Genomic DNA, 57,671 nt, shown 5'->3' with positions numbered 1-57,671 from the left:
CCGCTCGGTATCAAAGAAGTAAGATTCCCCTTTATCAAATAAAACAAGGGCGGCTGCCTCAGGATCCTTCTGATAGGCAGTAAGCGTGAGCTCCTCCTGATTTACCTCTCCGAACTTACTTTTAAGTTCCTGCGAGAAAGCAGGATTCGTCAATAGCAAAAGGCTCAAAGCCACGAGTAATAACTTGTTCATTTACAAAGCATTAAGGACAATAACTGATTTTCCTGAAGACTGATTTACCTGGTCGAGAAAGGAGTGTAGAGAAGCAGACTCCTCCACTGAGTAATCGCCTCTGTATAATTGAAACTTCCTGACCACCAGCAGCTGCTCTTTCTGCAGGGAGTAGCTCACACTAAAGCTGCCGGCAGCGGTTTCTATAAACACATCCTGTGGCACTTCCACCTTATACTGCCTGGCAAAGGGCAACTGGTACACAATAGAGTCACTCCTGTTTACAGGATAATTTACTCTGGCGGCCGCTTTTCCTGTCTTAAATTCCCGGATAGGAGGAATCTTTAAAATTTTCATCCCGCCAATGTTCCTGAACTGCTCCTCCAAAGCCAGATTAAGCGTCAGTTCCAACTGTGTATCATCACGGTTTTTTTGATTAAAGTGCCAGTTAAGCAGCCTGTAATTCCGGAGCGCTAAACGGTCTTTTATTTCCTGGCCCAGCTGCTCTTCCTGCAGGTGGCGTTGAAAGTACCTGAAAGATTCAAATAGCTCTCCCTCCATTTTTTTAACAATTGTAACCTCCCCTTTCCCATCGGGCTCTAGCTTAAAGGTGTAGAAGTTATTCTCCTCTACATCTTCCGCCTGCAGGGCAGGTGTTTTCACCAGTTTACTGACGGTGCCATTGACCAGCAGGGCATAGCGGTTCTGGGTAAAGGTACCCAGGTAATTGTAAGGCAAATGGCCTGCCGTATTTTCCAGCCACACTGTGTCACCTTCCAGGGGAATACTTAGAATAACATGATTAAACTGCTGAGCGGGAAGACTTGTATCAATTCTTACCGGATTATCTCCTGCATGTATTATCGTATAGTAAGCAGGGATACCGGCGTACTTTAAAAGGGCTTTCATATAAATGGTGAGGGCCTTACAGTCCCCATACTTCTTTTCGCAGACATAACTGGCCGGATAAGGTTTTAAGCCTCCTTCATCTATAGTTACATTAATGTACCTGGTATGATCCTGCATGTAGTGGTACAGTATTTTTATCACTTCCCTTTTATCCGTTTCTCCGGCAATCAACTGGTCTACGACAGCCTTTTCGGAAGGGGGGAGCTCATCCAGGCCTTCATTCATTTGCGCCTGCCAGTGGCCGAAAGATGCCCAGGAGGCAGTGGAACCTTCCGGCCCGTAGCGAAAGCTTTCCGGCACAACCGTTACAGTTGGCAGGAGCTCCTGAAGGGGCGGAGAAAAAGGCTCAGGCCGTACCGGTTCTAGTCCATCCATCTCCCATCGGTGAACCTGATATCCCACTTCTCTTTTTGCTGCATATTTCAGTTTATCAGAAGCACGAATGTTTACTTTATAATCAAAGGGTAAATTAAGCTCTAAAGAAGCCTTTCTTACCGGAACATCCGTAAACAGTATGGGAAGCCAACGGGTAACATCCAGGAAATTATCTACCTCTACTTTATAGCTGTACCTGATACGGTAGGGGTAAGCGTTCCCTCCTAAAAAGAAGGATTTCACATAGTGATCTTCGAAAAAAGACTCCCGGGAAATATTGCTTCTGGTCTTTATCTCCTTTTTCTTCAGTTCCCTTACCACTTCATTCTTTAGGTTGAGTACAGATGCCTCCAGAATTTCCACCTTATTATCTTCCTGAAAGGGGATTTCAATCTCGGCTATCCAGTCACCGGAGGGTCTGTTGATCTGGATCAGGCAGGTGACTTCTTCTATTCTCTTCCTGTTCTCAATGGTAATTTTCGTCCTGTATTCAAGAACTTCATTCTCATACTGTCCGAAGGCCAGAAAAGGCCAGACCAACAGGAAAAGGAAGACTACGATCTGTCCGGGAAGCTTTTGATGTGCAGCCATAAGAAACTAACTGTAAAGGCAAACTTCTACTGTTTATTCGATATACCTAATTAGCCTTTAACTTTTCGCCTCACAACATAACCCATTTTACAACTAAATCAAAGTAAAATAATAATTTATAAAGTACCAGCCCATCCGCTTATTCAGCTAACCCTCCGCATACTAGGAGCTTTCGCGAGTTAATGTTTATTATATCTACAGGCACTTTAGAGTAGAACATTTTGCATCTCTCTTAGCACAAAAAAGAACTCATCGGAAAACAAAGTGTATACCTCGAAAAAATGGAATGCAGGCAGGGGCAGCCAAAGTGCTGGCCCTGCTCAGGGTAGCCGACGAACCCGAATTGACTTTTGATGAAATTCAGTAGAGCCTTCAGATAAGCGAGAGCGCTACCAGTAACGGCATTAAATAGCTGCTCGACACCCACCGGATTGAGCATGTTAGCAAAGTCGGGGAGCGAGAAAGATACTTCAAAACCAGAACTGCCAACAGGAAGGAAAGCTATCTTGAAAATGTGGACCGCATTAAACAGCTCAACGACATTTTTAAAGCCATACTCGATGACAGCCATTAAGTACCCCAGCAGCAGGAAAAGCCCCGCGTGCGCATCAGCTTTACCGATTTTATGCCGGACGAAATCCGGGAGCGCTCCAGGAATTGGGAGCAGCAGATCCTGCTGGCTTTCAGACGGAGCGTGCTAAAGACCAGAGCATAGCAGGGGCCCAAAGAAGGACTGCTATTCATAAAGAAATGCTAAAGGCAAGCAGAAGCCAGTTACACTTTCTGCTTTTTCGATTGGATGGTCTTAAGCACAATTTCTTCCAGCTGATTCAATGCCTCTTTCGCTTCCTTCATTACCGGCAGCAGGGGCCAGACATGCGGCATACCCTTGCCTTCAATGACAGTAAACTCAACGTCCTCTTCCTGCATTTCCCAGCCGGCGAGTTCCTGGTCGGGGCGCATAATGTCGTTTTCGGCAATAAAGAGACTGGTAGCGGGGAACTGCTGAAAGCTGCCATAGAGGGGCGAAATGAGCGGGTCTTTCAAATCCATCCCTGCAGCACACATTCTTTTCGCCGATAATACGCCGGGCCTGCTTAATATAGGATCCACCTTATCAATTTCTGCTATCTCCGGATTGCTCATACTCGCATCCAGAACGGGGGAAATAATAATGAGATGAGATGGCGGGGTTTCACCCGCTTTTATCAGCCGCTGCACCAGGGAAATCACCAAACTGCCACCCACGGAATCGCCCAGCAGCATAATGTTGGCAGGCGAATAGCGCCGGCGGGCCTCCGCATATACCGCATCGATATTCGTGGCTATTTCCCTGATATTCGCTTCCGGTGCTTTAGGATAATCGACCACCCAGGCTCTGGTGCGGGTATTTTTTACCAGCCGGGCAAGGGGCCTCCAGTTGAGTTCTGTGGGACCATAGACATAAGCTCCTCCGGGACAATAAAGCAGCAGAAAATCAGTCGCCGAAGATGGGGGGCTGATTTCAGTTACCGTAGACTGCTGAACCGAAAAAGTAGTAGCTGCACTCCCTGCCAGGAGCTTCCCGGAGGGCTGGTGGATATCTTCCTTCCTTAGTCGCTGAACATCCAGTGGCACTTTAGAAAAGGTCTTTTTAATGCCCTTTACTTTCAGAACCATCCGGATAAGGTAATAGCTAATGCTGGGCATAGGGCGGTGCGTTAAATTATTCAGGTGTACCGGATATCAATATAGCAAGAAAACCCTATGAGCTGTTAGCTTCTTACCGGTAAATTATAGTTTACCACCTCACCTATTTGTTACTTTTTCTAGTACCCGTAAATCATCGCCAGAATGAAAGGAATGGTAATCAAAACAGAAATAATCAGCGGCTTCCAGATGGGCTTTCTCCGGAACCTGGTTTTATTTCCTACATATTTCTTCCAGAAAAATTCTGTCAGCATTACCGCCCCGGCAGCATTGATTGCCAGTGTAATAGCCGAGCTTTGCGGAAGTTGGTTAATAACAATAATCGCCAGGGCGGTGTATAGGATACCAAAGCCTATCACCACCCACTTTGCTTTTCTATCGCCAATGTTGGTAGCGAGCAGCACTGCTCCAAAAATAACCGTAAAAAAGGTAGAAAAGCCCATATGGTCTTTGGTGAGTAAAACCTTGGTACTTCTGCGTCGGCCACCTGGTTTTCAGCCCCTTCCTCTATGCTTGCAGCGTTTACAGCTTTGCTTTCCTGTTTTTGGGTGTAGATGTTTTCCGGCATCCTTATCTGTAGGTTTGGTTTCTCTTTCGCGCTCCCCGCCCCGAGCTTTATCGTTTTACTTGTTTAGAACCCATAGCCTATTTTCAGGCCAGGCATAGGAATAAAATCGGTCCAGATTTCATAGCCTGATATCTTCCAGCTTGGATTTAGTCCCACCCCAAAGTTGAAACCGTTGTTTAAGCTTATGAAGCGATATCCAATCCTTCCAGACAACAGGTAGGTGTTAGAAAAATTATACGCATTCGTCATTCCGAAGCCAATACCATACTCGAGCCTGCCTCTGCCTTTACCCCACAAATTCAATAGTTCGAGCGATACTATTTCTTCAATTTCCCGGCTACGCCCTATGGCATCGTCTGTACTGCAGTATGAACACTCCAGCGTCTTTATAAGCCCCAGTCCAAACTTTACCCTAAGTTCATTAGAGGCGCTGTTTTTCAGGACTCTCTCATACCCTACTGTATAGGGAACACTGGACCCGCCCACTTCCAGGAGCAGGTTGTTTTTTCGCTCCTCTTCCTGTCCGTATGCACTGAAAGAAAGGATTAAAAAGCATAGCAGCAGGAGGCTCTTCTTCATTTCGGATTAAAATAAAATGTGTTTTATGTTATCGAAAGGCCACCTGCTCTCCTCCAGGGTACTTTGGCTTTCATATTATTTCGTAAATTCATATTTTTTCAACACCCGCAGGCCCAATAATCCTTCCTCGAACGTGTAGGTAATTTCCCTTTTATGTTCCATGGCTTCAAAATCAAAAAACACTGTAAACCAGCTATACTCGGAATACTGCTCACCAGGTAAATAAATGGACGCAATTTTTTCCCACCGGCCTTTCGAGAAACTACCATCATACCATACTTCCTTATGAACAAAAGGATATTTCTCTACTACCGGATTCGATGAAAAACTGAAATTGATCAGGAAGAACAGGTTAAAAATAGTCGGTATCCAACAGATTGAAATGGTATTCCTTAGTACAGGTGTTAGGTGAATAGCCCTGAATTCTAAGAAAAGAAAGAAGAGGGCATAAATAGCCAAAAGACCTGCTCCTATTCCCCAAACTGTCAGCTGGGTGTTAAGAGTGAAAAGGAAAAAGAGGACTAAGTTAGCTATGGCAGCTGTTATATACAGGAAAGTCTTGGTTCTAACAATTATCCCTGCTGAATGAAAAAAGGACCGGAAATTCACCTTACTTTTTTCCCTGAACACACCTGCCCAGTAATGCACAGTGATAAAGGTAGCGAAAAGTCCACCAAAGAAACCTGCCCATCCTTTAAAGAGAAAGCCCCACAAAGGTGATAAAAGGAAAAACAGGGAAGAAAAGAAGTATAAGTGATTCCAAACTGTAAGAGCCGCCTGAGACTTTTTATAATAATCAGTCCTTTTAAACTCCTCATATTGCATCCGGGCATACTGCCTGGCTCTTTCTCTTGCCTGCTCCTGATAAGATTCGTGCCACTCTTCAAATGAAGCAGCTGGTTCTCTCCCTTCAGCGTTACCTGTCTCTACATTAATTAGAAACTCGTATGCCTCTGTTAAAAAAATAAATTGGTCATGTGCTTCCGGACTTGCATTTTTGTCAGGGTGCAACTGCTTTGCCATCCTTCTGTAGGCTTGTTTGATTTCGGCAAGAGAAGCATTTTTCGTTAAGCCTAAAGCCTGATAATATGATTCAATTGCAAGTCCCATTAACTATTTCTTCTTTCTTCAAACTTTAGTTAGTCTGCACAGCCTCATTCTTAATGCTGCCCAGCGGTCCGCAAACTGGGTGTTGGGCGTTTAATAGCACCATAGTTTCCGATTGCTGTTCAGTTTATAAATGGCTGTGATGCCAGAATTTCCAGCTTACGCCCAATAACCTGTTTGTTTGGTTGGCGGTAGTTTTAATTTTTTATAAACCTGCCTTCTCCATCAAACAAGAATTGTCTTTTCCCATCCCGAACTTCTTGTATAACTTTTTCTCTTTCTGGAATGTCTGGCAACGTTACTTCAGAATAAAAAGCTAAAATTTCCTGTGGGGAAGATACCCTTTCGTGTTGCTCAAAAAGTTCAAAATCATCAGGAGTCTGGACGGATATCATGTACCTGTCAAGACTCCGAGAAAATTGAGAACTAAAAATTGGTCTTTCCTTTAAATTTAAATTGATATAGCTTAAATGAGCAACAATCTCTTTTGCCTGTAGCGGAGATAGTTCTCCATCAATTCTAGAAAGGTCATTATTTATTAAAGAAAAGCCTGCCCCCGCATCATCCAGTACAGCTATGAGGTAAATCTCTCCAATTTGAACCATTACAGTCTTTCCTGTATGATTATCAACATAATCAAAATTATCAGGATTAATATTTGAGGCTGCCTTTAGAATCCAGAAAGAGCCTATTGCTCTAGAACTAATTTTTGCTTTAGTGTAGTAGGCTCTGGCTATACAATGAATATGATGTAAATCTTCCCAAAAATATTTGTCAGCAATTACTCCCTCCCCTTTACGTTTATCACGGTTTTGTAATATAGTTTTATCCTTTAAATGAGTTTTGAGAAAAATTAGATTAAGCCACCTGAACAATAGCTCAAATTTCTCATAATCCATTTCTAATTCACTCACTACTTCTTCATATGGCTTACTTAGTAAAGCACTGATAGGTATTTCATAAAATTGACCTAACTCAGTGTTACAATCTTTACAACAAGGTATTAAGTACTGATTATACCTGAATTTGGTATTATTCGGAAGGGTAACAAACTTATCATTAAGTGAAAACCTACGTAATACCCAATCTGGAATTACGTGCTCGTTATTAAATTCCTTAGATTCAGGGCTTGCTCCACAGATGAAACAGGAATCACCTTTTACTATATTTTCTTTAAATTCATCTAGGCCAAAGAGAAGAATTTTACCACCCGTGTTTTTTATGGTTCTACTTTCTTCCATATGAATTTTATGAATTACCGCCAACTAGGAGAAAATAACAGGTTCATTTGTTATTTTACGTCCTATAGTTGAAACAGAATTGAGGCGTAACATAAGTGTTTCATGCAGTAAATCCAAATGAATCACTTATTTGTCTTATATACAAGAATTAACCTTCTGACTAGTTAAATAATCTGCTAATGGAAGCCATTTCTACCTGAAGTAAGAATTAATCTCCCAGAAACTCCCTCACCCGTTCATTAAACAACTCCGCCTGCTCCCATTGGAGGAAGTGGCCGCAGTGATCGAGTAGCCTGAAGGTGGCTTGTGGCATTTTAGCAGCCGCCTCTCTGGCTAATTGCTCCACACTTAGGTTGGGATGTAGTAAGGGACTGGGGATGTAGGCATCCTGCCGGCCGAAGAGGAGCAACACCGGCATAGACAAATGAGTGAGCTTTTCATATACCGGCTCCCCGAGCATGGCCGATACACTCTTAGAAATGGTTTCGCAAAAGGGATAGTAATCAGTACAGGATGTATAGGCAAGGCGGTCTGTTAGCAGGGGCTGCGCATCGGCGGGGAAGTGATAAAAGTTCGCCTTTACATTACGGGAAATTATTTCCTCCCCGGCAGCATATACCTTCTCCGTTTCAAACCAGCTTTTAAGCTGCTGTGCTTCTGCAGGCTCGAAGATTTCCAAACCGGCAGGAGCCACCAGCACCAGCTTTTGGATGCGCTCCGGAAAACGCAGTGCGGCATGCATAGCCACCTGCCCTCCCATGGAATGGCCCGCCAGATAGCAGCTGTCTATTTGCAGCTTATCCAGCAAAGCTTCCACTACATCGGCATAAAAATGCATGCTGGGCTTAAAGCCTGCCTTGGAAGATTTGCCATAGCCGGGCAAATCGATAGCGATGCAGCGGTAATAATTAGAGAGGAAGGGAATGTTTTTGGCCCAGGCGGGGATATAGCTCCCCAGGCCATGAATAAAAAGCAGCGGATATCCGTGGCCTTCATCGGTACAGGCCACGGATAGTCCCTCTGCAAGGCTGATCATCCGGGTATGAAGAGGATACTTGGTATCAGCAATCAGCATAAGTTTATTTTAGTAGCTTACGGACTATTTTGCCGCTTTCATTCTTGGGGAGCTCGCTCATAAAATGGATATGGCGGGGAACTTTATACTTTGCCAGTCCTTTTCGGCACCAGCTCACAATTTCCTGCTCACCCAGCATGCTCCCTTCCTTCAGGGTAACAAACGCTTTACCGGTTTCACCCCATTGTTCATCAGGAACGCCTACCACGGCCGCTTCTTCAATGGAAGGATGCAACAGCAGGTACTGCTCTACTTCTGCCGGATATACATTTTCGCCACCACTGATGTACATATTCTTTTTCCGGTCCACGATATAGAGGAAGTCTTCCTCGTCTTCCCGCACCACATCGCCGGTTTTAAACCACCTCTCTTCAATGGCAGCCCTGGTGGCTTCTTCATTCTGCCAGTAACCGGGGGTTATCATAGGGCCGCTCAGCCATAGCTCTCCCCTCTGCCCTTTTTCGACCTGCTTTCCCTCATCGTCCATTACCTGGTACTCTACATAAAAGTTGGGCTTACCAATGGAGCCTTTCTTGCGGGTAGCATCTTCATGATTTAAGGAGGTAATATTGGGCCCTGCCTCTGTAAGACCATATCCCTGCCGGATGAGCACCCCTTTAGCGTGCCAGGCTTCGATAGTAGGCAGTGGCAAGGCTTCTCCTCCCACAATAAAGTAGCGGGTGCTTTCGAGCTTCAGTCGCTCAAATTCCGGCGCTTCCAGCATCATTTTCAGCATGGTAGGCACTGCCATAAAAAGTGTTGCCCGCTCCTCTTCCAGTAGCTGTAAAACCTGTGATGCATCGAACTTTGGCAGGAGCGTAAAGGAAGCGCCATGGTGCAGAAAAGGCGTGATAAATACATTCCAGCCCCCGGTATGAAAGGGTGGCATACACACCAGGGTATGGTCCTGCGAGGTGATGTCGAGCCGGGTAGCGGTATTAATGCTGTTCCAGAAGGCCATCCCATGGGTGTAAATGGCACCCTTCGGAAAGCCGGTGGTACCGGAGGTGTAAAGGATAAAAAGCGGGTGGTCGGCCCCAAGTTCCTCTGCAGGATAGTCCTTTGATTCAAAGGTTTCCAGTACTTCAGAGAAAGTGGAAGGTTTAAAAATATGCCTGATTTCCTCGAGCGCTTTTTGCCCGTTCAGGAGAGGCAGGTACTTTTCATCGGTCAGCAGTAAATCAGGCTGGCTGTTGTCCAGCATATAGGCAATTTCGCGCCCCGTGAGGCGGTAATTCAGGGGCACCAGAATGATGCCCAGTTTTTGCGCTGCCGCGAAGAGTACTATATATTCCAGGCAAAAATCGGCCAGTACGGCGATGCGGCTCCCTTTTTGCAGGCCAAGTTTGGTGTGCAGGAAGGAGGCCGCTCTTGCAGAAAGCTCCTGCAGGTCTCCATAGCTGAGGCTCCGGCCTGTCCCGCTTTCTCTTACCGCCAGCTTTTCAGGATGATAGCTGGCCCAACGCGCTATCCAGTCTTTCCGGTATTCCATAGTCGTAAGTCTTGAGTAGTGAGTATTGAGACAAAGCCGCTTAGCTTTATAGCCTGAAGGCGGCGCTGGCGAAGGAGAGGCCTCCACCAGAGCCTATAAAGAAGACGAGGTCGCCCCGCTTTACCTTTCCCATCTGCCAGGCTTCGTCGAGGGCCATAGGAATGCAGGCCGAACCGGTATAGCCATAGTAGTGCATAACAGTATGTGCTTTCTCATGCGGTACTCCCAGCTTATCGAGCGTAGCCCATATGCTGTTAATGTTGATTTGGGTGATAAAGAAATGATCCACCTCCTGCACTTCCACGCCTATGCGCTTACAAAGCGACAGTATCATTTCGCTCCAGATGGTCGGGTTAAGCTCCGTCGGGAATCGTTTTACGAACTTAAGCTTATGGTCTTTTCGCTCCACAACCCCGGCCGTAACAGGCTCTTTGGTACCGCCGGCATAAATGCCCATCCAGTCGTGGTACTGGCCCTGGGTTTTTAGCTGGCTGGCCAGGAAGCCACGCTCACTGTTCTCTTCGGCCCCCAGCAAAACAGCACCGGCACCGTCGGCAAAAAGGTTGGCGGTTTTCTTATCCGTCTTATCAAGGTACTTGCTCATGGCATAGGCCCCTACCACCAGCACTTTCTGATAGTTTTCGTCGTCGCGGATGTATTTGCTGGCCGTATCGAGGGCAGTCACAAAGCCCGCACAGGCGGTATTCAGGTCGAACGTACCGGCTTTTTCTGCCCCTAATAAGTATTGCACTTTAGAGGCGGTAGATGGCGAAACATATTCCGGTGTATCCGTTGCCACAATAATCAGGTCCAGCTCTTCCGGCTTTACCTTTGCCCGTTCCAGTGTTTGGCGGGCCGCTTTCAGCACCAGGTCGGACGTTGATTCATCTTCAGCAGCCCAGCGGCGTTCATAAATATGTACATTTTCGCGGAGCCAGCTGTCTACATCCTGCCCCAGCATCTCATTAAAATAGCTGTTAGGAACTACCTGTTCCGGCACATACATCCCCGATGCCAGTATTACTGCATTTCTTTTTCTTTCCATATTCTTTCTTAGTAAGAAGAACAGCGCGGGAGCCGGGGCTCACCTCCGACTCCTGCTGACTGCATCTCCAACTTTAAACTTTAACCTACCATGCCTCCATCTACACTCAGCACTGCTCCGTTAATGTAGCGTGCTTCTTCAGAGGCCAGAAAAACATAGGCATTGGCAATATCTTCCGGTTCGCCCATTTTGCCGACAGGAATTTTTGCCTCTATTTGTTTCAGCACCTCATCGGGTATTTTTTTGGTCATTTCGGTCGCAATAAAGCCGGGAGCTACTGCATTGGCAGTAACCCCTTTTCTGGCAAGTTCGCGGGCCCATACTTTGGTCATGCCAATAACGCCCGCTTTGGCCGCCACATAATTGGTTTGCCCGAAGTTGCCGTACAGGCCTACCACAGAAGAGGCGCTGATAATACGGCCCCAGCCCTGCTCCACCATATAGCCCGACATCACTTTCGTGCAGTTAAACACACCGGTAAGGTTTACATCTATGACCTGCTGCCACTGTTCAGTAGTCATTTTTTTAAGGGAAGCGTCGCGGGTAATACCTGCATTGTTGATGAGGATGTCGATGCGCCCCCAGCGCTCTGCAATCTGCCGGGCAGCTTTTTCCACCTCCTCAAACTGTGAGGTATTGATCTTCATGAAGACAGCCTCTCCACCCCTGCTTTGTATTTCTCCGGCTGTGGCTTCCCCGCCCGCCTGGTCAAGGTCCCAGATGATGACCCTGGCACCTTCATCTGAGAACTTCTGGGCGGTTACTTTTCCAATACCGTTTGCGCCACCGGTTACAATGGCTACTTTATTCTGAAGTCTGTTCATGCTTAAAAATTCTTTCGGAAATGGAAGCAGGGGCAGACCGCTTTTAGCTCTACCGCCTGCTGTCCTGTTTTGGTTGAGAAAAGCTTAGTCGATAGCCGGCAGCTGCACCTGAAGTTCGAGCGAGTACAGGCGGCCGGTTGGAGGCGCTGCCGTAAACTCGCGCATCTCCGTATCGAACAGGTTGGATACCTGGCCCGACAGGCGGAACATATCGTTAAACTGGTAGCCGGCGCTTACATCGAAGGTAAGGAAACCTCCCAGCGGACCATAGTTCCAGGCATCGCCGCTGCGCGCATCTTCCACAATATCAACCCCACGGTATTTTAAGCCTGGAATGGTTTCGGAGGCAATCTGGAAGCTGGAATAGTAATTGAACTCCTGTACCCAGCGACTAAAAATGGAACCGAAGAACTTATCGCCCATATAATTCAGGGAAGCGGTTCCTTTATGTTTCGGAGCATTCACCAGCAGGTCAAGTGGTGTTACTTTTCCATCCTTGTCAAAGTCATTCTCCAGGTTATTTTCATCAATGCCATAGCCGAAGTAAGAATATGTAGCACCCATGCTCCAGTCGTCGGTAAAGAAGTAGTTAAGGCCCAAGTCGAAGCCGTAGGTATTAAACTTTCCGAAGTTGACATAGGTAGCCACCAGGCCGTTGTAAATGGCGTAGGCGCTTTGTACCTCAGAGATAGGCTGGTCGCCGCGCTTGGCCGCAACGCCAATGACTGTAACGGGGCTCAGGAAATTTTCCGAAATGTTGTAGTAAGTGTTGGCATCTATAAACAGTTTCTTCGGTACCAGCTGTCCTTTATAGCCAAGCTCAAACGACTGAACTTCTTCTACCTCCTGCTTTTCTATTACGGTGCCATCTACCAGCGTAAAGCCTTCGGCATTTCCGAGAATGAGGCCGCCAAAAAGGTCTCCGTACATATTGAGGATGGTGGGTGCTGCAATACCTTTACCATACGTCAGGCGGACACCGCCCCAGTCGCCACTCTTCACCAGTCCAACTTTCGGAAGGAAGTTGAAGCCATACACATCATGGTTATCTCCCCGGAAAGCAGCCGTAACTTTAAAGCCATCGCCAAAGAGGTAATCGAACTGACCATACACGCCCAGCTGGTTAACCGTGATATAGTCCTCGGCATTTTCGTCGAGCAGGTAGGTGCCCAGGCTGTTCGCCATATCGCGCTGCCATTGTGCACCAATCGTATAAAAGAAGTTGTTATCGATGTCATTATTGTACTGCACTTCAGCATTTAAACGGCGGGAGTCATCCTGAAAGAGTGCTCCGGTTGTAAGTGAAGCAGCTCTTAGCTGGGCCTCCGTCAGCTCCGGATTGGTATCTTTAAAGCGGTAGTATCCTTTGGTGCGGTCGTCGATGGAATAAGTGCTGTCAGTTTTACTCCAGGTATGGTACAGCTGCGCAAACCAGTTGTCGCTTACCAGCTTCACCTGTGTGTAGAAGATTCTCCAGTCTTTAATCTGGTTACGGCCTACGTTGGTTGGGGAGAGGTAAGTGGAGTTAGAGCCCCCGGCCTGGAAAATTAAATCAGTTCCATCTACAGGGGTATAATACAGGGCTGTTTCCCCTCTCATGAATTCAATAGTATTATCCAGTAGATATTCCTCATAACCTTCCTTTATTCCATCTGCATTCCGGTCGATGTATACTGAGTCGGCATATTCAAATTCCTCGGCAGAGGTATATTCGCCGGTTACTTTAAAAGCGAATTCGCCGCTGACGATCTGTGCATGGCGAAGGCGGGCAGAGAACATACTCTGGTTCCCGGCATTGAGCGCCAGGGTGGTTCCGGCACTGGTACGAGGGTCTTTGGTAATGGTATTAACCAGTCCGTTGTGCGCATTAGGGCCAAACAGGGCTGCATTAGGGCCCAGCACCACTTCTATCCGCTCAATATCTTCTTTAATAACGGTATTCAGCGGGCCAAAGGGAAGGCCAGTAGCCACCAGTGTAGAGAAACGGCCATCGGTTACCTGCAGGTTTTTGGCATTAAAGTTACTGTTAAAGCCACGCACGTTGATGCCCGTGCCTGCTACTCCGGCGCGTATAAACTCCACGCCCTTCACCCTTGCCAAAAGCTCGCCCGGATTAAAAGTCGCAATCTTCGCTATCTCTTCTTCGCCTATAATCTGGATAGTAGCCGGGGTTTCCGTTATTTTTTCGGCCCGCCGGGTACCGGAAATTACGATTTCGCTGAGCTCCGTCAGGTCTTCAGCCAGAGATATATCAATGGAGTTACGCTCTCCTACTACCACCTCTTCAGTAAGATAGCCCACATAGCTAAATATCAGTATGGATTCAGGTCCGGGCACGGCAATTTCATAGAAACCATTAATATCGGTGACCACACCCGTGCTGGTGCCTCTAATTTTAACGTTTACACCTGGAAGGCTCTCACCATTTAATTGGGAGAAGACTCTTCCCTGAACAGTTCGTTCCTGCGCCACCAGAGACAAACAGGAAAAAACCAGGAAGCAACAAAGGACAATATGTTTCATAGCCTAAAGGTTAAGGGTGACGTATTTAGTTATTTTTTGTATGGTTCAGGAATTGAATAAGCAGTTCATTAAAGACTTCCGGCTTTTCATACATCAGCAAATGGCCGGCTTCAGGCACTATTTCCAACTGGCTTTCCGGAATAGCCTGCAGCCCTTTTTGGGCCACTGCTTCGGTAGTAAGGTTTGGATGAAGAAGGCGGTTTGGGATCAGTCTGTCTTCCTGGCCAAACACAATCAAGGTCGGCTGCTCTACTTCCGCAAGGCGATTCAAAAGCGGTGTGTCGAGCATCCCTTCCACACCCTCTATCAGTATTTTAGCATAAGCAGGGAAGGCCTCCGACTCATTAAGTGCCAGGCGGTCCTGTATCAGTTGCTCCGCTGTTTCGGGCATCTGGTAAAAGTTCATGGCATAGTTCATTCTTATTTGTGCCTCGGGCTGCTTTTGAGGGAAGGTAGCAGCCGCATACTTTTTCAGGCTTGCCGCTTCGGCTTCGGTAAAGGTTTCGAGTCCTGCCGGCGCCGCCAGTATAAGCTTCTGTACCTGCTCCGGATGCTCAAGGGCAAAAAGCATGGCGAGCTGCCCGCCCATAGAATGCCCCACCACATGCGCCTTTGAAATGGAAAGACTGTCGAGGAAGCTGCTTAAGACATCGGAGAAGAAATACAGGAGGCTGTCCTGCGGCACGGCCGGAATAGAGGAGTCACCATAGCCTGGCAGGTCGACGGCCAGCACATTAAACTGCTCTGCCAGTTCTGGTAAATTCTGCTGCCAGTGTTCTCGTGAGCCACCGAGGCCATGGAGAAAAAGGATGGTTTCTTTATTCTCTTCCCCTCCCTCGGTATAGGCCAGCTCAACAGAGCCGGGCAATTGCTGCTCCCGGAAGGAAAGGGCAGGAGCAGCTCCCTGGGCCATCAGGCCAGCAGTTCCAGTCAGAATCAGCAATAGGAGGAGGGCGAGCTTTTTCATACTTTCACGGCTTTAACATTTTTAGAGGTGCGGGCCATATGAATTCCGTAAATCCCCAGCGAAAGCAGCGTAGAGGCGCAAATAGCCAAAGCAGCCGCCACGGCAGGGTTCCGTACCGGCCCTTCCATATAGGGGGTAAGCCGGCCGTAATAAATTCCGAAGTGCACCACTATGGCGGCAATGGCGCCTGTCACCGGCACTGCCAATGGCACCCGCTTAAAGAAGATACCGAACAGAACGGGAATAAAAGCAGCCGAGAAATAGGCGTACACTCCATTTTGGGCAAAAATGGCCACACTTAAATTGGGTGCCACCAGCTGGCGGTAAGAGAAAAAGAATGAAACAGCAGCCAGAAAGACAATCACCATACGGTTTACGCCCACCTCATTTGAAAGGGATTTGCCCCTTCTTGTAGCCAGGCTACCCAGAATATCGGAAGTAATGGTGGTAGAAAGCGACTGAATTAAACCTTCCAGCGTAGAAATACCTGCCGAAATAAGCCCCAGAATAACGACCAGCCCCACTACCCAGCTAAATTCCTGCAGTACGTAGGTTGGAATGACATCATCGACCGAAATTGCCACACCGGCCACTTCCAGGTCAGGAAAGGAAAGGCGGGCATACAAACCTGCGGCTACGACAAGAAAGAATAAAATTTCCACCACTATACCCGTAAAGAGGTAGCGGTTAACGTCGCTATCCTTTTTCAGGAGCAATGATTTGGTGATAATATGTGGCTGGCACACAATGGCAATCCCTACCACTATCTGGCAGAATACCACTTCGAACATATCGCGGAATAAGTGGCTCTCGGGATTTAAGGGGCGGGCAAGCAGCGGGTCTATGGCGGCCAGTTTAGCCAGGAAGCCATCAAAGCCTTCTTTAAAATGCTCGAGCCCGGAAGTAAGCAGTATAACAGCCACCACAATCATGAGCAGCGCCTGCACCATGTTGGTGTATACCATGGAATTAGCGCCACCGAACATCATATAGCCGAAAATAACACAAACAATCACTACCAGCGTAGCCACCTCATGGGTGTTGAGCATGGCGGCCATTACTTTGGTAAGGCCCACACAAATAAGCACTACAAAGGTGATAAGCAGCAGGGAGAGAAAAGCAAAATACATGGAAAAAGCACCGTTTTTATAGCGGGCCCCTATCCACTGCGCCATGGTCATGGCTTTAATAACATTTCCTACTTTCCGGAAGCCCTTGGTAAACACCACCAGCGATACCAAAGCCCCGAGCGGGAGCATCAGTGCCATGGCCAGCACCCCGCTTATTCCGGCATAGGCGGCAAAACCAGGATTAATAATAAAGGTGGCCGCGCTGGTCATGGAAGCGGCCAGGGATAAACCTACGGCATAGGGAGAAAAGCCAAGGTTGCCTAAAGCATAGTCTGCAATGCTCTTGGTTTTAGATGCTCCACGAATAACGAAAAACAGGGTTACTGCTAAGTAAAGGCTTACCGTTATCCATCCTGCTAGTACCAGTTCCTGAGAGGCCATACTCCTAATTTTATTTTATCATATCCTGCAAAACAGAAATAAAATTATTTCAAACGTTTGCAACACAGAATAAACCTACTAAAAAAGTAAGAATGGCGCTAATAAAACCGGTCAGTGCAAAGTATTATGGGGTGAACGGAGCAAATACCCAAGGGAACGGTTACATTACTTCAAAATAACGCATTAAATCGTCGCGGTAGGTCTTACCCACCGGAATCCGGTGCCCTTTCAGGAGCAGCTCGTTATGCTCGATGGCTTCGACCATCTGCCGGTTTACCAGGTAGGAACGGTGTACACGCAGGAAGTTTTTCTCAGGGAATTTCTCTACTATGGCTTTCAGCGTGTAGTTAACCATGTATTTATGGTCATGGGTATATACATTCGCATAAATATCGTTGGCTTCTACAAAAAGGATATCGTGCAGAGCTACTTTTACCAGGCGGTTTTTTGATTTAATAAAAATGGCATCGTCCATGGTATACTTCCTGTCCCGGATTTCCGCTTCGGCAGCAGGTGGGGACTGTTTTTGCTGATATACCTTGTAAAGTGCCAGCTCGATAGAGGAGCGAAGAGTATTTTCATTGAACGGCTTTGCCAGGTAAGCCCAGGGTTCGGTAGGAAGCGCTTCGCTCATGGTTTTTCCATCGGCATGGGCGGTAATATAAATAAAAGGAACATGAAACTGCTCCTTTAACTTCTTTCCTACCTCAATGCCATTGAGTACGCCTGCAAGGTCAATGTCCAGTATAACCAGCTCAGGCTTTTCCTTTTTAATCTGCAACAGCCCTTCTTCTCCTGTTTCAGAAATTCCCTGCACCTGGTACCCCAGGTTTTCCAGTAAAAAAGAGAGGTTTTTGGCTACCACATAATCATCTTCCACAATATAAATTCGGGCATCCTTCATTTGACAAAACTTTAGCTAGTTCTTTGACAAAAATTCCGTAATTTATATCTTAAATCAAAATTAAAACCCGATATGTGTAAAACTATCTGCAGAAAAAGCGGACGGCTGAACGTTTACCAGAAACGGATGCTCCTTTTTCTGTGGATTTTATCTGGTGCAGCAGGTGCCAGTGCCAATCCTTTCACAGGGCAAAACCTGCTCTTCTTTACCGATACCGCTCGTGTTTTTACTTTACAGGAGGTGCAGTCTCTTCCCCCTTCTGCCTTGACGCAGGTTTATACTCCCACCGATAAAGGAGTCCTGTGGGTACAATGGTCCGTCCTCAACACCGCTAATAAAGCCGAAGAAGCCGTTCTTTCGGTAGGGGAAGTTCCTTTCCTCTCTCTTTTTCTCCAGCAGGGTTCATCCCTGACCGAAATGCGGAGCGGCCTTTTTGTTCCCTATGGGAGCAGAAGCTCCCCCCACCATAAATCACTGTTCCGCTTTGTTCTGGAGCCAAATGAAAAGACAGTGGTATGGGTAAGAATGGACACCGATAACCGCCACCCGCTTCCCGCTACCTTTAAGGCCGAGCTAAAATCTGTGGAAGTGCTGCAGCAGGAAAATGAAAGAAGATTACTGGTACAGGGATTATTCTTCGGAATCATCATGGTAATGGCTTTCTATAATCTCATGCTCTTCCTGGCGGTGCGCGATATCAGTTACCTTTATTATGTGCTTTCGATTGTAGGGATAGGCCTTTACTTTTTCTTCTACTATGGCTTTAGCCTGCAGACTATCTGGCAAAACCAGCCTGTCTGGAATGCCTACAGCTTTTCTCTTATTGTGCCGGTGACCAACATCATGCGCATCATGTTTACGAAGACTTACCTCTCCACAAAGGACATGATTCCGTGGCTCAATCGCTTTCTTAACCTGCTGCTGGTTCTCTGTTTTGTGCCCATTGCAATGGGGCTGCTGGCCTTCTTTTTTGAGCTGTCATGGTATGAGTTGACCATAGATGTTACAGGGGTTATGGGCACGGCAGTACTGAGCAGTATGCTGCTGGCTGGTATTCTTACCTACCTCCGTGGCTACACCCCTGCCCTTTTCTTTATTGTGGCTAACCTGCTCTTCGTATTGGGTGCTAATATGTTCATTATTAAAGAAATGCACCTGCTAACAGAAAGTATAATGAGCCGCTATGCTGTACAGCTGGGCGTTATTGCGCAGGTAATTCTCTTTTCGCTGGGTCTTGCTTACCGCCTGAAAAAAGCCCGGCAGGAAGCCCTTAATCAAACCCTGGAACGGGAGCGGCTCGAAAGGGAAAAGGAAACAGAAAGAAAAGAGCTGGTAGAACAGCAAAAAAAGGAGCTGGAGGAGAAAGTGGCAGCGCGCACCGCAGCCCTGCAGGAAAAAACCCTCGAGCTACAGGCGACCATTCATAAACTCCGGCAGTCGGAAGATGGGCTCCGGCAGCTTAATAAAATAAAAGACAAGCTGTTTTCTGTTATTTCGCACGACCTGCGCGGCCCGGTTGCCACCCTCGATTCTTTTATCAGTATCATTACCCAGCATGCCACCCGCATTTCGGAAGAAGAAATGTCTAAGCTTTCAGGCAAGACACGCGAATCGGTAAATAACCTGTCTTTCCTGCTCGACAACCTGCTCAACTGGTCCCGCACCCAAATGGGCACCCTCTCCTTTCGACCAGAACCTCTGGACCTGAAAGCCATCGTGCAGAAGAATACAGAACTTTACAGCTTTAATGCGGAAGCAAAAAAGCTGAGCCTGGTGACCGATGTTCCGGAAGAGGTGGTAGCCCACGGAGACCATGGCATGATCGATTTTATCATCCGGAATCTGCTCAGCAATGCCATTAAGTTCACCCCCGCTTATGGCACCATTAAAGTAATTGTCCGTGCCGAAAACAATGGATTGTGGTTCAGCATCAGCGACACGGGTATAGGCATGTCGGCTGAACACCTCAAAAGAGTCGCCGACCCTGAAGATACTTTTAGCACCCCCGGAACGGCACGAGAAAAAGGGACTGGTTTAGGACTATGCCTCTGCCAGGAGTTTTTAGCCCTGCATGGCACCCAACTGGAAATCAGCAGCGAAAAAGACATTGGCTCCCAGTTTAGCTTTCGCCTGCTTAGCAAACAGCCCTTCGCCCCCTACAACACCCCGGAAGTTACAGTGGTTTAAGCCAGGCCGATTATCCTTAAAATCGCACTGTACATTATCCACAGGAAGAAAAAAAGAAAAGATACTGTATATTAAATCAGGCAGCTGATGTAAATTTCACCCCACCATCTTAAAACAAGCCTTTTATTGCTGCGTTGATGGATACACAACCAAAAGAAAAAAGTACATGAACAAAGATTTTAAAGATATACTTGCCGGTGAAGGATTAGGCCAACTCAGGTTCGGCATGAGCAGAAGAGAAGTAAGTGACATTCTGGGGGAACCAGACGAAATTGACACCTTCCCGCCTACCGAGGAGGAAGATGAGCTCACCGAAGCCTGGCATTACGATTCACTGGAGCTTTCGGCCTCTTTCGACGAACAGGAAGACTGGCGGCTGGTTAACCTTTCGGTAAGTGCCCCGCACTACCAGTTTGAAGGGCGCAGCCTCATTGGCCTGAGCCGGGAAGAATTACTCGACTTTCTCAACGAGTTGGAGTTGAACGAGCTCATTTTTGAGGACTGGCCATCGGACGACAGCCCTGATCACAAACTTATTGCCTCGGAAGAAGCCGGCATTAACTTCTGGCTCGATGAAGGGGTGGTATCGGAAATACAGTGGGGACCACTTTACTCTGAAGAAGACGAATGTTTTGAGTGGCCCGAATAGGCGGTTAAGCTTTATAAGCAGGAAGAGAGGCGCTTCAAGGCACCTCACTTCCTGCTTAAAACTTAGGATCGCCGGGGTCGGAAATAGTATAAAGCAGCATCCGCACCTCCTCCACTTTTTCATGGTCGCCTATCTTCTCATAAGCGGCTATCAGGTTGCGAATCACCCTTTTAATAATAGTCAGGTTACTGCAGGGCTGGTAATACTCCTCTTCCGGCGTTAGATGCAGGTGACCGATATAGTTATCGATATCATTCTTCGAGAATATCAATCCCCTGTTAAAAGCATTGATATAAAACTGCACCTGGTCGGTTTTATAGGTAAGAATAAACAGGTTGGGCAGGTTTACCCCAAACACGGGCATTTTCAGCTTCTGGGCCACCAGCATATACACCACACAAAGGGCAATAGGATTTCCCTTTTTGGTTTCCAGAATATTATTGATAAAGGAATTGGCCGGTGAATGAAAATTGCGGGTATTCGCCGCAAAACGGAGCTTGCTAAACAATACGCTATTGAGCAGCTTTACCTGGTCAATCGGGTGCAGGTCGGATTTGTACTCCAGCCAGGCATCATAATAAATCTGCTCCAGGTCCTGCCTGAGCTGCTGCAGGCTTAACTCCGGGTACTGGTAAGTAGCAACCAGCCACATTCCTTCCAGCAGGTCTTCGCCCCCACTCTCTTTATAATCATGGAGGCGGCTTTTCAGTAAATCATACTGCAGGGTATGAATCAAATCCTCCAGTCTCCGCTGGACAATGGGATTAAAGTTTTCTTCCCAATACTGTTCCAGAAAGGGGATTACCTCTTCTCCAAGCGATACAATTTTCTTCTCTACATGCGAAAGCACTTCTGAGTCCTCGTCGTCGAGTAAGGATACCAGTGCCTTTAGCTCTTTGCTGTCCATAGCTCTCCCCTGTGCAGCTGCCACCCTAGCGGCAGACTGCCATTTATATTAATTCGCGAAGGAAAACACTTTCCTGCACTTTCCCTCGCTTATCCTATTTCCACTTTTTTTCTCCGGAATTTTCCTTCCGCTTACAAACTTAGCGTACATACAGCGAAAGTCCAATGCCAGGGACCGTCCCATAATCAGGTTTGCAGTACTCCCACGTTAAAGCGTTCGGTAATAGGGGCATGGTTGGCGGCCTCTATACCCATGCTTATAACCTTACGCGTTTCCAGCGGATCGATAATTCCATCGACCCACAAACGGGCGGCAGCATAATAAGGACTCAGCTGCTCGTTGTATTTATCTTCAATTTCTTTCAGCAACTTTTGTTCTGCCTCGGGGGTAATTTCTTCTCCTTTGGCTTTTAAGGTCGCCACTTTTATCTGAAGAAGGGTTTTGGCTGCCGATGCACCACTCATTACCGCCATTTGTGCCGTTGGCCATGAGTAGATGAGGCGGGGGTCGTAGGCCTTGCCACACATGGCATAATTTCCGGCACCGTAGGAATTGCCCATGACAATGGTAAATTTGGGTACTACCGAATTGGCCATGGCATTTACCATTTTGGCTCCATCTTTAATAATACCCCCGTGCTCGGCGCGGCTACCTACCATAAAACCGCTTACATCCTGCAGAAATACCAGTGGAATTTTGCGCTGGTTGCAGTTCATAATAAAGCGGGCCGCCTTATCGGCAGAGTCGGAATAAATTACGCCGCCCATCTGCATTTCGTTCTGAGTACCGCCGGAAGGTCCACCGCTTTTCTTGGCTTTTACAATCTGGCGCTGGTTGGCTACAATGCCTACCGACCAGCCATCGATACGGGCATAGCCACACAAAATGGTTTTGCCATACTCTTCTTTATATTCATCAAATTCTGAATTGTCGACCAGGCGCTCAATAATGTCGCGGGTGTTGTAAGGCTTTACCCTGTCGGAAGGAAAGATACCGTAAATTTCTTTTTCATCTTTCGCCGGTGGGGCGGGTGTTTCGCGGTTAAAGCCTGCTTTATCGGCATCGCCTATTTTATCCATCAGCTTACGAATGGCATCGAGGCAGGCTTCATCGTTAGGGTATTTATTATCGGTTACACCGGATATTTCGCAATGGGTGGTGGCACCGCCGAGGGTTTCATTATCTACATCTTCGCCTATAGCAGCTTTTACCAGATAAGAGCCTGCCAGGAAGATGGAGCCGGTTTTATCGACGATCATGGCCTCATCGCTCATAATGGGCAGGTAGGCACCACCGGCCACACAGCTGCCCATAATAGCGGCAATTTGTATAATGCCCATGCTGCTCATGCGGGCATTATTGCGAAACTGCCTGCCAAAGTGCTCTTTGTCCGGGAAAATCTCGTCCTGCATGGGCAGAAAAACTCCGGCGCTGTCGACCAGGTAAATAATAGGAAGTCTGTTTTCCATGGCCACTTCCTGTGCCCGCATATTTTTCTTCGCTGTAATGGGGAACCAGGCACCGGCTTTCACCGTGGCATCGTTCGCTACCAGCACGCACTGCCGGCCACACACATAGCCAATGCCGGTTACTACACCACCGCTTGGGCAACCGCCTACCTCTTCGTACATTCCCTCCCCGGCAAAGGCGCCAATTTCGAGGAATTCAGAATCCTGGTCGGTTAAGTAGTCAATTCGCTCGCGGGCAGTAAGCTTTCCTTTTTTATGCTGCGATTCTATTTTTTTTGGGCCTCCACCCTGCTGAACTCTTTCCAGGCGGGTTTTGAGCTGATAGATTTTCTGTTTGAGAAGGTCTTCGTTTTTATTGAAGGCGAGATCCATAAAATGTAAAGATTTAAGCTAAAAAAACAGGTATGCCAAATATATAGAAAAAAATTGGCCTGCCACAGAAAGAAGCAGGCCAGCCTAACGATTGTTCGGAAGTTTTTTCTTTATTTTTTACCGCCGCCTATCAGAGAGAAATCCAGGTCGATGTAACGACCGGGGTTTTCCCGGATGTCTATCAGGAGTCGGTCAAGGTCGGCAGAGCTTTTATTAAGATTGGTATACAGCGAGTCGTCCTGCAGCAGCTTTCCGAGACTTCCATCCCCATTTTCGAGGCCTTTGGTAATTTTCTCCAGGCTGGCAATCGCCTGATTGGCACTGGCAACGGTTTGTTTCAGCTGCAGGTCATTCAGGGTATCGGCCACCTGGTTCAGTTTGGCCACAAAAGGCTTAATGCCGCTTTCAGGGTCCGTAAGTGCTTCAGTGAGCTGCCGCATATTATTGATAATTACATTAATATCCCTTCTGTTCTCCAGCACCATCTGCTTCAGCAGCTGAGCCGTTTGGTCGAGCTCTCCCACAGCACTTTCTACCTTGCCTCCGCTACCCGACAACTCTCCCAGAATATTGTTAACACGGGTTAAAGTTGTATCAATATCGGCAATGATGGGGTCGGCTCTTTCCTGAATCATGGCTGTAAGGGGCTGGTCAATTACACTAATCAGGGTATCGCCCTCGTCGAGCAAAGGGCCGCCTGCTTCTATCTGCATTACAATGGCTTTACTTCCCAGAAGGTCGTCATCTACTAACACCGCTTTCGATCCGCGAAATACTTTCAGGTCGTCAGTTACATCCATGCCTACCAGCATCCGGGGCTCCTCACCAGCCTGCAGCAGTTCAATGGAACTTACCCTCCCGATACGGTAACCGTTAATTTTAACCGGATTGGAAACAGAAAGACCATCTACATTGGAATAGACTGCATAATAGGTGACAGAAGGATCAAAGAAATTGATACCCTTCAGGAAGTTAAATCCTATATACAGAATTACAATGGCACTGATAGCCAGAATTCCTACTTTAGCTTCTTTCGAAATTTTCACAAGGATAAGTTTGGGTTAGTTCATAGATTCGATCTCCACCTTATAATCGCGGAAGGCTCTGAATATACCGGAGGCTATATAGGTCTGCCCCAAATCGTCGTTCAAAAAACGCTCTTCTTTTTTATTTGTCAGGTACCCTACTTCTACTAAAATGCTGGGCATGGTCGTACGCCAGAGCACCACAAAGCCAGCCTGTTTTACGCCCCTGCTGTGGCGTCCTACCCGTTCTTCGAACTGGTGCTCCACATTATAGGCCAGGCGAAGGCTGTTTTCCATAAAAGCATTCTGCATCAGCGAAAACATAATATACGATTCCGGCGACTCAGGGTCAAAACCTTCATATTTCTGCTCGTAATTATCTTCCATTAAAATTACAGCATTTTCGCGCTGTGCTACCTGCAGGTTACGGTCGCTTACGTGCGTTCCCATAATGTAGGTTTCGGTGCCATACACATCTTCCCGCCCTATGGCATTACAGTGGATGGAGATAAACACATCAGCGCCCGCTTCATTGGCAATATTGGCTCTTTCCTCCAACTCCACAAAGGTATCATCTTTACGGGTATAAATGACTTTTACGTCGGGTAAATATTGCTGAATAATAGAACCTACCTCCAGGGCAATGTCCAGGGCCACATCCTTTTCCTCCGATATAACACCATGTGTTCCCGGGTCCTTACCGCCATGCCCTGCATCTATGACCACTGTTCTTATTTTATACTCCACCTTCCCTACAGGGGTAAAAGCACAAAGTAAAATTAAAAGGGAAAAGCCGCAGACAGATACAATATTTCTCACGTTCCTTCGGTAGTTAATTATTAATCCAATAACTTTGTACAAAATTGTAAATTTTTCAGATAATCTGAAAGCCAGTGTCTAACAAGTTCGTTCTGCTGTTTCTGTTCCTATGCGCCTTTGCATTTTCTGCAGGAGGACAAACCATTCCGGCCGACAGCCTTCAGGCTCCACTGGCAGATAGTTTGCAAGTAACGCAAACCGACACCACAATTGTTCCTGCTCCCAGGGGCGATATCAATACCACTATCAACTATAGTGCCACGGACTCCATCCGCTTCGATGTAAATGACCGCACGGTGTATATGTTTGGCGGTGCAAAGGTCGACTATGGCAAAATAAAACTGGAGGCCGACCGCATTACCACCAACTGGGAAACGACCATGCTCACGGCCACCGGAACAGAAGATTCCCTCGGCAAAACCATAGGCAAACCGGTATTTACCGATGGCCCGCAGCAATTTGTTACCGATAACATCCGCTATAATTTCAAAACCCGCAAAGCCATTATAAAAGGCATTGTTACCCAGCAGGAAGAAGCTTTTATCCATGGCGAAACCGTAAAAAAAGGACCCGATAACCAGCTCTATATCGAGAATGCCCGCTATACCACCTGTAACCTGGAAGATCCGCACTTCCATATTGCCGCCGACAAGCTTAAAGTACTCCCCAACGACAAAGTAATATCCGGACCTTTTCACCTGAAAATAGCCGATGTTTCCACCCCTCTCGGCTTTTTGTTTGGTATGTTTCCTGCGCCGCGAAAGCGGGTTTCGGGCATAATTGTACCGAAGTATGGCGAAGAGCGAAAGAGAGGCTTTTTCCTGGCAGATGGTGGGTACTATTTTGCGGTTAATGAATACCTCGACCTGGCTATTACCGGCGAAATTTACTCTAAAGGCAGTCGCGGTATTGGTCTTGCCTCTAATTACCGCAAGCGCTATGCCTATAACGGTAATTTTAATATCCGCTATAACCGGCAAAACATCAGTGATGTGGAAGGGCTTGAGAATATATCGAAAGATTTATGGGTAACCTGGAGCCATAGCCCGCAGTCGAAAGGCAAAGGCCGCTTTTCTGCTTCGGTAAACGGGGGTACCAGCTCGTATACCACCAACAACCCTTCCATTAGCAATATTGAAAGAAACCTGCAGCAGCAGTTTACCTCCAGCGTAAGCTACAGCTACAATAACATATTTAATTCTCCCTTCAGCATCAGCAGCCGGGCCCGGGTGGTACAGGATGTAAGAGAAGGACTTGTTGATATTACCCTTCCGGACATTGGGGTGAGTATGAACCGCCAGCAGCCTTTCAAAAACCTGGGTGGCAGCGGCAGAAGCTGGTATGAGCAAATTGGGGTCGGCTATTCTTTCCAGGCTACCAACTCTATTAGCAACCGCCCCGTCCGGAACAGAAGCGGACTGCCCATCATCAGCCATGATCCTTATGCGGATGATACCCTTTCATTTGACTTTGAAAATATTTCGGCCTTACTGGGAAGAGCAAAAACAGGCGCAAGACACTCTATTCCCATTAGCACCTCATTTAATATCCTCAACTATTTCCAGGTATCGCCTTCTATTACCTACGAAGAGTACTGGTTCCTCGAAAAGCTCCGGTACAGCGACTATAATAAGGAACTGGAAGGGATAGAAGTAGATACGGTCAATGGATTTTCGCGCGTAGGTACTTACTCTGCCAGCACCGGCCTGAGCACGAAGCTGTTTGGCACCTTTTACTTTAATGAGCGGAACAAGGAGCCTTACATCCAGGCCATCCGTCACCTGATTATCCCGAGCATAGGCTTTAGCTATAGTCCCGACTTCCAGCAGGAGAAATTTGGCCTGTTTCAGGAGGTAATTACCGGCTATGACAGAAATGATGTAGCACAGCGTGACTATCTTAACCTGTACCAGGGCTTTGCCTATGTGCCCAGCGGCGGCAGAGAACAGGGAAACATTAGCCTTGGTGTAACCAATAATATTGAAATGAAAGTAAGGACCGGCAATGACAGCACGGTGGAATATAAAAAAGTATCGCTCCTGCGCAGCCTTAATTTCAGGACAAGCTATAACCTTATTGCCGAAGAATTTAACCTGAGCGATATTGCTATCAGTGGAAATACCAGCATTCTTAATAACCTTATTACCCTTAACTTTGGCGCCACCATTGATCCGTATATTTACCGGCTCGATAGCATTACTTACTCCGATGCCGGTACCCGACGGGTGTATCAGGAACAAATCAATGAGTATGCCTGGGAGAATGGAAAAGGCCTGGGCCAGCTTACAAGAGCAAACTTTAGCGTTACGACCAGCCTAAGCTCAGCCACTTTTACCAAAGGAGAGCAACCCACTACCAATATGGCAGCCCCCAATACGGCAGGGGTTCCGCTGGTGACCCCTTCTGGAGAAACCTCCATAGAAGAAGACATGGCCTATATTTATGACGACCCGAATGAATATGTAGACTTTACCCTTCCCTGGACGCTCCGCTTCAACTATTCATTCAATTACAGCAAGGTTGGATTTGCCGACCAAAATATTACCCAGTCGGCCAACTTTAGTGGCGATTTAAAAGTAACCGACAAATGGAAGGTGGGCTTTAACAGTGGCTATGATGTTAAAAGAAGAGAATTTACACAAACCCGCCTGAGCATTTACCGTGACCTGCACTGCTGGCAGATGAACGTCAACTGGGTTCCTTTCGGTGCTTACCAGAGCTTTTCGGTGGATATAAATGTAAAAGCTTCCGTACTGCAGGACCTCAAACTGAGCCGTCGCCGCAGCTGGTTTGATAACTAATCTGCCTGGCCACCTTCGCAAACTACTGTAACTTCTTCTTATTTTAGCACTATGCATACTCTCCTGCGCCTGGAAGAATGGGCGAAATTCCTGCTCTGCTTCCTCCTGAGCCTGTACATGAGCTTCGACTGGTGGCTATTTCCGGCCTTACTGCTGCTACCCGACCTTGGCATGCTGGGTTACCTCTTCAGTCCCCGCTGGGGAGCCTACAGCTACAACTTTTTCCATCACCAGGGAATAGCCGTTCTTGTAGGGGTGGCAGGTTTATTTTTGTCTCTTCCACTGTTACAGCTGGCTGGTCTTATACTGTTTGGCCACAGCGCCATGGACCGCGCCCTTGGCTATGGCTTAAAACATACCCAATCCTTTCGGCACACTCATTTAGGGCTAATTGGAAGAGATGGAAAAAAAGTCCCAGTTGTAAAGGGATAAGCTCCTTTGCCTAATCCTGCCCTTTTTTAACTACCAGGCTAAGCGCAAAGCCCTTCCACGGGAACCTGCCGCACTTATTTTCGCTTATCAGGAAGATGGAGACTCTCCGAAAATTCAAGCAAAAGGTAAAGCAACTTAAAGAGCAGGCAGGCAAAATTCACCTGGCCCTGCAACATGCCCGCACCCCCTGGCCTGCCAAAGCTCTTGCCCTCCTCACGCTGGCTTACCTGCTTAGCCCCATTGACCTTATTCCTGATTTCATTCCCGTCCTTGGCCTGCTCGATGATCTCCTCATTGTTCCCGCTCTTATCGCGCTTTGTATTCGGCTGATACCGGCCGATGTAATGCAGGAAGTCGGGCAGGCGGCAGGCCAGAATCTAAAACTGCAAAAGAAATGGTATTTCGCCCTGCCTGTTGTGTTTCTCTATGCGTTACTCTCCTGGTATGCCTGGGGCTGGGTTCAGGAGTAGCTGTTGGCATAGAAGCCTTGCCGTGAAACAGCCCCGGAATTTACAGATTAGGGAAGAAAATGATATACTTGCAGCATGGAGCAAAAAAGCGGACCTATTGGTGTATTCGATTCGGGCTATGGCGGCCTTACCGTATTTAAAGAGCTGGTAAAAGAGCTGTCGCAGTACGATTATATTTACCTGGGCGATAATGCCCGTGTACCTTACGGCATCCGCTCCTTTGAAACCGTGTACCAGTATACCCTCGAATGCGTGAACCACCTGTTCGAAAAAGGCTGTTCGCTCATTATCCTGGCCTGCAATACGGCTTCAGCCAAAGCACTGCGCAACATTCAGCAGAAAGACCTGCCGAAGGGGCCTGCTCTCCGCCGGGTGCTGGGCGTTATCCGGCCTACGACTGAAATTATTGGCGAGCTGAGTAAAAGCGGACATGTAGGCATTTTTGCTACCATGGGCACGGTCAATTCTGAATCTTATGTGATTGAAGCCAATAAATTTTTCCCGCAGGTAAAGGTGTACCAGGAAGCCTGCCCGATGTGGGTGCCACTGGTAGAGAATAACGAACACCACTCCCCCGGTGCCGATTATTTTGTAAAAAAGCATATCGAGCAGCTCCTGCAGCAGTCGGCCGATATCGATACCATCATTCTGGCCTGCACCCATTACCCTCTGCTGATGGATAAAATAAGAGAGTTTCTCCCTCCGCATGTTCAGCTGGTATCGCAGGGACATATCGTAGCCCACAGTCTGGCCGATTACCTGCAACGCCACCCTGAAATTGAAGCACTGTGTTCCAAAGGAGGCCGCAAAGAGTATTTCACGACCGAGTCGGTTACAGATTTCAATAAAAAGGCTGCCTTTTTCCTGGGGAAGGAAGTCGGCTCTCAACTGCTGAATTTGTAAGTACCTTACATGCCTATGGCGGTGGAAGAGCTTCAGAAAAACAGATATGATTTAAAACCAGCATTCACAGAGAAGGAGAATTAACTATTGCTCTGTGGAAGTCTGATTCAATTTTATAATTCTATGCAAAAACCTCAAAGAGTAGTCGTAACAGGACTGGGTGCGCTTAGTCCTCTTGGAAATAATGTAGCCGACAGCTGGAACGGACTGCTGGCAGGAAAAAGCGGGGCAGCCCCTATTACCCGCTTTAATGCCGAAAAGTTTAAGACCCGCTTTGCCTGCGAACTGAAAAATTTCTCAGCCACCGATTTTCTGGACCGTAAAGCGGCCCGAACAGCCGATCCCTTTACCCAGTATGCCCTCATTGCCGGGGCGGAAGCCTGGACCGATGCCGGCCTTGAGGAGCAGCCGCTCAACCGGCAGCGCTGCGGTGTAATATGGGCCACCGGAAACGGCGGGGTTGGCACTTTCGAAGAAGAGGTGCGCGATTTCTACCTGCAGGGTGAGCAGCCCCGCTTCAACCCTTATTTTGTGCCTAAAATGCTACCCGACACCCCTTCAGGTGTACTGGCTATCCGTTTTGGCCTGCAGGGGATCAACTTCGGAACAGTTTCCGCCTGCGCCGCCGCCAATACCGCCATCATCGAAGCCATGAATTATATCCGCTGGGGCAAGGCCGACTTGTTTATCTGCGGAGGATCGGAAGCGCCCATTACCCCTGCATGGATAGGCGGCTTCAACGCCCTCAAAGCGCTTTCGACCCGAAACGATTCGCCCGAAACAGCCTCCCGCCCCCTGGACGAGGAGCGCGACGGTTTTGTGATGGGCGAGGGAGCCGCGGCCCTCGTGCTGGAGTCGTATGAACATGCCAAAGCCCGTGGTGCTAAAATTTATGCTGAAGTGCTGGGCGGCGGTATGTCGGCCGATGCCTTCCATGCTACCGCCACCCATCCGGAAGGCGAAGGTGCCGCATTAAGCATGCAGTCTGCCCTGGACGATGCAGAATTGGCAGCGGAGAAGATTGGCTATATTAATTTACACGCTACCTCAACCCCTGTCGGCGATCTTTCAGAAATAAAGGCCGTGGAAAAAGTGTTTGGCCAGCATTTAACCGACATCAGCCTGGGAGCTACCAAATCCATGACGGGCCATTTACTGGGTGCAGCCGGGGCCCTCGAAGCGCTCATTTGTGTAAAAGCCCTGCACACGGGTTTTATTCCACCTGTCGTTAACCTGGAGAAAAAAGACCCTGCCTTGCCTGCCGGCCTGCACATTCCGCAGGGCGAAGCGGAGCAGCGTACCATTCGCTATGCCATGAGCAACAGCTTTGGCTTTGGCGGCCACAACGCCACGATTGTACTGGGAAAAGCTGAATAGCAGAAAGGCTGAAAGAAAACTATCAATGCTTCTTTCAGCCTTTCTTTTTAGGAGGCCACACCTGCTTTCTTTCCTTTCATATCCAGAAAGAACCAGATGAGGTGGGCAATCAGGAAAATAACAAAGCCATAGAGGGTGGTGATAAAGGATACTCTGAAGCCAGCTGCCAGCATTTCCTGCGAAACTCCCCCCATACGGGCAATGGCCTGCATGGCATCGTACAGGCCAATCAGCTGGCCGAATATACCCGCCACCAGGGCCAGCATGCCGAAGAACCTGATATAGTACAGCTTTCCGGACTGATAGGAAGTGGCATCGCCATAAATATCCGAGGCTCCTTTTCCGGCGAAAAAAAGCATTGCGATAGCAAATAAGGTAATAAGGCTCATAAACTCCCAGCCTCCCTCAAAAAACAAGTTAAACATAATGAAAATAGGTTTGGTGAAACAATCTTTCCCAATCCTACGAAAGCTGTCCGAACAATTTTTTAAACATCGGCCGAAAATGCCGGAATCTCGACGAATGACTGCCCCTCGGGCATTAGCTGCATAGCAGTCATTCATCGCCCAAACCGTGCTACCCGCCGACTTTTAGCAAAAGATAAGGATATTTTCTCTATTTTAGAGGATAATCTATTGGCAAATGTGGCAGGCTTCGCAACATAACTTTTTACATACCCTGGCCGGAAGGCTCCTCCTCCATCTGCTTTTCTGGCTGGCCGCCGCCGCTTTTCTGCTGTATTTCTTCGGGCATTTTACCGCCGATTATCGCTATACTTTTTTATTTGTATGCCTGCTACTGCCGGTAGCGGTAGGCACTACCTACCTCATCAATTATTTTCTGATACCCCGCTACCTGCTCAGGAAGCGTTACAGGCGCTTTATTGCTTATTTACTATTTACCATCATCCTGTCGGTTTGGGCCGAAATGCTGGTAATGGTCGGGGCCCTTATACAACTGGCCGACTACCGCTACGGGAATATGGCGCCCCTTACGACCAATATCTTTTACCTCGTAACCAGCCTGTATTTTCTTGTTTTTCTCAGCACCTCCATTAACCTGCTACGGCACTGGTACCGCAGCCAGCAGCACCTCAGCGAACTGCGGCAACAGCAACTGGAGGCTACGCTCAAGCTAAGAGAGGCAGAACTTCAGCTGCTAAAGGGACAAATTCACCCGCACTTTCTCTTTAACACCCTCAACAACCTCTATGGCCTGGCACTGGAGAAATCCGACCAGATGCCCGATGCCATCTTACGCCTTTCGGGCCTGCTGGAGGCCCTGCTTTACCGGAGTCATCAGCAGGAAGTTCCGCTAAAAAGTGAGCTGAAGCTGATAGAGGATTATGTGAGCCTGGAAAAGCTGCGCTTCGAGGGGCGGCTCGAGGTGGATATAAAGATGGAGGGGCCCTTGGAAGATTACCTCATTGCACCCTTCCTCCTGTTTCCCTTCCTGGAAAATGCTTTTAAACATGGTTTTTCAGGGAGTACCGATGGACTCCATTTAAAAGTGGAGGCCCTTATGCGGGGAGGAACCTTGCATTTTAAGGTAACTAATTCTGTTGGCCCTACTCGCAATCCCTCTGCTATGGCAGGAGGCATCGGATTGAAAAACGTCCGAAAAAGACTGGCCTTACTTTACCCACGGAGATACCAGTTACGTACCTGCGGAATTTCCGCCGGTTCCTATGGTGCCGAACTGCAGCTCAGTTTAAACACTGACCCAAAAGTCGCTTATGCCCTACCATGATGTACAATGTCTGCTGGTGGATGATGAGCCCATTGCCCGCCGAATTTTAAAGAATCACCTGGAGAAGGTGAACGGCTTTAGCGTGGCCGGTGAGTGTTGTTCTGCCCTGGAGTGTTTTTCGGCGCTACAACAACAGCAGCCAGACCTCCTCTTTCTCGACATCCAGATGCCGCAGCTAAACGGGCTTGAATTTCTGCGCTCCCTCCATCACAGGCCACGGGTAATTATGGTTTCGGCCCACCGTGAATATGCGCTGGAAGGTTTTGAGCTGGATGTGGTCGACTACCTGCTTAAGCCTGTTTCCTTCGAACGTTTTCTGAAGGCCCTGGATAAATACCGGCAGTTACAGCCAGTTTCCGCTCCCGGCCCACTGAATATGGAGGAAGCACGCGAACATCTCTTTATACGGGTAGACCGAAAAACCGTAAAGCTGGTACTGGCAGAGGTGCTGTATATGGAGAGTATGAGCGACTACCTAAAAATTTATACTACCGGAGGGATGCTCCTGACCAAAGAAAAAATCAGTGTCCTCGAGCAGAAGCTTCCGCCCGAATTTATGCGCATCCACCGGTCCTATATCTTAAACTCCCGCCACCTGCAGGCTTTTACACAGGAGTTTGTCGAAGTAGGGGATCGCCAGCTCCCCATCAGCCGCAGCTTTCGGCAGGAGGTACTGGAACAGCTTAGCCGGTAAAAATTTGAAATAACTGGCACAAAAGGATCATCGGAACTCTGAGGGCTTTTTCAATATGACATTGGAACAGAATTAATTAAAACACTGGACATACTTCCCCTTTATATCGAATTACTCTATCAAAGAACTCTTTAAAGGAGGCATCAAAACTATTTTTGCTTAAACCACTGCTCTTCCAGCTCAAAGATCGCAATAGCTGCCAATTCTTCTAACAAAATTTGATCAGCTTCGGTAAGCTCTCGTTTATTTTTATCTAATAAACATACAGTACCCCAATGACAACCTTCCTTATCGATTAAAGGTGCCCCGGCATAAAATCCAAATCCCCCGCCTGCTGCATTTAGAGGATCTGCTAACAAAAAAATAGCATTATCCTTATTTGAAGGAAGAAGAAATGAATTATTGTAAAGTACAGCAGAGGAGTTTAAACTTTTATGATCCATAACCCCATCTCCTAACGGGAAGTCTACAGGTTCTTTCTTAATGCATTCCTGAGCTATAAAAACTATAAAGGCAATGGGTACTTTAAAAATATTTACAGCCATCGCTGCCATATATCCTAATGGACCAGTCTTTTCAATTCTTCCCTGTATTTGAGCATCATTCAGGTTGGCATGCCAATTTCTGGCAGGCATGCCTAGCTCGCTTAGAAAATTTTCCATTTTTAAAAAGATGAATAGCAGCCTTTCCTGGAAAGAAAAGGCATAGTGAGCGTTACGAATGAGAGAATAATAATTTGATATCTTCTATTTTGAGCGGCTTATGAATGATACTTGTTACAGAAGGGTGATTTTTCACAGCTTCTTCGTCTGAAGCATCAAGAGAAGAGGTTAAGACATAAATACTGCATTTCCTCTGGATTAGTTCTTCCATAGATGTAAAATGCTCCAGGAATTTCCATCCATCTATAACAGGCATGTTAATGTCAAGTAGAATTACATCCGGAGAATCCTCTGGCTTACCTTCCCGTAAAACCTTCAGGGCTTTCTCTGCAGAAAGAAAAAGAGAGATTTCCGCATCCTCTTCCTGAATCAGCAGCATTCGTTGAGAAAGAAAAAGGCTTACCTCCTCATCATCAATGATGAATATTTTCATTAAGGTTTTTTAAGATAGATAAGAAAGGTTGTCCCTCTATTCTGCTGGCTATTAACTTCAATATAACCATCCATCGCTTCCACATGGGTTTTAACTAAGAACAAGCCAATGCCTCGTCCTTCGTAATGGTGGTGAAATCTTTTATACATCTTAAAGAGATTATCTCCCACCGCCTGCATATCAAAGCCTATACCATTGTCAGAGAAGTAGATAAAAACTCCTTCACTTTCCGGCCTGCTTACACATTTTACCGTAACCTTTAATTTTCGATCAGGAGACCTATATTTAAGGGAATTTGAAAGAAGATTATAGAAGATACTGTAAAGGTATGCTTTATTTCCCCTCACACCAACACCTTCATCAATAATCATATTAACTTCCCCCTGGCAGTCGTTTAGCGATTCCTGTAAAGTAGCCATTACCTGCTGGAATACGAGTCTCACCTCTACCTTTTCATTTACCGTGGTCCCCTTTTTATTCCGGATAGTCAATATCTGATTCAGATCCCGTAGTACAAAGTCTAATTGGTGAGCTCCTTTTTGGAGGTACCCAAGCGAAGTTTCAAAGGTTTCTGAATTTTTATCTACTATAGTAAGCAACTCGGCCAGCCCCATTACATTGGCAACGGGTGAGCGGAGGTTATGAGAAACAATATAGGTAAACTGCTGTAAGTCGGTGTTCTGGCGATAGAGGTCCCTGGTCATCTGCAACTGAAGGGCCTCTGCCTCTTTTCTATCGGTGATATCTGTCTGAATCGACACAACCTTAACCACCTCTCCATCATCATCTAAAACTGGTGTAACATCCAGCCAAATCCACACCTTCTCTCCGGACTTTTTGTAATTTAGTATTTCATCAGAAAATGGCTTATTCTGCTTCCACCTTTCTGCCAGCCGCTCAGAGGTCGTCCTATCTGTCTCCTCGCCCATAAGAATAGGTCCCAGCAGCTTTCCTTCCACTTCTGGAAATGTATAACCTGTGAGCTTGGTAAAACCTTCATTTACCCATTCTGTAAATCCATTGGGATTAGTAATCACCACTCCATTAGTTGTTCTACTGGCCACCAGCGACAGCTTCTCCAACTCCTGCCGGGATTCCATTCTTTCTGTTATATCATTAATAAAAACAGATAAACCTTCCTCTGAGGGAAAAGCTTTTACTTCCATCCATTTCTCCAGGCGCTTATAATATGTCTCAAAATGAACAGCTTTAGCACTTTCTGTGGCAGAATGAAACTCCTGGTAAAACTCTCTCCCTAGCATTTCCTGCGACAGCTCCCATACGTTTTTCCCTAAAAGCTCCTTTCTTTCAACCCCTACCAACCTTTCAAATTCACTATTCATATAAGTAAAGCGCCAGTTTCTATCTAAGGTAAAAAAGGAGTCTGTAACACTTTCCAGGACAGCATTTAGCTTTTCTGCCTGGGTTTTAATGGTTGTATTAGAATGTATAAGCTCAGTTATATTTCTAAATATACAATACACCCCTACAATCACCTCATTCACCACAACCGGAACCTTAACAATATCAAAGATATCCTGCTTCTTTTCTCTGAAGGGCAAAAAGCTAACAAAGTGTACAGGCTTTCCTTCTAGGGAATGCCGCAGTCCCTGCTTAAAATCATTCACCACCTCGGCAGAAAGAAAGTTCGAAAGTGGCTGGTTTAATAAGGTTTCTTTCTGAAGTTTAAAATAAGAAAGCGTGGCAGCGTTTACATCTGCAATTATTCCTTCCCTATCCTGAAACAGGACAATATCCAGGTGATGCTCAAAAAGAGACTGGAAACGCTGGTGCCCTTCCTTTAGCTCAATCCTGCTTTCAACCCTTTCGGTAATATCACGGGAGCTTGCCACAATGGCTCTCACAGCAGGATTATGAAGCTGGTTACTGCCAATGGTTTCCATCCATCTCCATCCTCCCCATGCATCTTTAAAACGAAATTCAGGAACCTTAACCTGCTCCTGAGAGTGTAAAAGCTGGTGGAGGGAACTTTCTATTTTTTGAACATCCTCCGGGTGCACGTATTGAAGACCATTTGTACCCACCAGCTGCTCTGGTTCATACCCTAATTCTCTTGCAGTAGAAGGTCCGCTAAAAATAAAGTTTAATTCTTCATCAAATAAAGCAAGCATGTCTGAACCATGCTCAATTAAAGCCTTATATAATTCCTCCTTTTCCCGCAATTTCCGGCGTACCTGTTTCTGCTCTGTTATATCCCTACCTACACAGAGAAGCACCTCTTCTTCCTCCGACCAGACTGCAGACCACAACAACAGCACCTCCTCACCTGAACGATGAATATAACGGTTCCTGAAGTTCTTTGTGTCCAATCCTTTTACCACCTCCCGGACAACCGCTTTCGTTGGCTCCAAATCATGAGGATGGATAAAATGCTGAAAGTGCTTACCTGCTAATTCACCGCTTTCATAGCCTATAACAGTCTTACTTGCTTCATTTACATTTACAAAATAACCCTCCCTATCTACCGTACATATTATGTCAAGGGAATTCTTTATAATCTTTTCCCAGGCATCAAAACTTCTGCCTGCTTCTCTTAAACTGAAAGTATTCACAAAGCTTTCTCTATTCTAAAGTATAAAATCCAGTTAAATCTAATTATAAAGCTTAAGCAACAAAGCGATAAATGATTTTAGTAAATCCTGTACCTGTAAGCCCAACCCAAAGGCTAAAGATAACTTTACCTGACGTCTGGATATAAAGTTATAAATGCTCCATAAGCTAAAAATCTAATATTTATTGTTTCAGCTAACTTCCTTATTCTGGAATTTTACCATTTCCAGTTTATTCTTATTTAAAGGCTTAGCAATAAAGTCTCGTACATCTTCATGAATTTTGGCTTTTTTAGCATCCTCTTCGTCAATAGAAGAGGAAAGGATATAAAGAGTACATTCCTTCTTTACCTCTTCTGAGAATCGCCGGTAAGTATGTAAGAATTCCCAACCATCTAAAACAGGCATATTGAGGTCGAGGAAGAGGTAGTCTGGAAGAAGGCCGTCTTTTTCCGAGGTCTCTAAAGCAGCCAGGGCTTCCTTCCCATTTGTGAAGCTCCTAATTTCAGAAGCGAAACCGTTAATTTGGAGTGCAGCGGCTGTTAAATGATTGGATACCTCCTCATCATCAATAAGCCAAACCGTTTTGCAGAAGGTCACTTTTGTAGAGTTAAATTAAAATAAATGGCCAGCACAAGGAACAACGGAAGCAAAAGCCTGTATAGTGCTCGGTAAAAAACCGGAATTAATTTCTCGGACGTCTAAAGGAGCTATATTCCCGACCCCAGTCTTATATTCACCCCCGAATGAGGTATGAGGTAAGTCGAACAGGTTCTGTTCCCAATCCATTTTACCACCTATAACAGTTCACTCTCATGCTAACTTTATTAAGCAGTAATTCTGCTCTTTTCTCAACAAGGATAAAATTAAAATCTTTCCTTGCTTCATGGAAAAATTTCTTCTTTCCCTATTTTTTGTAGAAATTTTTCATTGCGTTGGCACACATTTATTAAACAATAATAGCACAATACCATAACAATACAAAGGAAAATGATTGGAATTAAAGGATTATTGAGAGACTTAAACATCAGCAGATAGCCCATAAGTTTGATTTATGGCTAACCTATCCCCCCTCTTTTACCAGAAAAGTTATCGTCCAAGAACTAAAATACCGGTGGTTTTATTATGCTTTTCCTGTTAAATTTAATAGACGCCGTACTGGCAGCAAGCCAGATGGAATAAATAATAATGGAAGGTTCTGATTTCATCTTTTCTGAAAAGGCCTCTTTCAGACACCTGCAGTTTTCTTAAAGATCTATTATGGAACAATAAAGTAAACTCCATTTCTACCAGCTAACCCGCTACAGGCTGTACAGGTGCCACCTCGTAATTAATAGCCGGGGTAGCATCTCTCACAATCTTAATTGCCATCCACCTTTTAAAGGTCTTTTTACTCTTAAGCCAGGATGAAGAATCACCACCTTATTATCTACTAAAAACAAAAGGCAGCAAAATGCCGCCTTCTGTAAGAATATACTCAATTAACTTTTTGGGTGTCCTTTTATTCTACTGCCTCCTCCGGATACTGGTATACTCTAACATAGTCTACCTCCATACGCTGGGGCCAGATGCTTTCATCTATCCCTTTGGCGCCCCCCCAGTTACCACCAACGGCAAGGTTCATAAGCAGGTGAAAGGGCTGATCGAAAGGCCAGGCTTTGAAACCGGTTCCTTCATTCTTAAAGGTAAAGAATATCTCCTCGTCGACCAGGAAATCTATTTTCTCCGGCGACCAGTCAATGGCATAGGTATGAAACTGATTTTGTACATCGGCCACCAGAATGGAATCGCCTTTTTGCGTTCCAATGCCATGGTTAAAGGCTTCAGTATGCACTGTACCATAGATGGTTTCGGGCTCATAGCCAACATGCTCCATAATGTCGATTTCGCCGCTGGCAGGCCAGCCGCCATACTCCCAGTTTGTGGGTAACATCCAGATGGCTGGCCAAACGCCGGTTCCCTGCGGCAGCTTCGCCCGTGCCTCAATATAACCATACCTCCAGTCACCCTTCTCGCGCGATACCAGGCGGGCTGAGGTATACTCGCTCCCTTTGAAAGGTTCTTTATGGGCTTCTATGATCAGCTTTCCATCTTCAATCCGTACGTTTTCCGGCCGGTCCGTATAGTACTGCAGCTCGTTATTGCCCCAGCCACAGATATCGGGGCAGCCGTCGCCGAGGTCGTAAGCCCAGCGGCTGGAATCAGGATTGCCGGGACTTTTAAACTCATCGCTCCATACCAGCACCCTTTCGCCCTCCTCTACTTCGGTACCCTCTGCGCCGGAGATTGCGGTCGGCTGCTGTTCCGGAGCAGAGCAGGACATCCACATGGCTGTACCAGCCATAAGGCATACTGTTACAATACTCTTTTTCATCATTTTGCCATTTTTTATTCAGCCTAAGTCATAGAGGTAACTTTCACAGACCATGTTAATCAACAAGGGTAAACCGCTTGCTTAGGTTGCCTACCTGCACATCAAACTCCCCTGCTTCAATCAATGCTTTACCATCTCTGCCTATATAGGCCAGGTCTTCGGGTTTGAGCGTAAAAGTCACCACCTTACTTTCGCCCGGCTTCAGCGATATTTTTTCGAAACGGCGGAGTCGTTTTACATCCGACGTAACACTGCTGGCGTAAAGGTCGGAGGTGTAGAGTTCGACCGTTTCTTTCCCTTCCCTTTCACCGGTATTGGTTACTTCCACGCTTACCGCCAGTTCGCCGTCTTTTGTTATTTCTTCCCTGTCGAGTTGAAGGTCGCTGTACTCGAAGGTGGTGTAGCTTAATCCATGGCCAAAAGCAAACTGTGGGTTATAATCGGCTTCGTAATCATATACGCCTTCTGATTTCTTCTGCTCCTCGGATGGCTTATGGATGTAAGGCACCAGAGAGTTAGGGTAGCGTGGGTAGTTGTAAGGGAGCTTTCCGGATGGATTTACATCCCCAAAAAGAATATCGGCCAGTGCATCGCCGCCAAAGTTTCCGGGCTGATAAGCCTGCACAATGGCACTCATTTCAGGCTCAAATTTGCTGATGATGCGCGGACGGCCTTCATTCAGTACCAGTACCACCGGCTTACCTGTGGCGGCAAGCTTTTGGGCCAGCTCTGTCTGTAAATCGGACAGGTAGAGGTCGTTGAGGTCGCCCGGCTTTTCGGTAGAGGTGTTTTCTCCTACCGCCAGTAAAATTACATCGGCATCAGCTGCGGCCGCTACGGCTTCTTCCATTTTGTCGGCATACTCTTCGTAGTACTTTCCATCCATTTTATAGCTTACGCCGGGTACATAGCTTACATTCTCTTTCCCAATCTCATTCTGGACAGCCTCCAGAATGGTGTTGTATTCGCCGGCAAATTCTTCGGTCTTCTCTCCCTGCCAGGAGTAGCTCCAGGCGCCGTTGAGGGTTCGCATGCTATGGGCATTTGGTCCTGTTACAAGAACTTTAACATCCTTATCAAGAGGAAGAATATCCTCTTCATTTTTTAGCAGGGTAATGGATTCAGCGGCCATATCGTAAGCTGCCTGCTCAAATTCTTCACTGCCGAATTCCGGGTAATCTTTCGGATGGGTTACCGGATTATCGAAGAGGTTAAGTGCGTACTTTACTCTTAAAATCCGGCGAACCGCATCATTGATTCTTTCCTCACTTACTTTTCCTTCTTTTACCAGTTCTACCAGTCCGTTGGTAAAGGTTTCGTACTGATAAGGAATCATGGACATATCGATACCGGCATTAATGGCCAGCATAATGGCTTCCTTATCGGTGGCAGCAATTCTGTCGCGGCGGTGCAGGTTTTCAATGTCGGCCCAATCGGTTACCACCAGGCCATCAAAATCCAGTTCTTCTTTCAGCAGTTTGGTAAGCAAGTCGTAATTGGCGTGCACCGGTACTCCGTTAATAATGCCTGAATTTACCATAAGCGTGCGGGCACCTGCATCTACAGCTGCTTTAAAAGGCGGCAGGTGATACTCGCGAAGGGCAACAGGAGAGATGTTAGCCGGCGTTCGGTCTTTCCCCGTAACAGGCACCTGATAGCCGAGGAAGTGCTTCATGGTAGAAGCAATATGCTCCGGATCGCCAATGGTGTTATTTATACCTTCATAACCATTAATCATGGCTACCCCAAGTTCAGAAGCCAGATAAGGGTCTTCGCCAAAGGTTTCGAACTGTCGCGAAAAGCGTGGGTCCACTCCCAGGTCAAGTACAGGCGAGAAGGTCCAGGGAATGCTGCTGGCGCGGGTTTCATAAGCGGTAATTTCAGCGCCCCGGCGTACCAGATCCCTGTTGCGGCTGGCGGCCTGCCCGATTTGCTGCGGAAACAGCGTTGCCCCATCTGTATAGGTGCCACCATGAATCTGGTCTACTCCGTACAAAACCGGAATTCCAAGGCGTGTATCCTCCATGGCCACATCCTGAATCTGACTGATAATGCTATGCCACTTTTCCGGCGTGAGAGCTCTGTTATTTGCCGTGTTTAAGATGGAGCCAATGTGGTGCTCCACCAGGGCCTTCCGCAGTTCTTCCTCATCCAGTTCAAGAGGCTCATAGCTGGAATAGCGATTTTCGCCCTTACCCACCACATCGAGGGTAATCTGAGCCATTTGCCCCACTTTTTCTTCCAGGGTCATTTTGCTGATGAGCTCATCAATCTTTTGCTCTATTGCCTCAGGGTCCGCCTGGGCCACCACTGGTGTACTTCCAAAGCTTGCAATAATGACCGCAAAACAAAGCAGCGCAATGATCTTTTCCGTGTATCTATTTTTCATAACTTCTTGCTCCTTATGCTATTTTTAGCCAAGCCACTCCCCGCTGCACAGAAATTCTTCCTGTACACCAGCCTGGCTGTAACTGTAAATATGATTTATGTACTCGTTTTTGATAGCGGAAGCCGCTGTTGCAGTACCAGGATTAGGGATGGTAAAGCCAGTGCTTCTTATAGATTCTTTTTTTCTGACTACTGATTTATTCCGGCTGAAAAACTCTTACATAATCAACCTTCATCTGCTGCGGAAACCGGGTACTTTCATCCGGGCTTCCGGGCCAGTTACCGCCTACAGCAACGTTAAAGATGAGGAAGAACTCCTGCTGAAATTCACTCAACGCCTCCGGGGTGATGTCTATTTCGTTAAACAGCACATCATCGACATACCATTTAATGGAATTTTCATCCCAGATGATGGAGAATACATGATAGTTATCGGCGAAGGTTCCTTCTTCCAAGGTATAGCCCTGCCCATAGCTGGCATGCTGGCCGTTGTGATCCCAGTGAACAGTGCCATGAACGGTATTTTCGCGGCCCTGCCCCCCTACCATTTCCATAATATCGATTTCACCGCTGGCGGGCCAGCCTACTGTAGTGATGCTGGAACCAAGCATCCAGAGAGCCGGCCAGATGCCCTGCCCTTCCGGCAGCAGTGCACGTATATCGATTCGGCCATACTGGAAGGATTGCTTTCCCTGCGTGGTGAGGCGAGAGGAGGTGTATTCCCTGCCACCGAAACCTTCCTTTTTAGCAGTAATAATCAGCTTTCCATCTTCCACTATGGTGTTTTCCTGGCGGTAGTACTGAAGCTCGTTATTGCCCCAGCCATTGGAGCCGGTGCCTGTTTCGAAGTTCCAGTCACCCGTATTCAGCGATTCGCCATTAAACTCATCCTGCCAGACCAGTTCCCAGCCTTCATAGCTTTCGGGCGTGGTGTAACCACCGATGGGCATTTCGCCGTTTCCATCCTTATCTCCTAAGTCAATGGTAACACTCTGGCTCTCTGAAATAAATTCAGTTTCGGTCGCATGGGCCTGCACCCTTACGTTATAGGTGCCCGATTCGGTATAGGTATGACTTAGCTGCTCTTCTTTGGTCGCCAGCGGTATTTTTCCTCCTTCATCACCAAAGTAAACCCTGTAGAAGGCTGCATTTTGTGCGGAAAAATTTACCGTTACCATTGCCGGATTTTCCGGACCCTGTGTCACCTCCATACTCAAATCAGCTGGCATTGGAGGAATTCCGCTCCCTGTTTCATCCTCACAGCTTCCTGTTATAAAGCCACAGAAAAAAAGGAGCAGCAAAAATTTTAGCTTCATCATACTTTTTGGTTACTCACGCGTTTCCGGCTCGTTTATCTTCTCTATTTTCAACATTAAGAAGGAGGCAGGCCCCCGGGCCTGCCTCCAGAAGAGGGTTTCACTTAAAATTATTCTGCCGGAAGCAGTTGAAACTCGTCGAAATAGAAGGTACCTGGTGCGGTGTGTCCTTCGCCACCTGGCTGGAGCACAATGCTATCGAAATCGGTCCGGTCGGTTACATCGCTAAAGTCGAAGGTTAATTTCACCCACTCATCCAGCACTTCCACCTCAGGCTTTCTTTCTTCCTGAGTAGTCCAGGCATCGCCACCAAGTTCTCTGTTTTGCAGCTTTACTGCAAAGGTTTGGGCCAGGTCGCCGGTATAATCGTTCGCAGAAGGGAAGTATACCAGGATACTGAACTTGTTCCGGTTAGTGAGGTCGATTTTATGGTCGAGATGAATCTGGACATTTTCGTACATTCCAGTGCCTCTGTCGTAGCGGAACACATTTGCAGAAGGATTCACATCATCCGGATCCGGATTCGCAACAGGGAACTCATAGGCGGTTACCTGGTCCAGCAGCCACTGGTCTTCTGTAATGGTACTGGTTCCGTCGAAGTCTACCGCTATATCGTTTTCCTCAAGAGGCATTTCCGGCTCTTCCGGTTCTTCTCCCGGATCGAGATCTGCGGGGCGGAAGGTGAAGCGCCATTTTCCGGCACCATCGCCAAATGTATACTCAACTACCAGCTTTTCGGCCGTTAACTCTACAATTTCGTAGGTAATGGATTCCTGGGGCTCGGCTACGGCGGCTACTCCACCACCAACTTTATAAATGCCAAGGAAAGCTCCCAAGCCATTCACCATTAGCTCCTCTTCTGTTACCTCAAACTGGTGGGTACCTGAGTTCCATGCGGCATATTGCTCCGGCCACGCATCGGCAGGGTTACAGCCGATTTCCAAACCAATATCAGCCGGGTGCGGTGCACCTGCTTCTTCTTCTACCCAAAAGTCTCCATTATTTTCAAAGATAAAGGTACCATCCTCAAAGAAGGTAAATTCATCATTTAAAACACATGCTCTGGCTTCCAGGTCTGCAGCCGGAAGGGACCACCAGGTTTGGGACTCATCCACAGGGCCAATCCAGAGAGAGCCTTCTCCATCCAGCACCCATGTTTGAGACTCCTCGCAGCCGGTTAAAAGTGCCAGGTTATCGCCAGCACAGGCTACACCCGGAGCATTTTCTTCTACCACTATGTTTTTTTCGGCTACCACGTGCCCGTTAGGAGCCATGGCAATCATTTTCACATCGTAGGTGCCAGCCAGCTCGAAATAAGCGGTATCGGTAGGGCCACCTTCTCTCCAGCCAATTGCCGGATCTGTAAACCATTTATGGCGGAAAGCTTCCTCCACATTACTGCTAAGTAAAAAGGTATTGGGCATCCCTTCGATAGGCGTAACTGTAAAGTCACCCTCAGGCCGCGGTCCCAGTTCCTGCTCGTATTTATCGGAACAGGAGACAAATACCCCCGCCAACAAAATGAGGAACAGGAAAGAAAATGAGCGTTGAATTTTTATAGCTGTTTTCATAATGATCAGATTAAAATTAAAAGCCCGGATTCTGCTCAAGGCCATACGCAGTCACATCTAATACAGGAATAGGAAGTAGTTCATTTTTACCTGCCTCAAATCCCAGGTGCCCTAACTCTTCCTCCGCCAAGCCCCAGCGAACCAGGTCGATAAAGCGGAACCCTTCAAAAGCCAGCTCCAGCTCTCTTTCATCTACTATGGCCTGGAAGAGTGCTTCACCTGTAGCGGAAACCGGTTCAAGCTCAGAGCGTTCCCGCACCATATTTAAGTAGAGCAGGGCCTGTGCTTCATCACCGGCACGGAAATTCGCTTCAGCCGCCATCAGAAGTACATCGGCATAGCGGATTAAGCGCCAGTTCGTGCCATAGTTTAGTTCAGTTACTCCACTTTGGGACTGCGTAACATAGGTCCCATATTTCCGCTGGAAGAACCCTTCATAGTCATAAGCATCGGGCGCAGTCCAGTTTCCTCCCAACTCAATCAGCTGTTCTTCCGTCATAATGGTTGCCCAGTATCTTTCACCTTCAATCTCACCACTTTCTACAAACTCGAGGAACAGCTCTTCTCGGGGCGTATTAAAGCCCCAGCCGCCAATTAAAGAATCTTCAGGTGCCTTGGTATAATAATCAGCTCTTGGTCCCATCAGTTGTATGTGAATGTTACTTTCCGGACGCCAGTCCCAGGGAAAACTACCCCAGTCGTAGCCTTCTGTAGGATTATAGCTCAGTTCAAAAACAGATTCCTGTCCAAATTCACCAGCGGGAGAAAAAACTGCTCCCACGGAAGGTTCCAAACCATATTCACCGGAAGTAATTACCAGATCGAACATTGCGGCCGCCTCTGCCCATCTTTCCTGATACAGATAAGCTTTTCCGAGCAAAGCCTGTGCGGTACCCTGCGTTACACGAAACAAATTTGAAGGTCCGTAGCCGCTTTTTACAGGGAGGACTTCAATGGCTTCTTTTAAGTCCTGCTCTATCTGGGCATATACTTCTTCCACTGGATTCCGAATGGTGGAGGACCATTCTCCCGGATCCAGGTTGTCCAGCACAATTGGTACAGGACCCCAGAGGCTAACCAGGTCGAGGTAGGCATAAGCACGCAGCACTTTAGCTTCTGCAATAAGCCTTTCCCGTAGCTCAGTGGTTGGTTCAACCCTGTTAATTACCCGGTTGGCGTTAAAGATGGCATTGTAGGTAATACGCCATACGCCTTCTACCACATCATTGGATGCATCGAAAGTATAATCGTCCAGGGACTGGTAAGCCGGTTGGTCGCCAAAGCCACTTCCTCCGGCATTACTTTCGTCGGAAAGCAACGTTCTTAAAAGGTAGCTACTGGCCCACACAGAGTTATAGTGAGCAGTCAATCCATCATAAATCGCTGTTGTAGCCTGAAGGGCCTCCTCTTCTGTTTCATAGAAAACGTCGGCCGTAACAGCTCCCGGCACTTCCTGGTCGAGAAAATCGGAGCAGCCTGCAGTGCTTAAGAGTACTGCAGATAAACCTGCAGCGACAACACTTTTTTTGAATATATTTTTCATGTTGATTCCTGTTTTAATCTTAGAAACTAAACTGAAGACCTACCATTGCCTTACGGGGAACTGGATAGGCACCTCTGTCAATACCAACACTATTCCCCTGCCCTACTTCAGGATCCAGGCCCGGATAGTTGGTAAAAGTAAAGTAGTTATCGAGTGAAGCATAAATCCGGACATTTCTTACATTTTCCGAACCGAAAACAGTTTCAGGAAGGGTATAACCTAACTGCAGCTGACGAATACGGGCATAAGAACCATCGAATACCATTAAATCGCTGTTATAAATATATACAGAGGTGGTATTGGCAGCCGGAAATTCATTGGTACTGCCTTCGCCGGTCCAGCGATTGGTATAGAAGAAAGCAGGACGATTGGCAGTCGGGCGGTCTGTTCTGTTAAAGCCCATCAATACCTCATTTCCAATTTGCCCCTGCAGGAATACCAGGAAGTCGAAGCCTTTGTACCCAAGGTTCAGGCGTGTACCAAAGATAAAATCCGGGTGCGGACTTCCGATATTAGTTACATCCTGTGGGCTTATCTGCTCATCGCCATTTGTATCAATTACTATTGGATCGCCCGGTGCAGGATTATAACTGTCACCAAGGTTATTTGCCTCAATGTATGCATCGATCTCTGCCTGATTCTGGAAAATGCCATCGGTTTCATAGCCTCTGAAATACCAGATAGGTTCGCCAAGACTGAAGTAAGTAGCAACCCATCCAGTACCTACTCCGGCACCTGGAATTTCTGGCACAGCTTCTTCCAGGAAGGTCACTTCATTTTCAAGGGTGGTAAAATTAGCACCTACCTCATATTGAAAGGCATCGGCAGCCTCACTTCTGTAGGCAAGCTCAAACTCCCATCCTTTATTTTCTACTGTACCACCATTCAACACCGGAAGGTCGTTACCAGCCGGACCAAAAGAAAGTGCGTTAGTAAGCAAGTCGCGTGTTATTTTTTCAAAGTAATCCACCGTGAAGGACAGGCGATTGCTGAACATATAAATGTCCGCACCAAAATCCAGCTGCTCACTCGTTTCCCACCTCAGGTCAGGATTCTCGATTGTAAAGGAAGCAGCTCCAACAAGGTAATTTCCTTCTGAATCGTAATAACCTGGCTGTATGGCAGAAATCCGGCTCATCCATGCTCCGATTCCAACTGAACCAAGATTACCATTCTGGCCCCAGCTGGCACGAAGTTTTACGGAGTTTACGATATCGGACAGCCCACTGGCCTCATAAAAGTCTTCATTGTGGATGTTCCACCCCACTGAAACAGAAGGGAAGGTCCCCCATTTATTTCCCGGTGCCAATACAGAAGAACCATCGCGTCTTATGATAGCATTTAAAAGGTATCTTTCCTCATAGCTGTAACCCAGCCTACCAAAGACAGAAAGGAGACTTCTCGAATTCCCATTACTGATGATATCATCGTTTGTATTCGGTGTAAACGCCCCATAGGCGAATAAATCGGATTCCTTAAACAGGCCTGAGTAAGTACCGCCCACAAAATTCCACTGGTTTTCAATAGCCGAAGAACCTAGAAGAAAAGTAAGCTGATGGTTGTCTATTTGCTCGGTATAGGTGGCAAAGTTCTCCCACTGCCAGCTAAACCAGTTATTCTGGAAATCTGACCCACCAGATTCTGTATTTAAACTTTCGCTGGAATACCAGAAAGTAGGGGTCCAGTAACGCTCACGCTGAAATGCTGCATCAATACCAAAACGGGTGGTAAACTCGAATCCTTCAAACGGAGTAATTTCCGCATATACATTCCCCACCACCTTATTCTGATTGAGACCACCTTTTGTATTCTGGATTCTTGCAAGTGGGTTTCCAAACTCTCCACGGACATAATTTGAAATTCCATAGTAATAACCGTTTTCATCCGTAACCAAAAGTTGGCCAATAGGAACTTCACCTGGAGTGAATCCATTTATGGCAGCTAATAAATGGGGAGGATAGGCAGTAGGATCGGTATAAACTACAGGAGTGAGGGGATCGAGGGCCAGTGCACTTGTAATAAGGCCGCCAAATTCACTATTCTCTGCAATGGCATTTCTGCTAAAGTGAGAATAAGAGAGGCGCTCTCCTATTTCTAGCCAATCTCTTACCTGATGGGTGGAATTCAGTCGGAGGGTGAAACGATCGAAGCGGGACTTATCCCCTCCTACAATACCTTCCTGCTGGAAATAGGTGCCACCTATTAAATAGGTGGTTTTTTCGGAGCCGCCGCTGAAGTTAAGTGCATGGCTTTGCTGTGGCGCTACCTCAAAAATTTCATTAAACCAATCCGTTCCTTCTTCATCCAGCACATCTGCTGCAGAAGGCCTTGGGTTGCACCGGCTTCCTCCAGGTACTCCTGGTACTGCCGGGCAGTCATCAGCTCCATTAGGTCATTTCTTACTGACTGCACACCATACTGGCCCGAATAGCTGATTTCGCTTACACCGGGGGTTCCGGTTTTGGTGGTAATAATCACTACACCGTTTGCCGCTTCAGCACCATAAATAGCAGCAGAGGCCGCATCTTTAAGCACTTCTATCGATTCAATTTCGGAAGGAGCCAGATATTCGATGCCACCAGCCCGTACTCCGTCTACGATGTAAAGTGGCTCATTATTTCTGTTTGATCCGGTACCCCTGATTCTGATCTGCATCCCGCTGCCCGGAGAACCGGAGGAAGGTAAAACATTTACACCGGCCGTTCTGCCCTGTAGCGCCTGTTCAAGACGGGCACCGGAAATACTGGCTATTTCTTCGGCCTTTACAGAGGAGATCGCTCCTGTAACCAGGCTTTTCTTTTGCTGGCCATAACCCACCACCACTACTTCACTTAATGTTTGGAGGTCGGGCATCAGATTAATAAGGAGGTTGGCCTGGTCTCCTACCGGTACTTCTTCAGAAACATAACCAACAAAAGATGCAATCAGGGTATCTCCTGCGGCAGCAACCAGCCGGAAGTTCCCATCAAAATCCGTAATGGTTCCCTCGCTGGTATTTTTAATCCTGATGTTGACTCCCGGAAGCCCTTCTTCTGACTGTGCATCGATAACGGTACCGGTAACCGTTCCTGTTTGCGCCCATGCCCAGTGCGAAAGAAGCAGAAGCCATACACTTGCGTACACTTTTACTTTCATACATGTAGAGGTTAGAATAAATAAAAAAGTTAAGTTGAGATTTTATGTACAAATCCTGCTCACCGAAAACGATTGCAGGTCATGAAGCAATAAAAGCTCATTTTAGGAGGTAAATCAAATAACAAGCTACAACATTACTACATCAGGCACCAAAAACGACTACATCATCGCTACATCAATTAGAAAGAAAAACTAGCTTTAAATGATTTTTTCGTCTATTTTTAGTGTTACCAACTCAACAAGTAGAAAAACTGATGCATCCGATGGAAGGTAGAGTATTTTTTTAGCAATCGTTTGTAAAAGGGGTGGCAGTAAGCATCCTGCTTTGCCTGTTTTTCCATAACCTTAAAGCCCAGTCATTTCGCGGTCTTCCTTTTATTCAAACTTTTGGCAGTGGCGATTATGCAGCCGGTATCCAGAACTGGGATATAACACAGGATGCACGAGGCTTGCTATATTTTGCCAACAATTTTGGTTTACTGGAATACGATGGACATTACTGGCATACCTACCCGGTTAAAACCGGCTCTAAAGTGCGCTGTGTATCGGTAGGGACAGACGGAAGGGTCTATACCGGCTCCCAGGGCGATTTTGGTTATTTCTCCCCTTCGTCCAATGGTAGCTGGGTGTATACCTCACTGGCAGAAATGCTACCCGAGGGAAGCCGCAATTTCGATGAAACCTGGCGTATTTTTCAGCTAAAGGACAAGATTTACTTCTGCACCTTCCAGAATATTTATGTCTATGATGGGCAATCGATTGAAACCATCCATCCGCCTAATCCTTTAGAGTTTTCTTTCCTTGCCAATGACCGCCTTTATGTGCTTGACTGGGAAAGAGGTCTTACGGTTCTCCAAAACAAGTCTCTTGTACCAGTTAATGAAGGAGAGAAATTCAGGCACCAGCGCCTGGTAGCCATTTTACCCTACGACCAGCAGCACTTACTTATCGTTACACAGCAGAATGGTCTCTTCCTCTACGATGGCCACCACTTCTCTTCTGTAGATCCTGGCCCGGCAAATATTCTTGACCAGAAGCTGCTAAACTGTGCTGTTCGCCTCCGGAACGGGACCTATGCGATTGGCAGCCAAAGCCACGGCCTGTTTATCCTGGACCATCAGCTACGGCTGGTCCGGCAGCTCGATAAAGAGCATGGCCTGAACGACCACACCATTCTTAGCCTGTATGAAGACCGCCATCATAACCTGTGGGCAGGACATAACAACGGCCTTTCATATATTGAATTAAGCTCCCCCTTTACCCTGCTGGATGAAAAGCTAAAAATACCGGGCAGTGGCTATGCTGCTTTTAAAGAAAATGACACCCTCTATTTAGGAACCAATAACGGGCTGTTTGCCGGAGTGCTGCAAAACAGCAGAAGCGCTGGTTTTCAGCCTGTAAAAAACAGCCAGGGCCAGGTTTACCATATATCCAGGCAGGGCGACGAGCTACTCATGGGACATCACAATGGTGCCTTCCGCATCCGCAATATGGAAGCCCTCCCTCTCTCCCGCCAAACCGGTGTATGGAAATTTATGCGCCTCCAGAACAGCAATCGCCTGATGCTGAAAGGAACCTATAGCGGTTTCTCCCTTTATGAAAAAGAGGAAACCGGTTGGCGATGGAAGAAGGATTTCAGCAACTTTACCGAATCTTCCCGCATATTCGAGGAAGATGAAGAAGGAAATATCTGGATGACGCATGGCTACAAGGGAGTCTATAAACTAAGTTTTGATGCGAAAAAAGGGAAGTTCAGCGACATACGCTTTTACGGACAAAAAGACGGGCTGCCTTCGAATGTATTAAACAATGTACATAAACTGGGAAACCAGTTGATTTTTACAGCCGAAACAGGTGTTTACCGTTACCACTCCACCACCGACCGCTTCGTGCAGGACAGCAGCCTCACGAATGTTCTTGGAAAAGGAACACACATCCAAAAGCTGGCACAGGATGCCAATGGCCGACTTTATTTTATGAGCAGCACCAAGCTGGGCAGTGTACTGCAGGACGAGTTTGGCAGATGGGAGGCAGACACCAACCGCTTCTTCAAAATTATCAACTTACTGAACGATGACCTGAACTACCTGACCATCCTGGACAATCAGAATGTATTATTTGGCGCAAAGGAAGGGTTTATTCATTTCAACCCCATGCAGGTACGTACCGAAGCAGTTCCCCTGCAGGTGCTCATTCGGCGGGTAGAGAGTAATGCGCAGCAGGATACCACCTTGTTTGGTGGTAGTTTTCAACCAGCGGGCCGGGAGCCGAATGTAAAAACAGCCAGTCTTCAGCTACCTTATCAGCAAAACTCCCTCCGCTTCCGCTTTTCGGCTCCTTATTTCGATGGCGCTGCTCACCTCACTTACCAGTACCAGCTCGAAGGGTTTGAGGAAGGATGGAGCAGCTGGTCTGCCCAGGCATTTAAAGAGTATACCAACCTGCCGGAAGGGAGCTATACGTTTATGGTAAGGGCAAAAAATATTTATGGCGAAATCAGTCCGGCGGCCCGGTATGAATTTAAAATTTCACCGCCCTGGTACCGGGCACCACTGGCTTACTTCACTTATTCACTCCTGCTCGCCGGGCTTTTCTTTGTAGGTATTTTTACGGTAGACCGCAAGCATAAACGCGAAAGAGAACTTCTTACCTTAAAGCAGAAAAAAGCCCTGAACCAGAAGACAATGGAGCTCGACAGCCTCAGTAAACGAAGCAAAGACGAGATTACAAGGCTGGAAAATGAAAAGCTGGAATCGGAAATCCGGCATAAAAACAAAGAGCTCGCCACCTCTACCATGCACATTGTTACCAAGAACGAGTTTATTGGCGAAATAAAGGCTCACCTGAACAGTATTATTCGCGAGAAGGAGTCGAAAGGGATTAGTAAGGAGCTGAACAAAATTATTAAGGAGATTGACCAGAATATTGCCACGGATAAAGACTGGGAGCAGTTTCAGATCCATTTCGACCGTGTGCATGGCGACTTCTCCAGGCGTTTACGGGCTGCCTACCCCAGCCTTACGCCTCAGGAAATGAAACTCTGCGCCTATCTGAGGCTCAACCTGAGCACCAAAGAAATTGCCCAGCTCATGCACATTTCTGTACGTGGGGTGGAAATTAGTCGCTACCGCCTTCGCAAAAAGCTCGAGCTCGACCGTCAGGAAAACCTGCTGGAGTTTATTTTGAGCTTCTAAGGTATTGAAAAGCTTGTTTAGGAGAAAGATTCTCCTAAAGCTCTTTAAGCATCCGGATGTCACAGCCGCCGTGGCCGGTATTGCCCATTGGCTGGCTTATTTCACTAAAGCCATACTTCCGGTAAAGCGCCCGGGCAGGGAGCATGTCGCCTAAAGTTTCGAGATATACCTGCCGGTAGCCAAAATCCGCAGCCTTATGGAGGCAGCGTTCCATCAGCTGGCCCGCAATTCCCAGCCCCCTTGCTTCAGGTTTCAGGAACATCCGCTGCAGCTCGGCCACGCCTTCAGGCCCGCCATCCAGCGCTTTAATGCCGCAGCCTCCCACCACCTCACCATCGAGCAGAGCCACATAATAAACCGCCCGCTCCACCTGGTAGCTTTCGAACATCCTATCCACCACCGGATCGCCCAGTATGGTAGTAGCTGGGTCGGCATTAAAGCTTTGCATTACAGCGCGTATAATGGCTGCAATGCGAGGGTTATCTTCCTTTGTAATTTCTCTGAACTTAAGCATTTTGCTTCTTTTTTTCATCAGTCTACGCAAAAGCAAAGATCAGAAAAAAGCACTCATTCTCCACGAATTGACATTTAATTCCTGCGCAAAACCTATACCCTCCACTGTTAACGATAGGAGGGAAGGAGATACCAGCTTAAAATTACAGAATAAAGCGGTAGGTGTACTTCACCAGAAAGATGTTATGCGGATATACCTCCATCAGCCCTTCCGATAGTGCCTCAACCTGGTATGAGCGGTTCAGTGGCAGGAGGTCGGAGCGGCCCTGGTTCCAGACAAGGAAAAGAGTAGAGCCAGGGATATACTCCCAGCGCAGCACCATATTCGATCGGAATTCCACGAAGTTAAAATCTGGGTTGCTGATGCTGTAGTCCGTTACCCGATCTCTGTCTTCATCTATCAGATACACCTCCTCTTCGCTGTTGTACGAAAGCTGGCCTGCTGTAAATGGAATAAAACGGCCGCTGTACTCTTCCGCTCCTGCATCACCGATCCTCTTAAACTGACTGTAGCTTCCTTTAGAAACGAATGGCTGGCCCCAGAACTGCAGTGAGAGGTTGGGCTGAATGATATAGGTAAGTCGCATTTCCATGCCATAGGTTTCCTGCTCAATAGTAGCAGCCAGATAGCGTTTCTCCTCCATGTAATCTTTTGTGGCCACATACTGCAGCTGATACTCATTAAAAGAAATATCGGCTCCCAGCGAGAGGTTCAGGGAGTTGAGCGGACGGTAGGTTAGACCGCTGTAAACTCCCTGCCTGCGACTGAAACCTTCATCACCCCAAAAGTTAACGTGCTGCAGCTGAAAACTCAGCTTCCTGCGGTTGTCGCTTCCTATTACGTACCAGTGCTCAAGGCCACCCGGGTATTTAATAGCGGGTCCGCCTCTTAGATCAGCGTTGGAAACAGAGGCTCCCTCCACCGTACTTCCCATGCTTAATCGCCAGAAGTTCTTAAACTGGGTGTGGGCATTTACATTAACGGCCCTGTAGGTGTTGGTACCGCCAAAGTCGAAATGAAGGTATTCATTAAAATTTATACTGAGGCTCCTGAAAATAGAAAAGGGCTGCTGCTTGCGGTACTGCATCCACGCCCACTGATTGAGCAGGTCGGAATTATAGAGAAAGCCGCCATCGTTCAATGCCAGTTCAGGCGACCGCCAGGTAAAGCCTGTCTGAAAAATGATTCTGCCACTTGACTTACCAAAATGAAGGGCGCCTCCGGTGCCGGTCAGTGAATTCCGACTGGAATCGACCGACAGGTAATCTGCATCGGGTCGCTGAAAGAATCGTTCGCTCGCTCTCTGGGTCCGCAGGATGGCTTCTTCGCTTCCTCTTACCTGACTTACCGAAAAGTTGCCGGCAAAGTAATACTTCCGGTCTTTCAGGTAATGCTTTACATCGAACCCGGCCGAATAAGCTGCTTCATGAAGATACTCCAGGTGAGATTCCTCCAGCTGCCGGTTAATGGCCGTAAACATCCCTCCAAACATTGTTTTTCCTTCTTTCAGGTCTTGCTGAAAACGGCCAACCAGGTAATTCGTCAGGGGCTCCACGGTCACCTCTCTCCGCTCTCCGCCCAGGTCTATTTCGGCTTCTTCTTCCTCAGTTACAGACTCGAGAATTCCCCAGGAGAAGCCTTTTTTGTTCTTTCCCGTTATTTTGGCAGCTCCCAGTATGGTTACATTTTCGGGCATCCTGACATATTCACCCTCCTCCAGTCCCGGCCGGTAGTGCGGGAGCCCACCTATTCTTCTTGAATAAAAGAGATTATCGCTGTTAAAGCTTCCGCCCGCAACCGATTCGGTAAGGGGGAAGGTAAGAATGTTATTTCCTTCGAGAAAGAAAGGCCGCCGCTCGGGAAAAAAGACCTGGAATGCACTGAGGTTTACCTGCGAGGGGTCGGCCTCTACCTGCCCGAAATCGGGGTTAACGGTAAAGTCGAGCGTAATATCGCTGGTGATGCCAATTTTGCCATCTACCCCAACACTTAGCGAATGATCCGTTCCGTCGGCGAAGGGGTTTCCTTCCTCCTGTTCATAGGTTTCGGCCTTCCCGAGGATGAAGGGCATAATCTCCAGCTGTTTCTGCGGCTCTATTCCTTCTAGCCCATGCAGTTCGCCAAAAAGGTGTACCCAGCCAGGCGAATCGGGCGGAATGTACTGCCAGCTGGATCTTTCCTGCCCACGAAAAAACAGCCTGTTCACCTGCAGTCCCCACACATGTCGTTCCAGGTCGGCAAAGCGAAGCTGGCTGAGTGGAATCTTCATTTCGGCAATCCAGCCTTCTTCATCTATCGAAGTCTCAAGGTACCAGATAGGGTCCCAGCCCGGATCCCATATATCACCATTATTGGAAACCGCTTCGTCGCCTTTTACCCCCGATGCACTGGCAGTGAAAGAAAAGGCCGTACGGTGGTCGAAATAGCTGTCGATATTAATTTCCACCCAGTCTCCGTCAAACCCATCCCTCCTGGACATCCTCTTTACAATTTTACTGGTTTCGGTATCGAAAGCACGGATGGCTACGTAGAGGTTCTTGTCATCGTATAAGATTTTGAAAGCTGTTTTCTGGGCGGGAGCAGCTCCTTTATCGGGCTGTATCTGAGTAAAATCGCCCGTCCACTCCACCTGCTCCCATACCTCCTCGTTCAGGAGCCCGTCAATAACCGGCGGCTCCTGTACCCGTTCCGTTGTATAGCTTTTTCGAGGAATGGATGTAGCCCCTTCTTCCTGCTCCTGGGCGAAGAGGAAAGAAGGAAGGGCTAAAAAAATTAGAAGTGGGAATCGCATCGATCCTTTAGTTTGGCTGAGTATCATAAGGCACTGTTCGTAAATACTTACAAAAGCAAAGCTCATCAAAGTATCATACAACTACAGCAGTATTTTGATAAGCGGCTAAAAACTTCTCTATAGTGGCTTTTAAAATGGATAGGAAATACCTGATTTAAGAGCTTTCGCCTTTCGCTTTATGTAAGGACTTACTATTACTTCATTGGTTACAGCTATTGCCGAACTAATTGGAATGATGAGCTGGAAAATGGGAAAGCCCCTGCTTTCTGTTTTAAGAAAAAGCAGGGGCTCTCCTGTAAAAAATTGACAACGCCTTTGCTCTTTAGCCCTTACGATTGCTTAAGGCATAAGCTGCTGCACCGGCTCCTGCCACTACCGCCCCTGTTATAAGGGGTCGCATGGCTGCACTGCGGGTATAAAAGCTTTTTTTCCTGACATGGCCTTCATAATTACCATGGAGGTTTCCATCTTCCCCGGCGTGGTGCAGGGAGCTGTCTTTATGGCGGGCAGGCTTATTCTTCACCTCCTGTTTGCTCATAAAGTTTTCACTAATCCAGTCCATCAGGCCGGGAGCATACTTATTCGTGAGGCTCATCATCTTTCCGCCTCCACCTACCATAATATCGCGCTTCTGGTGGGTGGCTGCATACAAAATAGCATTGGCAACCTCCTCAGGGGCATATACCGGTGGCGGAAGGGTTAGCTCCCTGTCGGTATAGTTCATGGCATGCTCCGGGTAAGGGGTATTGATACCGGAAGGTTTTATCAGCGTAACGGAAATGCCTGCTTTCTCCTCTTCAAGTTCAATGCGGAGAGCATCGGTAAAGCCTTTTACGGCATGTTTAGTCGTTGAATACATGCCCTGCAGCGGAATGGCAACATCAGATACCACACTCCCAAGGTTAATAATGGCGCCACCCCTGTTCTTCATATGCTTTGCGGCAATGAGTGAGCCATATACCACGCCCCATACATTGGTATCGAAGAGGCGCTTATTGTCTTCATCGCTTACCTCTTCGAGCCGGCCATAGATGGCAACCCCCGCATCATTCACCCAGGTATCGAACTGGCCGTACTTCTCAATGGCCTTATCGGCAATTTTCTGCACATCCTCCTTTTTTCCGACATCGGCTACCACATAAATGGCTTCTCCTCCTTCGGCTTTAATCTGTTCCACAATTTTTTCCAGTTCTTCCTTATTTCGGGAAGCAAGTACCAGACTGGCTCCTTCTTTAGCCGCCGCCTTTGCTGTTGCCAGTCCTATTCCGCTGGAGGCACCGGTAATGACCATTACCTGTTTATTAAGTGGTTTTAATGAAATATCCATATGTAAAAATGTTTTAAGTTTAAAAATATATTTATCTGATTATCATCACTTTATCTATACGGAAATAATGAAAGATGGGTATTTAAGGGGAGAATGGAGGTGTGGAATTTAGAAGGTAAAGTCTTTATTTGGGCTGGAGAAAAACACCTATCCTGCTCAGTCGCGCTGCCTTAATTGCTTTATGCCTGGGAGAGCCGCGTTTACAGACAGAGCGAAAGGTTAATAGCATGTAGGGAAATCATGTGCATTCCCCTGATGATTTTTAAACGCCTAATATCGGCCGGAAAGCTTGTGCTTAATTCTGCTAAATGGTATGTTGGCAGAAGGATAGGAAAAATAACAGCAATAGAAAGCTCAACTGCTGTTATAAACAAGTTGAACAAAACCTCCTTCGTCGGTAATTTAGGCAGCTTCTATTTCTTTATTTA

45 protein-coding genes (1 of these 45 running past the window's edge) are annotated in these 57,671 nt (G+C 47.2%); 10 read left to right on the top strand and 35 right to left on the bottom strand.

Annotation, left to right across the window (positions count from 1 at the left end):
- The 16 genes from F752_RS0112635 to F752_RS0112555 form a co-directional block, all read right to left on the bottom strand.
- On the bottom strand, positions 1-192 hold the 5' portion of the coding sequence (locus F752_RS0112635) for a transglutaminase domain-containing protein (protein WP_017732113.1). The gene continues 1,809 nt to the left of window position 1, outside the view; only the first 192 of its 2,001 coding nucleotides appear in the window; its start codon is at positions 190-192; its stop codon lies off the left edge, out of view.
- A complete protein-coding gene (locus F752_RS25385; RefSeq protein ID WP_017732112.1) occupies positions 193-2,046 on the bottom strand; it encodes a DUF3857 domain-containing transglutaminase family protein in 1,854 nt (617 codons plus the stop codon). It lies immediately after the preceding gene.
- Between the two features lie 232 nt (positions 2,047-2,278).
- Positions 2,279-2,617: a hypothetical protein gene (locus F752_RS26055; protein WP_152425129.1), complete on the bottom strand. Its 339-nt coding sequence runs from the start codon at positions 2,615-2,617 to the stop codon at positions 2,279-2,281.
- 203 nt (positions 2,618-2,820) lie between these two features.
- On the bottom strand, positions 2,821-3,735 hold the full coding sequence (locus tag F752_RS0112615; protein WP_017732110.1) for an alpha/beta hydrolase fold domain-containing protein: 915 nt from the start codon (positions 3,733-3,735) through the stop codon (positions 2,821-2,823).
- Between the two features lie 119 nt (positions 3,736-3,854).
- Positions 3,855-4,178: a hypothetical protein gene (locus tag F752_RS0112610; protein WP_017732109.1), complete on the bottom strand. Its 324-nt coding sequence runs from the start codon at positions 4,176-4,178 to the stop codon at positions 3,855-3,857.
- A 188-nt stretch (positions 4,179-4,366) separates the two neighbouring features.
- Positions 4,367-4,882, bottom strand: a complete 516-nt coding sequence (locus F752_RS0112605; protein WP_017732108.1) for a hypothetical protein — start codon at positions 4,880-4,882, stop codon at positions 4,367-4,369.
- A 75-nt stretch (positions 4,883-4,957) separates the two neighbouring features.
- On the bottom strand, positions 4,958-5,992 hold the full coding sequence (locus F752_RS25380; protein WP_051049897.1) for a J domain-containing protein: 1,035 nt from the start codon (positions 5,990-5,992) through the stop codon (positions 4,958-4,960).
- A gap of 194 nt (positions 5,993-6,186) precedes the next feature.
- Positions 6,187-7,230, bottom strand: coding sequence for a hypothetical protein (locus F752_RS0112595; protein WP_026135718.1), 1,044 nt, complete (start codon positions 7,228-7,230; stop codon positions 6,187-6,189).
- 208 nt (positions 7,231-7,438) lie between these two features.
- Positions 7,439-8,305, bottom strand: a complete 867-nt coding sequence (locus tag F752_RS0112590; RefSeq protein WP_017732106.1) for an alpha/beta fold hydrolase — start codon at positions 8,303-8,305, stop codon at positions 7,439-7,441.
- 4 nt (positions 8,306-8,309) lie between these two features.
- Positions 8,310-9,797 (bottom strand): class I adenylate-forming enzyme family protein, encoded by a 1,488-nt coding sequence (locus tag F752_RS0112585; RefSeq protein WP_017732105.1) that lies wholly within the window; start codon positions 9,795-9,797, stop codon positions 8,310-8,312.
- A 46-nt stretch (positions 9,798-9,843) separates the two neighbouring features.
- Positions 9,844-10,842 carry a 3-oxoacyl-ACP synthase III family protein gene (locus F752_RS0112580; RefSeq protein ID WP_017732104.1) on the bottom strand — a complete coding sequence of 333 codons (999 nt, stop codon included), beginning with the start codon at positions 10,840-10,842 and terminating at the stop codon, positions 9,844-9,846.
- 80 nt (positions 10,843-10,922) lie between these two features.
- The gene (gene fabG, locus F752_RS0112575) at positions 10,923-11,666 is read right to left on the bottom strand and encodes a 3-oxoacyl-[acyl-carrier-protein] reductase (protein ID WP_017732103.1); all 744 of its coding nucleotides are present in this window, start codon (positions 11,664-11,666) and stop codon (positions 10,923-10,925) included.
- 84 nt (positions 11,667-11,750) lie between these two features.
- The gene (locus F752_RS0112570; protein ID WP_026135717.1) at positions 11,751-14,189 is read right to left on the bottom strand and encodes a TonB-dependent receptor; all 2,439 of its coding nucleotides are present in this window, start codon (positions 14,187-14,189) and stop codon (positions 11,751-11,753) included.
- Between the two features lie 25 nt (positions 14,190-14,214).
- Positions 14,215-15,156, bottom strand: a complete 942-nt coding sequence (locus F752_RS24055; RefSeq protein WP_017732101.1) for an alpha/beta fold hydrolase — start codon at positions 15,154-15,156, stop codon at positions 14,215-14,217.
- Complete coding sequence (locus F752_RS24050; RefSeq protein WP_017732100.1) at positions 15,153-16,667, bottom strand: sodium/pantothenate symporter; 1,515 nt, start codon at positions 16,665-16,667, stop codon at positions 15,153-15,155. The genes F752_RS24055 and F752_RS24050 overlap by 4 nt, the downstream gene beginning before the upstream one ends.
- Positions 16,668-16,827: 160 nt before the next feature.
- Positions 16,828-17,571 carry a LytR/AlgR family response regulator transcription factor gene (locus tag F752_RS0112555; protein ID WP_017732099.1) on the bottom strand — a complete coding sequence of 248 codons (744 nt, stop codon included), beginning with the start codon at positions 17,569-17,571 and terminating at the stop codon, positions 16,828-16,830.
- A gap of 72 nt (positions 17,572-17,643) precedes the next feature.
- Here F752_RS0112555 and F752_RS0112550 point away from each other — a divergent pair, with 72 nt between their 5' ends.
- Together F752_RS0112550 and F752_RS0112545 are read left to right on the top strand one after the other, a co-directional pair.
- A complete protein-coding gene (locus F752_RS0112550) occupies positions 17,644-19,758 on the top strand; it encodes a sensor histidine kinase (protein WP_017732098.1) in 2,115 nt (704 codons plus the stop codon).
- A 166-nt stretch (positions 19,759-19,924) separates the two neighbouring features.
- Entirely contained in the window at positions 19,925-20,407 is a 483-nt protein-coding gene (locus F752_RS0112545; RefSeq protein ID WP_017732097.1) for a hypothetical protein, read from the top strand.
- Positions 20,408-20,462: 55 nt separating this feature from the next.
- Here the strand turns inward: F752_RS0112545 and F752_RS0112540 are convergent, their stop codons facing one another.
- The 4 genes from F752_RS0112540 to F752_RS0112525 form a co-directional block, all read right to left on the bottom strand.
- A complete protein-coding gene (locus F752_RS0112540; protein ID WP_017732096.1) occupies positions 20,463-21,314 on the bottom strand; it encodes a transglutaminase-like domain-containing protein in 852 nt (283 codons plus the stop codon).
- 185 nt (positions 21,315-21,499) lie between these two features.
- Positions 21,500-23,155: an acyl-CoA carboxylase subunit beta gene (locus F752_RS0112535; protein WP_017732095.1), complete on the bottom strand. Its 1,656-nt coding sequence runs from the start codon at positions 23,153-23,155 to the stop codon at positions 21,500-21,502.
- A 110-nt stretch (positions 23,156-23,265) separates the two neighbouring features.
- On the bottom strand, positions 23,266-24,201 hold the full coding sequence (locus F752_RS0112530) for an MlaD family protein (protein ID WP_017732094.1): 936 nt from the start codon (positions 24,199-24,201) through the stop codon (positions 23,266-23,268).
- Between the two features lie 15 nt (positions 24,202-24,216).
- On the bottom strand, positions 24,217-24,999 hold the full coding sequence (locus F752_RS0112525; RefSeq protein ID WP_026135716.1) for an N-acetylmuramoyl-L-alanine amidase family protein: 783 nt from the start codon (positions 24,997-24,999) through the stop codon (positions 24,217-24,219).
- Positions 25,000-25,073: 74 nt separating this feature from the next.
- Here F752_RS0112525 and F752_RS0112520 point away from each other — a divergent pair, with 74 nt between their 5' ends.
- The 5 genes from F752_RS0112520 (at position 25,074) to fabF (ending at position 30,982) form a co-directional block, all read left to right on the top strand.
- On the top strand, positions 25,074-27,800 hold the full coding sequence (locus tag F752_RS0112520; protein ID WP_017732092.1) for a putative LPS assembly protein LptD: 2,727 nt from the start codon (positions 25,074-25,076) through the stop codon (positions 27,798-27,800).
- Between the two features lie 51 nt (positions 27,801-27,851).
- On the top strand, positions 27,852-28,232 hold the full coding sequence (locus tag F752_RS0112515) for a DUF4260 domain-containing protein (protein WP_017732091.1): 381 nt from the start codon (positions 27,852-27,854) through the stop codon (positions 28,230-28,232).
- Between the two features lie 95 nt (positions 28,233-28,327).
- Entirely contained in the window at positions 28,328-28,702 is a 375-nt protein-coding gene (locus F752_RS26980) for a YkvA family protein (RefSeq protein WP_017732090.1), read from the top strand.
- Between the two features lie 75 nt (positions 28,703-28,777).
- Positions 28,778-29,605, top strand: coding sequence for a glutamate racemase (gene murI, locus F752_RS0112505; RefSeq protein WP_017732089.1), 828 nt, complete (start codon positions 28,778-28,780; stop codon positions 29,603-29,605).
- A gap of 123 nt (positions 29,606-29,728) precedes the next feature.
- Complete coding sequence (gene fabF, locus F752_RS0112500; protein ID WP_040664581.1) at positions 29,729-30,982, top strand: beta-ketoacyl-ACP synthase II; 1,254 nt, start codon at positions 29,729-29,731, stop codon at positions 30,980-30,982.
- 47 nt (positions 30,983-31,029) lie between these two features.
- Here the strand turns inward: fabF and F752_RS0112495 are convergent, their stop codons facing one another.
- Positions 31,030-31,407, bottom strand: coding sequence for a MotA/TolQ/ExbB proton channel family protein (locus F752_RS0112495; protein ID WP_017732087.1), 378 nt, complete (start codon positions 31,405-31,407; stop codon positions 31,030-31,032).
- A 217-nt stretch (positions 31,408-31,624) separates the two neighbouring features.
- Between F752_RS0112495 and F752_RS0112490 the strand changes: the two genes are divergently transcribed.
- Positions 31,625-32,731, top strand: a complete 1,107-nt coding sequence (locus F752_RS0112490; RefSeq protein ID WP_017732086.1) for a sensor histidine kinase — start codon at positions 31,625-31,627, stop codon at positions 32,729-32,731.
- Positions 32,718-33,425, top strand: a complete 708-nt coding sequence (locus F752_RS0112485) for a LytR/AlgR family response regulator transcription factor (RefSeq protein ID WP_017732085.1) — start codon at positions 32,718-32,720, stop codon at positions 33,423-33,425. Before F752_RS0112490 ends, F752_RS0112485 begins: the two co-directional genes overlap by 14 nt.
- 149 nt (positions 33,426-33,574) lie before the next feature.
- Here the strand turns inward: F752_RS0112485 and F752_RS24045 are convergent, their stop codons facing one another.
- The 11 genes from F752_RS24045 to F752_RS25955 form a co-directional block, all read right to left on the bottom strand.
- Positions 33,575-34,087, bottom strand: a complete 513-nt coding sequence (locus F752_RS24045) for a hypothetical protein (protein ID WP_017732084.1) — start codon at positions 34,085-34,087, stop codon at positions 33,575-33,577.
- Positions 34,088-34,139: 52 nt separating this feature from the next.
- Positions 34,140-34,520, bottom strand: a complete 381-nt coding sequence (locus F752_RS0112475) for a response regulator (protein WP_017732083.1) — start codon at positions 34,518-34,520, stop codon at positions 34,140-34,142.
- Entirely contained in the window at positions 34,520-37,093 is a 2,574-nt protein-coding gene (locus F752_RS0112470) for a PAS domain-containing sensor histidine kinase (protein WP_017732082.1), read from the bottom strand. Before F752_RS0112470 ends, F752_RS0112475 begins: the two co-directional genes overlap by 1 nt.
- 189 nt (positions 37,094-37,282) lie before the next feature.
- A complete protein-coding gene (locus F752_RS0112465) occupies positions 37,283-37,690 on the bottom strand; it encodes a response regulator (protein WP_017732081.1) in 408 nt (135 codons plus the stop codon).
- A 901-nt stretch (positions 37,691-38,591) separates the two neighbouring features.
- Positions 38,592-39,467, bottom strand: a complete 876-nt coding sequence (locus tag F752_RS0112455) for a glycoside hydrolase family 16 protein (protein WP_017732079.1) — start codon at positions 39,465-39,467, stop codon at positions 38,592-38,594.
- A 52-nt stretch (positions 39,468-39,519) separates the two neighbouring features.
- Positions 39,520-41,853, bottom strand: coding sequence for a glycoside hydrolase family 3 N-terminal domain-containing protein (locus tag F752_RS0112450; RefSeq protein ID WP_017732078.1), 2,334 nt, complete (start codon positions 41,851-41,853; stop codon positions 39,520-39,522).
- A 196-nt stretch (positions 41,854-42,049) separates the two neighbouring features.
- Positions 42,050-43,171, bottom strand: a complete 1,122-nt coding sequence (locus F752_RS0112440) for a family 16 glycosylhydrolase (protein WP_017732076.1) — start codon at positions 43,169-43,171, stop codon at positions 42,050-42,052.
- A gap of 107 nt (positions 43,172-43,278) precedes the next feature.
- The gene (locus tag F752_RS0112435) at positions 43,279-44,739 is read right to left on the bottom strand and encodes a hypothetical protein (RefSeq protein WP_026135713.1); all 1,461 of its coding nucleotides are present in this window, start codon (positions 44,737-44,739) and stop codon (positions 43,279-43,281) included.
- A 16-nt stretch (positions 44,740-44,755) separates the two neighbouring features.
- Positions 44,756-46,282, bottom strand: a complete 1,527-nt coding sequence (locus tag F752_RS0112430; protein ID WP_017732074.1) for a RagB/SusD family nutrient uptake outer membrane protein — start codon at positions 46,280-46,282, stop codon at positions 44,756-44,758.
- A 19-nt stretch (positions 46,283-46,301) separates the two neighbouring features.
- Positions 46,302-48,593, bottom strand: coding sequence for a SusC/RagA family TonB-linked outer membrane protein (locus F752_RS24040; protein ID WP_086009474.1), 2,292 nt, complete (start codon positions 48,591-48,593; stop codon positions 46,302-46,304).
- Complete coding sequence (locus F752_RS25955; RefSeq protein ID WP_086009473.1) at positions 48,545-49,417, bottom strand: TonB-dependent receptor plug domain-containing protein; 873 nt, start codon at positions 49,415-49,417, stop codon at positions 48,545-48,547. The genes F752_RS24040 and F752_RS25955 overlap by 49 nt, the downstream gene beginning before the upstream one ends.
- A 305-nt stretch (positions 49,418-49,722) precedes the next feature.
- Here F752_RS25955 and F752_RS0112420 point away from each other — a divergent pair, with 305 nt between their 5' ends.
- A complete protein-coding gene (locus tag F752_RS0112420) occupies positions 49,723-52,611 on the top strand; it encodes a triple tyrosine motif-containing protein (protein WP_017732073.1) in 2,889 nt (962 codons plus the stop codon).
- A 34-nt stretch (positions 52,612-52,645) separates the two neighbouring features.
- Here F752_RS0112420 and F752_RS0112415 read toward each other — a convergent pair whose 3' ends face one another.
- The 3 genes from F752_RS0112415 to F752_RS0112400 form a co-directional block, all read right to left on the bottom strand.
- A complete protein-coding gene (locus F752_RS0112415; RefSeq protein ID WP_026135712.1) occupies positions 52,646-53,125 on the bottom strand; it encodes a GNAT family N-acetyltransferase in 480 nt (159 codons plus the stop codon).
- A gap of 142 nt (positions 53,126-53,267) precedes the next feature.
- Positions 53,268-55,916: a DUF5916 domain-containing protein gene (locus F752_RS0112410; protein WP_026135711.1), complete on the bottom strand. Its 2,649-nt coding sequence runs from the start codon at positions 55,914-55,916 to the stop codon at positions 53,268-53,270.
- 322 nt (positions 55,917-56,238) lie between these two features.
- Entirely contained in the window at positions 56,239-57,243 is a 1,005-nt protein-coding gene (locus F752_RS0112400) for an SDR family oxidoreductase (protein WP_017732069.1), read from the bottom strand.
- Between the last annotated feature and the right edge of the window lie 428 nt (positions 57,244-57,671).

It is taken from the genome of Nafulsella turpanensis ZLM-10, assembly GCF_000346615.1.
Classification (GTDB): domain Bacteria; phylum Bacteroidota; class Bacteroidia; order Cytophagales; family Cyclobacteriaceae; genus Nafulsella; species Nafulsella turpanensis.
The sequence above is the reverse complement of the archived record's forward strand: the minus strand, read 5'-3'. Positions and strand labels throughout refer to the sequence as shown.

What these genes read in the sequence shown, in the direction of transcription:
- F752_RS26055 (WP_152425129.1), bottom strand. Translation starts at nt 2,617, where the DNA reads ATGGCTGTCATCGAGTATGGCTTTAAAAATGTCGTTGAGCTGTTTAAT.
- fabG (WP_017732103.1), bottom strand. Translation starts at nt 11,666, where the DNA reads ATGAACAGACTTCAGAATAAAGTAGCCATTGTAACCGGTGGCGCAAAC.
- F752_RS0112415 (WP_026135712.1), bottom strand. Translation starts at nt 53,125, where the DNA reads ATGCTTAAGTTCAGAGAAATTACAAAGGAAGATAACCCTCGCATTGCA.
- F752_RS25385 (WP_017732112.1), bottom strand. Translation starts at nt 2,046, where the DNA reads ATGGCTGCACATCAAAAGCTTCCCGGACAGATCGTAGTCTTCCTTTTC.
- F752_RS0112450 (WP_017732078.1), bottom strand. Translation starts at nt 41,853, where the DNA reads ATGAAAAATAGATACACGGAAAAGATCATTGCGCTGCTTTGTTTTGCG.
- F752_RS0112590 (WP_017732106.1), bottom strand. Translation starts at nt 8,305, where the DNA reads ATGCTGATTGCTGATACCAAGTATCCTCTTCATACCCGGATGATCAGC.
- F752_RS0112490 (WP_017732086.1), top strand. Translation starts at nt 31,625, where the DNA reads ATGTGGCAGGCTTCGCAACATAACTTTTTACATACCCTGGCCGGAAGG.
- F752_RS0112495 (WP_017732087.1), bottom strand. Translation starts at nt 31,407, where the DNA reads ATGTTTAACTTGTTTTTTGAGGGAGGCTGGGAGTTTATGAGCCTTATT.
- F752_RS0112515 (WP_017732091.1), top strand. Translation starts at nt 27,852, where the DNA reads ATGCATACTCTCCTGCGCCTGGAAGAATGGGCGAAATTCCTGCTCTGC.
- F752_RS0112605 (WP_017732108.1), bottom strand. Translation starts at nt 4,882, where the DNA reads ATGAAGAAGAGCCTCCTGCTGCTATGCTTTTTAATCCTTTCTTTCAGT.
- F752_RS0112535 (WP_017732095.1), bottom strand. Translation starts at nt 23,155, where the DNA reads ATGGATCTCGCCTTCAATAAAAACGAAGACCTTCTCAAACAGAAAATC.
- F752_RS0112400 (WP_017732069.1), bottom strand. Translation starts at nt 57,243, where the DNA reads ATGGATATTTCATTAAAACCACTTAATAAACAGGTAATGGTCATTACC.
- F752_RS0112570 (WP_026135717.1), bottom strand. Translation starts at nt 14,189, where the DNA reads ATGAAACATATTGTCCTTTGTTGCTTCCTGGTTTTTTCCTGTTTGTCT.
- fabF (WP_040664581.1), top strand. Translation starts at nt 29,729, where the DNA reads ATGCAAAAACCTCAAAGAGTAGTCGTAACAGGACTGGGTGCGCTTAGT.
- F752_RS0112440 (WP_017732076.1), bottom strand. Translation starts at nt 43,171, where the DNA reads ATGATGAAGCTAAAATTTTTGCTGCTCCTTTTTTTCTGTGGCTTTATA.
- F752_RS24055 (WP_017732101.1), bottom strand. Translation starts at nt 15,156, where the DNA reads ATGAAAAAGCTCGCCCTCCTCCTATTGCTGATTCTGACTGGAACTGCT.
- F752_RS0112540 (WP_017732096.1), bottom strand. Translation starts at nt 21,314, where the DNA reads ATGGACAGCAAAGAGCTAAAGGCACTGGTATCCTTACTCGACGACGAG.
- F752_RS0112595 (WP_026135718.1), bottom strand. Translation starts at nt 7,230, where the DNA reads ATGGAAGAAAGTAGAACCATAAAAAACACGGGTGGTAAAATTCTTCTC.
- F752_RS0112615 (WP_017732110.1), bottom strand. Translation starts at nt 3,735, where the DNA reads ATGCCCAGCATTAGCTATTACCTTATCCGGATGGTTCTGAAAGTAAAG.
- F752_RS24050 (WP_017732100.1), bottom strand. Translation starts at nt 16,667, where the DNA reads ATGGCCTCTCAGGAACTGGTACTAGCAGGATGGATAACGGTAAGCCTT.
- F752_RS0112455 (WP_017732079.1), bottom strand. Translation starts at nt 39,467, where the DNA reads ATGATGAAAAAGAGTATTGTAACAGTATGCCTTATGGCTGGTACAGCC.
- F752_RS0112550 (WP_017732098.1), top strand. Translation starts at nt 17,644, where the DNA reads ATGTGTAAAACTATCTGCAGAAAAAGCGGACGGCTGAACGTTTACCAG.
- F752_RS0112545 (WP_017732097.1), top strand. Translation starts at nt 19,925, where the DNA reads ATGAACAAAGATTTTAAAGATATACTTGCCGGTGAAGGATTAGGCCAA.
- murI (WP_017732089.1), top strand. Translation starts at nt 28,778, where the DNA reads ATGGAGCAAAAAAGCGGACCTATTGGTGTATTCGATTCGGGCTATGGC.
- F752_RS25380 (WP_051049897.1), bottom strand. Translation starts at nt 5,992, where the DNA reads ATGGGACTTGCAATTGAATCATATTATCAGGCTTTAGGCTTAACGAAA.
- F752_RS0112610 (WP_017732109.1), bottom strand. Translation starts at nt 4,178, where the DNA reads ATGGGCTTTTCTACCTTTTTTACGGTTATTTTTGGAGCAGTGCTGCTC.
- F752_RS0112555 (WP_017732099.1), bottom strand. Translation starts at nt 17,571, where the DNA reads ATGAAGGATGCCCGAATTTATATTGTGGAAGATGATTATGTGGTAGCC.
- F752_RS0112585 (WP_017732105.1), bottom strand. Translation starts at nt 9,797, where the DNA reads ATGGAATACCGGAAAGACTGGATAGCGCGTTGGGCCAGCTATCATCCT.
- F752_RS24045 (WP_017732084.1), bottom strand. Translation starts at nt 34,087, where the DNA reads ATGGAAAATTTTCTAAGCGAGCTAGGCATGCCTGCCAGAAATTGGCAT.
- F752_RS26980 (WP_017732090.1), top strand. Translation starts at nt 28,328, where the DNA reads ATGGAGACTCTCCGAAAATTCAAGCAAAAGGTAAAGCAACTTAAAGAG.
- F752_RS0112430 (WP_017732074.1), bottom strand. Translation starts at nt 46,282, where the DNA reads ATGAAAAATATATTCAAAAAAAGTGTTGTCGCTGCAGGTTTATCTGCA.
- F752_RS0112435 (WP_026135713.1), bottom strand. Translation starts at nt 44,739, where the DNA reads ATGAAAACAGCTATAAAAATTCAACGCTCATTTTCTTTCCTGTTCCTC.
- F752_RS0112475 (WP_017732083.1), bottom strand. Translation starts at nt 34,520, where the DNA reads ATGAAAATATTCATCATTGATGATGAGGAGGTAAGCCTTTTTCTTTCT.
- F752_RS0112410 (WP_026135711.1), bottom strand. Translation starts at nt 55,916, where the DNA reads ATGCGATTCCCACTTCTAATTTTTTTAGCCCTTCCTTCTTTCCTCTTC.
- F752_RS25955 (WP_086009473.1), bottom strand. Translation starts at nt 49,417, where the DNA reads ATGAAAGTAAAAGTGTACGCAAGTGTATGGCTTCTGCTTCTTTCGCAC.
- F752_RS0112485 (WP_017732085.1), top strand. Translation starts at nt 32,718, where the DNA reads ATGCCCTACCATGATGTACAATGTCTGCTGGTGGATGATGAGCCCATT.
- F752_RS0112580 (WP_017732104.1), bottom strand. Translation starts at nt 10,842, where the DNA reads ATGGAAAGAAAAAGAAATGCAGTAATACTGGCATCGGGGATGTATGTG.